The organism is Geobacillus sp. FJAT-46040 (genome assembly GCF_002335725.1).
Lineage (GTDB): Bacteria > Bacillota > Bacilli > Bacillales > Anoxybacillaceae > Geobacillus > Geobacillus thermoleovorans.
The window spans coordinates 763,833-819,285 of the sequence record NZ_NISS01000001.1; the positions used below are offsets into that span (position 1 = coordinate 763,833).

61 protein-coding genes, 1 pseudogene and 2 riboswitches (1 of these 64 running past the window's edge) are annotated in these 55,453 nt (G+C 55.3%); of the genes and pseudogenes, 57 read left to right on the forward strand and 5 right to left on the reverse strand.

Going from position 1 to position 55,453, the window contains the following annotated elements:
* The 8 genes and pseudogenes from CD000_RS04155 to CD000_RS04185 all read left to right on the forward strand — a co-directional run.
* Positions 1-812: pseudogene (locus tag CD000_RS04155) on the forward strand (ISLre2-like element ISGsp3 family transposase); the annotation flags it as partial.
* 229 nt (positions 813-1,041) lie between these two features.
* Positions 1,042-1,482: a peptidylprolyl isomerase gene (locus CD000_RS04160; RefSeq protein ID WP_011231780.1), complete on the forward strand. Its 441-nt coding sequence runs from the start codon at positions 1,042-1,044 to the stop codon at positions 1,480-1,482.
* A complete protein-coding gene (locus CD000_RS19350) occupies positions 1,469-1,597 on the forward strand; it encodes a hypothetical protein (protein WP_014196248.1) in 129 nt (42 codons plus the stop codon). Before CD000_RS04160 ends, CD000_RS19350 begins: the two co-directional genes overlap by 14 nt.
* A 47-nt stretch (positions 1,598-1,644) precedes the next feature.
* Positions 1,645-1,777: riboswitch (FMN riboswitch) on the forward strand.
* 206 nt (positions 1,778-1,983) lie between these two features.
* Positions 1,984-3,126: a bifunctional diaminohydroxyphosphoribosylaminopyrimidine deaminase/5-amino-6-(5-phosphoribosylamino)uracil reductase RibD gene (ribD, locus tag CD000_RS04165; RefSeq protein WP_013144840.1), complete on the forward strand. Its 1,143-nt coding sequence runs from the start codon at positions 1,984-1,986 to the stop codon at positions 3,124-3,126.
* A complete protein-coding gene (ribE, locus tag CD000_RS04170) occupies positions 3,081-3,725 on the forward strand; it encodes a riboflavin synthase (protein WP_096226228.1) in 645 nt (214 codons plus the stop codon). Before ribD ends, ribE begins: the two co-directional genes overlap by 46 nt.
* A gap of 20 nt (positions 3,726-3,745) precedes the next feature.
* Positions 3,746-4,939 (forward strand): bifunctional 3,4-dihydroxy-2-butanone-4-phosphate synthase/GTP cyclohydrolase II, encoded by a 1,194-nt coding sequence (locus CD000_RS04175; RefSeq protein WP_096224957.1) that lies wholly within the window; start codon positions 3,746-3,748, stop codon positions 4,937-4,939.
* Between the two features lie 260 nt (positions 4,940-5,199).
* Positions 5,200-5,664: a 6,7-dimethyl-8-ribityllumazine synthase gene (ribH, locus tag CD000_RS04180; RefSeq protein WP_011231776.1), complete on the forward strand. Its 465-nt coding sequence runs from the start codon at positions 5,200-5,202 to the stop codon at positions 5,662-5,664.
* A 120-nt stretch (positions 5,665-5,784) separates the two neighbouring features.
* Entirely contained in the window at positions 5,785-6,141 is a 357-nt protein-coding gene (locus tag CD000_RS04185; RefSeq protein ID WP_011231775.1) for a GNAT family N-acetyltransferase, read from the forward strand.
* A 22-nt stretch (positions 6,142-6,163) separates the two neighbouring features.
* Here the strand turns inward: CD000_RS04185 and CD000_RS04190 are convergent, their stop codons facing one another.
* On the reverse strand, positions 6,164-6,703 hold the full coding sequence (locus CD000_RS04190) for a DUF309 domain-containing protein (protein WP_096224958.1): 540 nt from the start codon (positions 6,701-6,703) through the stop codon (positions 6,164-6,166).
* A gap of 194 nt (positions 6,704-6,897) precedes the next feature.
* On the opposite strand from CD000_RS04190, the gene CD000_RS04195 reads away from it, so the two are divergent.
* The 32 genes from CD000_RS04195 (at position 6,898) to CD000_RS04350 (ending at position 36,321) form a co-directional block, all read left to right on the forward strand.
* Positions 6,898-7,653, forward strand: coding sequence for a segregation/condensation protein A (locus CD000_RS04195; RefSeq protein ID WP_096224959.1), 756 nt, complete (start codon positions 6,898-6,900; stop codon positions 7,651-7,653).
* Between the two features lie 175 nt (positions 7,654-7,828).
* Positions 7,829-8,482, forward strand: coding sequence for an SMC-Scp complex subunit ScpB (gene scpB / locus CD000_RS04200; RefSeq protein ID WP_011231772.1), 654 nt, complete (start codon positions 7,829-7,831; stop codon positions 8,480-8,482).
* A gap of 18 nt (positions 8,483-8,500) precedes the next feature.
* A complete protein-coding gene (locus CD000_RS04205; RefSeq protein WP_011231771.1) occupies positions 8,501-8,902 on the forward strand; it encodes a hypothetical protein in 402 nt (133 codons plus the stop codon).
* Positions 8,903-9,260: 358 nt separating this feature from the next.
* Positions 9,261-10,574 carry a superoxide dismutase gene (locus CD000_RS04210; protein ID WP_096224960.1) on the forward strand — a complete coding sequence of 438 codons (1,314 nt, stop codon included), beginning with the start codon at positions 9,261-9,263 and terminating at the stop codon, positions 10,572-10,574.
* Positions 10,575-10,923: 349 nt separating this feature from the next.
* On the forward strand, positions 10,924-12,072 hold the full coding sequence (locus tag CD000_RS04215) for a D-alanyl-D-alanine carboxypeptidase family protein (protein WP_096224961.1): 1,149 nt from the start codon (positions 10,924-10,926) through the stop codon (positions 12,070-12,072).
* Positions 12,065-12,661 (forward strand): nucleoside recognition domain-containing protein, encoded by a 597-nt coding sequence (locus CD000_RS04220; RefSeq protein ID WP_096224962.1) that lies wholly within the window; start codon positions 12,065-12,067, stop codon positions 12,659-12,661. Before CD000_RS04215 ends, CD000_RS04220 begins: the two co-directional genes overlap by 8 nt.
* Positions 12,661-13,194, forward strand: coding sequence for a spore maturation protein (locus CD000_RS04225; RefSeq protein WP_096224963.1), 534 nt, complete (start codon positions 12,661-12,663; stop codon positions 13,192-13,194). Before CD000_RS04220 ends, CD000_RS04225 begins: the two co-directional genes overlap by 1 nt.
* Positions 13,195-13,326: 132 nt before the next feature.
* The gene (locus CD000_RS04230) at positions 13,327-14,058 is read left to right on the forward strand and encodes a pseudouridine synthase (RefSeq protein ID WP_011231765.1); all 732 of its coding nucleotides are present in this window, start codon (positions 13,327-13,329) and stop codon (positions 14,056-14,058) included.
* A 143-nt stretch (positions 14,059-14,201) separates the two neighbouring features.
* Complete coding sequence (resA, locus tag CD000_RS04235; RefSeq protein WP_096224964.1) at positions 14,202-14,726, forward strand: thiol-disulfide oxidoreductase ResA; 525 nt, start codon at positions 14,202-14,204, stop codon at positions 14,724-14,726.
* A gap of 13 nt (positions 14,727-14,739) precedes the next feature.
* Positions 14,740-16,398: a cytochrome c biogenesis ResB family protein gene (locus tag CD000_RS04240; RefSeq protein WP_063165408.1), complete on the forward strand. Its 1,659-nt coding sequence runs from the start codon at positions 14,740-14,742 to the stop codon at positions 16,396-16,398.
* The gene (gene ccsB / locus CD000_RS04245) at positions 16,385-17,572 is read left to right on the forward strand and encodes a c-type cytochrome biogenesis protein CcsB (protein WP_096224965.1); all 1,188 of its coding nucleotides are present in this window, start codon (positions 16,385-16,387) and stop codon (positions 17,570-17,572) included. Before CD000_RS04240 ends, ccsB begins: the two co-directional genes overlap by 14 nt.
* Before the next feature lie 78 nt (positions 17,573-17,650).
* Positions 17,651-18,394, forward strand: coding sequence for a response regulator transcription factor (locus CD000_RS04250; RefSeq protein ID WP_483299628.1), 744 nt, complete (start codon positions 17,651-17,653; stop codon positions 18,392-18,394).
* The gene (locus CD000_RS04255; RefSeq protein ID WP_096224966.1) at positions 18,394-20,187 is read left to right on the forward strand and encodes an ATP-binding protein; all 1,794 of its coding nucleotides are present in this window, start codon (positions 18,394-18,396) and stop codon (positions 20,185-20,187) included. Before CD000_RS04250 ends, CD000_RS04255 begins: the two co-directional genes overlap by 1 nt.
* Positions 20,188-20,326: 139 nt before the next feature.
* On the forward strand, positions 20,327-21,529 hold the full coding sequence (gene nagA, locus CD000_RS04260) for an N-acetylglucosamine-6-phosphate deacetylase (RefSeq protein WP_096224967.1): 1,203 nt from the start codon (positions 20,327-20,329) through the stop codon (positions 21,527-21,529).
* Positions 21,520-22,281 (forward strand): glucosamine-6-phosphate deaminase, encoded by a 762-nt coding sequence (gene nagB / locus CD000_RS04265; protein WP_096224968.1) that lies wholly within the window; start codon positions 21,520-21,522, stop codon positions 22,279-22,281. The genes nagA and nagB overlap by 10 nt, the downstream gene beginning before the upstream one ends.
* Positions 22,278-23,009, forward strand: a complete 732-nt coding sequence (locus tag CD000_RS04270) for a GntR family transcriptional regulator (protein ID WP_096224969.1) — start codon at positions 22,278-22,280, stop codon at positions 23,007-23,009. The genes nagB and CD000_RS04270 overlap by 4 nt, the downstream gene beginning before the upstream one ends.
* 58 nt (positions 23,010-23,067) lie before the next feature.
* The gene (locus tag CD000_RS04275; RefSeq protein WP_233130397.1) at positions 23,068-23,262 is read left to right on the forward strand and encodes a YvbH-like oligomerization domain-containing protein; all 195 of its coding nucleotides are present in this window, start codon (positions 23,068-23,070) and stop codon (positions 23,260-23,262) included.
* A 337-nt stretch (positions 23,263-23,599) separates the two neighbouring features.
* A riboswitch (cobalamin riboswitch) is annotated at positions 23,600-23,798 on the forward strand.
* 139 nt (positions 23,799-23,937) lie between these two features.
* Complete coding sequence (locus CD000_RS04280; protein ID WP_011231749.1) at positions 23,938-24,897, forward strand: ABC transporter substrate-binding protein; 960 nt, start codon at positions 23,938-23,940, stop codon at positions 24,895-24,897.
* Complete coding sequence (locus tag CD000_RS04285; protein WP_011231748.1) at positions 24,863-25,918, forward strand: FecCD family ABC transporter permease; 1,056 nt, start codon at positions 24,863-24,865, stop codon at positions 25,916-25,918. Before CD000_RS04280 ends, CD000_RS04285 begins: the two co-directional genes overlap by 35 nt.
* Positions 25,915-27,387, forward strand: a complete 1,473-nt coding sequence (locus CD000_RS04290) for an adenosylcobinamide amidohydrolase (RefSeq protein WP_096224970.1) — start codon at positions 25,915-25,917, stop codon at positions 27,385-27,387. The genes CD000_RS04285 and CD000_RS04290 overlap by 4 nt, the downstream gene beginning before the upstream one ends.
* The gene (cbiB, locus tag CD000_RS04295) at positions 27,384-28,358 is read left to right on the forward strand and encodes an adenosylcobinamide-phosphate synthase CbiB (RefSeq protein WP_096224971.1); all 975 of its coding nucleotides are present in this window, start codon (positions 27,384-27,386) and stop codon (positions 28,356-28,358) included. The genes CD000_RS04290 and cbiB overlap by 4 nt, the downstream gene beginning before the upstream one ends.
* On the forward strand, positions 28,315-29,385 hold the full coding sequence (cobD, locus tag CD000_RS04300) for a threonine-phosphate decarboxylase CobD (RefSeq protein WP_096224972.1): 1,071 nt from the start codon (positions 28,315-28,317) through the stop codon (positions 29,383-29,385). The genes cbiB and cobD overlap by 44 nt, the downstream gene beginning before the upstream one ends.
* Complete coding sequence (locus tag CD000_RS04305; RefSeq protein WP_011231744.1) at positions 29,382-29,939, forward strand: bifunctional adenosylcobinamide kinase/adenosylcobinamide-phosphate guanylyltransferase; 558 nt, start codon at positions 29,382-29,384, stop codon at positions 29,937-29,939. Before cobD ends, CD000_RS04305 begins: the two co-directional genes overlap by 4 nt.
* Complete coding sequence (locus tag CD000_RS04310) at positions 29,936-30,724, forward strand: adenosylcobinamide-GDP ribazoletransferase (protein WP_096224973.1); 789 nt, start codon at positions 29,936-29,938, stop codon at positions 30,722-30,724. Before CD000_RS04305 ends, CD000_RS04310 begins: the two co-directional genes overlap by 4 nt.
* Complete coding sequence (locus CD000_RS04315) at positions 30,682-31,314, forward strand: histidine phosphatase family protein (RefSeq protein WP_014196225.1); 633 nt, start codon at positions 30,682-30,684, stop codon at positions 31,312-31,314. The genes CD000_RS04310 and CD000_RS04315 overlap by 43 nt, the downstream gene beginning before the upstream one ends.
* Positions 31,266-31,682, forward strand: coding sequence for a bifunctional adenosylcobinamide kinase/adenosylcobinamide-phosphate guanylyltransferase (locus CD000_RS04320; protein ID WP_011231741.1), 417 nt, complete (start codon positions 31,266-31,268; stop codon positions 31,680-31,682). The genes CD000_RS04315 and CD000_RS04320 overlap by 49 nt, the downstream gene beginning before the upstream one ends.
* Positions 31,683-31,696: 14 nt before the next feature.
* A complete protein-coding gene (locus tag CD000_RS04325) occupies positions 31,697-32,275 on the forward strand; it encodes a cob(I)yrinic acid a,c-diamide adenosyltransferase (RefSeq protein ID WP_096224974.1) in 579 nt (192 codons plus the stop codon).
* The gene (locus CD000_RS04330) at positions 32,272-32,760 is read left to right on the forward strand and encodes an ECF transporter S component (RefSeq protein WP_011231739.1); all 489 of its coding nucleotides are present in this window, start codon (positions 32,272-32,274) and stop codon (positions 32,758-32,760) included. Before CD000_RS04325 ends, CD000_RS04330 begins: the two co-directional genes overlap by 4 nt.
* Positions 32,753-33,469 carry an AIR synthase family protein gene (locus CD000_RS04335; RefSeq protein ID WP_096224975.1) on the forward strand — a complete coding sequence of 239 codons (717 nt, stop codon included), beginning with the start codon at positions 32,753-32,755 and terminating at the stop codon, positions 33,467-33,469. The genes CD000_RS04330 and CD000_RS04335 overlap by 8 nt, the downstream gene beginning before the upstream one ends.
* 113 nt (positions 33,470-33,582) lie before the next feature.
* Positions 33,583-34,128 carry an RNA polymerase sigma factor SigX gene (sigX, locus tag CD000_RS04340; protein WP_011231737.1) on the forward strand — a complete coding sequence of 182 codons (546 nt, stop codon included), beginning with the start codon at positions 33,583-33,585 and terminating at the stop codon, positions 34,126-34,128.
* A complete protein-coding gene (locus CD000_RS04345) occupies positions 34,106-35,200 on the forward strand; it encodes a GerMN domain-containing protein (protein ID WP_011231736.1) in 1,095 nt (364 codons plus the stop codon). Before sigX ends, CD000_RS04345 begins: the two co-directional genes overlap by 23 nt.
* A gap of 308 nt (positions 35,201-35,508) precedes the next feature.
* Complete coding sequence (locus CD000_RS04350) at positions 35,509-36,321, forward strand: histidinol-phosphatase (RefSeq protein ID WP_011231732.1); 813 nt, start codon at positions 35,509-35,511, stop codon at positions 36,319-36,321.
* Between the two features lie 130 nt (positions 36,322-36,451).
* Here the strand turns inward: CD000_RS04350 and CD000_RS04355 are convergent, their stop codons facing one another.
* The 4 genes from CD000_RS04355 to CD000_RS04370 all read right to left on the reverse strand — a co-directional run bounded on the left by CD000_RS04355 (position 36,452) and on the right by CD000_RS04370 (position 41,064).
* Positions 36,452-38,002, reverse strand: a complete 1,551-nt coding sequence (locus CD000_RS04355; protein WP_198962485.1) for an IS1182 family transposase — start codon at positions 38,000-38,002, stop codon at positions 36,452-36,454.
* A gap of 350 nt (positions 38,003-38,352) precedes the next feature.
* Positions 38,353-39,927, reverse strand: coding sequence for a phosphoglycerate dehydrogenase (serA, locus tag CD000_RS04360; RefSeq protein ID WP_012820732.1), 1,575 nt, complete (start codon positions 39,925-39,927; stop codon positions 38,353-38,355).
* A gap of 220 nt (positions 39,928-40,147) precedes the next feature.
* On the reverse strand, positions 40,148-40,651 hold the full coding sequence (locus tag CD000_RS04365) for an inorganic diphosphatase (protein WP_011231730.1): 504 nt from the start codon (positions 40,649-40,651) through the stop codon (positions 40,148-40,150).
* Positions 40,652-40,815: 164 nt separating this feature from the next.
* Positions 40,816-41,064, reverse strand: coding sequence for a ferredoxin (locus CD000_RS04370; RefSeq protein ID WP_011231729.1), 249 nt, complete (start codon positions 41,062-41,064; stop codon positions 40,816-40,818).
* A gap of 253 nt (positions 41,065-41,317) precedes the next feature.
* Here CD000_RS04370 and CD000_RS04375 point away from each other — a divergent pair, with 253 nt between their 5' ends.
* From CD000_RS04375 to CD000_RS04455, 17 genes are all read left to right on the forward strand, one after another.
* Entirely contained in the window at positions 41,318-42,364 is a 1,047-nt protein-coding gene (locus tag CD000_RS04375) for a YpbB family protein (protein ID WP_014196220.1), read from the forward strand.
* Positions 42,352-43,875, forward strand: coding sequence for a RecQ family ATP-dependent DNA helicase (locus CD000_RS04380; RefSeq protein WP_096224976.1), 1,524 nt, complete (start codon positions 42,352-42,354; stop codon positions 43,873-43,875). The genes CD000_RS04375 and CD000_RS04380 overlap by 13 nt, the downstream gene beginning before the upstream one ends.
* Entirely contained in the window at positions 43,859-44,443 is a 585-nt protein-coding gene (locus CD000_RS04385; RefSeq protein ID WP_011231726.1) for a CPBP family intramembrane glutamic endopeptidase, read from the forward strand. The genes CD000_RS04380 and CD000_RS04385 overlap by 17 nt, the downstream gene beginning before the upstream one ends.
* Positions 44,440-44,970 carry a LysM peptidoglycan-binding domain-containing protein gene (locus CD000_RS04390; RefSeq protein ID WP_011231725.1) on the forward strand — a complete coding sequence of 177 codons (531 nt, stop codon included), beginning with the start codon at positions 44,440-44,442 and terminating at the stop codon, positions 44,968-44,970. Before CD000_RS04385 ends, CD000_RS04390 begins: the two co-directional genes overlap by 4 nt.
* A gap of 98 nt (positions 44,971-45,068) precedes the next feature.
* Positions 45,069-45,515: a YpbF family protein gene (locus tag CD000_RS04395; RefSeq protein WP_011231724.1), complete on the forward strand. Its 447-nt coding sequence runs from the start codon at positions 45,069-45,071 to the stop codon at positions 45,513-45,515.
* A gap of 148 nt (positions 45,516-45,663) precedes the next feature.
* Positions 45,664-46,056 carry a hypothetical protein gene (locus CD000_RS04400; RefSeq protein WP_096224977.1) on the forward strand — a complete coding sequence of 131 codons (393 nt, stop codon included), beginning with the start codon at positions 45,664-45,666 and terminating at the stop codon, positions 46,054-46,056.
* Between the two features lie 157 nt (positions 46,057-46,213).
* Positions 46,214-46,804, forward strand: a complete 591-nt coding sequence (locus tag CD000_RS04405; protein ID WP_011231720.1) for a genetic competence negative regulator — start codon at positions 46,214-46,216, stop codon at positions 46,802-46,804.
* A 160-nt stretch (positions 46,805-46,964) separates the two neighbouring features.
* Entirely contained in the window at positions 46,965-48,236 is a 1,272-nt protein-coding gene (locus CD000_RS04410) for a Glu/Leu/Phe/Val family dehydrogenase (RefSeq protein ID WP_011231719.1), read from the forward strand.
* 89 nt (positions 48,237-48,325) lie between these two features.
* Positions 48,326-49,318, forward strand: a complete 993-nt coding sequence (locus tag CD000_RS04415) for a YpdA family putative bacillithiol disulfide reductase (RefSeq protein ID WP_011231718.1) — start codon at positions 48,326-48,328, stop codon at positions 49,316-49,318.
* A 218-nt stretch (positions 49,319-49,536) separates the two neighbouring features.
* Positions 49,537-50,508 carry an asparaginase gene (locus CD000_RS04420; protein WP_096224978.1) on the forward strand — a complete coding sequence of 324 codons (972 nt, stop codon included), beginning with the start codon at positions 49,537-49,539 and terminating at the stop codon, positions 50,506-50,508.
* 88 nt (positions 50,509-50,596) lie between these two features.
* Positions 50,597-51,274, forward strand: coding sequence for a glutamic-type intramembrane protease PrsW (gene prsW, locus CD000_RS04425; protein WP_096224979.1), 678 nt, complete (start codon positions 50,597-50,599; stop codon positions 51,272-51,274).
* 93 nt (positions 51,275-51,367) lie between these two features.
* Entirely contained in the window at positions 51,368-52,162 is a 795-nt protein-coding gene (gene sleB / locus CD000_RS04430; RefSeq protein ID WP_096224980.1) for a spore cortex-lytic enzyme, read from the forward strand.
* Between the two features lie 15 nt (positions 52,163-52,177).
* Positions 52,178-53,521: a germination protein YpeB gene (ypeB, locus tag CD000_RS04435; RefSeq protein WP_096224981.1), complete on the forward strand. Its 1,344-nt coding sequence runs from the start codon at positions 52,178-52,180 to the stop codon at positions 53,519-53,521.
* Between the two features lie 152 nt (positions 53,522-53,673).
* Positions 53,674-54,342: a flagellar brake protein gene (locus tag CD000_RS04440; protein ID WP_096226231.1), complete on the forward strand. Its 669-nt coding sequence runs from the start codon at positions 53,674-53,676 to the stop codon at positions 54,340-54,342.
* A gap of 53 nt (positions 54,343-54,395) precedes the next feature.
* Positions 54,396-54,575: a YpfB family protein gene (locus tag CD000_RS04445; protein WP_011231712.1), complete on the forward strand. Its 180-nt coding sequence runs from the start codon at positions 54,396-54,398 to the stop codon at positions 54,573-54,575.
* Between the two features lie 99 nt (positions 54,576-54,674).
* Positions 54,675-55,349 carry a (d)CMP kinase gene (gene cmk, locus CD000_RS04450; RefSeq protein ID WP_011231711.1) on the forward strand — a complete coding sequence of 225 codons (675 nt, stop codon included), beginning with the start codon at positions 54,675-54,677 and terminating at the stop codon, positions 55,347-55,349.
* On the forward strand, positions 55,346-55,453 hold the start of the coding sequence (locus CD000_RS04455; protein WP_011231710.1) for a lysophospholipid acyltransferase family protein. It continues 486 nt past the right edge of the window; 108 of the gene's 594 nt are visible here — the first part of the coding sequence; it begins with the start codon at positions 55,346-55,348; its stop codon lies off the right edge, out of view. The genes cmk and CD000_RS04455 overlap by 4 nt, the downstream gene beginning before the upstream one ends.

Sequence of the window (55,453 nt, forward strand, 5' to 3'; positions counted from 1 at the left end):
TTCACGAGGGATGGAAACGAAACGGTTCGCAGCTCGAGCTCGTGAACCGGCGCCACTACCTCCATGAAGGGGAGGGAGACGTGTGGGAACGGTTCGAAGAGTGGCTGATGAACGAATATGCCTATGATCCGTGCCGGGACCTGTTGATCATCAACGGCGACGCGGCGTCGTGGATCACGGCCTGCCGGGAGTATTTTGGGAAGCGGGCGTGCTTTCAGCTGGATCGATTTCATGTGGCGCGGGAGCTGCGTCAGTGTCTGTCCGGCCATCCGCGTTGGCGGGAGGTGCGGAGGAAGCTGGCGAAACAAGACGAAGAGGGGCTTCTCGTGGAGCTGAACAGCGCGGTCGGCACGTTGGAGGACGAAGGCAAAGAACAACAGCTGGCCGCCTTGATTCGCCGGATCGAGTCGATGCCGGGATGCATCCGGGACTATCGGGAGTGGCTGTCGGAGCAAGGGGTGGAGACGACCGGCATGCGTCCGATGGGCCACGCCGAGAGCGTGATGAGCCGGTTTGCGCATCGGGTGAAATCCCGCCGCAGCTGGAAAGACCAAGGGCTTCGGGCGTTTCTGAGGGCGATGGCAGCCCGAATCGACGGGATTTGGCGGAGAAATGGGCAGTTGGTGGAGGAAGAAGAGACCCGAACGGCAGCCTCGGCCTCAACAAAGTCCAAGCGGATCGAACAGGCCAAACGGAAGGCCGGACGGTTATGGGCAGATGTGGTGCGTCAGAATCTACCGTGTCTGCAGCGGTCATCCGGGACACCGATCCATCAAGCGTTGTCGGCGCTCCGGGATGGTGGTTGGGTGTAAAAAAATGGAATACCGTATCATCGCCTCAAGATGAGGGATGAGAGTCCGAAAGCGCTTACGATATCAATTCCTGAAAATGGTTCGCTAACTAGTGATTGACAACGCCCGTAGTGAACCGAAAAAATGTTCTCCACAAAGTCTTGACTGACTCGACATTTTTTCTTTTGTTTCACTTGGCAATCATGGTATGATAAAAGTAGTTTCGATGTCGAAAAGGAGCTGGATGCTTGTGGCAAAAAAAGGATATATTCTAATGGAAAACGGCGGGAAAATCGAGTTTGAACTGTTCCCAAACGAGGCGCCGGTGACGGTGGCCAATTTTGAGAAGCTCGCAAACGAAGGCTTTTATAACGGGTTGACGTTCCACCGCGTCATCCCTGGATTTGTCAGCCAAGGAGGATGTCCACGCGGCAACGGAACGGGCGATGCCGGCTATACGATCCCGTGCGAGACGGACAACAATCCACACCGACATGTCACCGGCGCGATGTCCATGGCGCACCGCGGCCGCGACACCGGCAGCTGCCAGTTCTTTATCGTCCACGAGCCGCAGCCGCACTTGGATGGGGTGCACACCGTCTTTGGCCAAGTGACATCGGGCATGGACGTCGTGAGGACGATGAAAAACGGCGACGTGATGAAGGAAGTGAAAGTATTTGACGAACCGTAAACAGCGCATGAGCGAGGATGATCGGACTGTTCGAAACAACTGGCGCTTGTTTTTCTTTTTGCTTGCGGCCAGCCTGTTGTGGGGAGCGGCGTATTGGATTTGGGTTGCGGAATGATGATGCAGGGCGTTTCGTGTGGTATAATGAACATAACGATATAGTGATGCATCCTTCGGGGCAGGGTGAAATTCCCGACCGGCGGTGATGGGGCTTTCCGCCCCTCAGCCCGCGAGCCGAAAGGCAGGATCCGGTGCGATTCCGGAGCCGACAGTATAGTCTGGATGGGAGAAGGATGCCAATATGCGCACGGCTGTTTTCGGCCGGTTCAGACCCATGGGCAGCGTCTGTCGGCCGACTAGGCATGGTAGTATCTTTTGTTTCCGACCGGCCGGTATAGCCTGCTTAGCGAACGTGTGTTTGTTTGCGCATCATTGGTCATTCTCTCATCAATGAGCCCCCGGGGACATCCCGGGGGTTTCGTTTTTATTGAAGGAGGGAGTGCGGTGCATAACGATGAACATTATATGCGGCTCGCTCTCGATGTGGCCAAAGCTGGGGTCGGGCAAACGTCTCCCAATCCTGCAGTTGGCGCGGTCGTTGTCAACGGTGGGACGGTCGTTGGGCTTGGCGCCCATTTGAAAGCGGGTGAGCCGCATGCTGAAGTCTATGCGATCCGCATGGCTGGCGAGAAGGCGCGCGGTGCGACGGTGTACGTGACGCTTGAGCCGTGCAGCCATTATGGAAAAACGCCGCCATGTGCCGATTTGCTCATCCAGGCGGGCGTCCGTCGCGTCGTCGTTGCCACGACCGACCCGAATCCGCTTGTCGCGGGAAAAGGGATTGCCAAGCTGCGCCAAGCGGGCATTGACGTTGATGTTGGCGTATTAAAAGACGAAGCGGACGAATTAAATCGGATGTTTTTCCACTATATCGCCGCAAAAACGCCGTTTGTCACGTTGAAGTTCGCATGCAGCCTCGATGGCAAAATCGCGACGGCGACGGGGGAAAGCAAATGGATTACATCAAGCGCGGCGCGTGAGGATGTCCATCGCCTTCGTGCGCAGCATGACGCCATTTTGGTCGGCGTCAACACCGTTTTGACCGACAACCCGAAGCTTACCGTCCGCTTTGGGGAAAAGCGGAAAAACCCGCTGCGCATCATTTTGGATACAAAATTGCGTACACCGCTTGACGCCCATGTCGTCGCTGACAAGGAAGCAGAAACGTGGATCATCACCGGCGGCGTCAGCCGGGAACAAGCAGCGGCGTATGAGCGCCTTGGGGTGCGCGTATTTTCAATGCCGACGGCCCAGATCGATGTCCGCGATGTGCTCCGTCTGCTTGGGGAGCAGGGAGTCATGTCGCTGTTTGTCGAAGGCGGCTCGCGCGTTCATGACAGCTTCCTCCGCGCGGGAGCAGTCAATGAGGTCATCGCCTATATCGCTCCGAAGCTGATCGGCGGCCGCGGGGCGCCGACGCCGGTCGGCGGCCTTGGCTTCGCCCGGCTTGCTGAAGCGGTGGAGCTTGACATCCGCCGCATCGAGACGATCGGCCCGGACATCAAAATCGTCGCCGCGCCGAAACGGAAGGAGGAATCGTTGTGTTCACTGGCATTATTGAAGAGATCGGCACGATCGAACAAATGAAGCAAACCGGCGATGCCATCGTGATGACGATTGGCGCCAAGCGGGTGCTCGAAGATGTGCGGCTTGGCGACAGCATCGCCGTCAACGGCGTCTGCTTGACCGTCACATCGTTCACCGAACGGCAGTTTACGGTCGATGTCATGCCGGAGACGGTGAAAGCGACGGCGCTAAAGACATTAAAGCCGGGGGCGAAGGTGAATTTGGAGCGGGCAATGGCGGCTGGAGGACGGTTTGGCGGCCATTTCGTCACCGGGCATGTGGACGGCGTCGGGCGCATCATCCGGCAGTGGCCGAAAGCGAACGCCGTCTACTATGAAATCGAAGTGCCGGCCTCGCTGCGCGCCTATATGATTGAGAAAGGATCGGTCGCAGTCGATGGGACGAGCTTGACGATTTTCGGTCTGAGCGAGCGCACGTTCATCGTTTCACTCATTCCGCATACGCGTGAGGCGACGATTTTAGACGAAAAGCGGCCGGGCGATCTCGTCAATATCGAGTGCGACATGATCGGCAAGTACGTCGCCGCTTTCCTCACCGCAAAAGCGACGCCGACCTCCAAATTGACGGTCGAATTTTTGGAGCAGCACGGCTATAAATAGTGGAAAAGGGGGCAAGCTTGATGTTTGACACGATTGAAACAGCGCTTTCGGCGCTGAAAAACGGAGAAGTGATCATCGTTTGCGATGACGAAGACCGCGAAAATGAAGGCGATTTTGTCGTGCTGGCCGAAAAAGCTACTCCGGATGTCATTAACTTTATGATCACTCATGGCCGCGGGCTCGTCTGCGTGCCGATTACGGAGGAATTGGCGGAGCGGCTCGAGCTTGAGCCGATGGTCACTCATAACACGGACGCGCATGGCACAGCGTTTACGGTGAGTGTCGACTACAAAACGACAACGACGGGAATCAGCGCCTACGAGCGGGCGGCGACGATTCAGGCGCTGCTTGATCCGAATGTGAAAGCGAGCGATTTTAAACGTCCTGGCCACGTTTTTCCGTTGATTGCGAAAAAGGGAGGCGTCTTGCGGCGCGCCGGCCATACAGAAGCGGCGGTTGATTTGGCCCGTTTGTGCGGCGCGAAGCCGGCCGGCGTCATTTGCGAAATCATTAAAGAGGACGGGACGATGGCTCGCGTTCCTGATTTGCGGCAAATCGCCGACCAGTTCGGATTGAAAATGATCACGATCAAAGATTTGATCGCCTATCGGAGCCAGCGGGAAAAGCTCGTGAAACGGGAGGTGGACGTTTGGCTGCCGACCGAATTCGGCGAATTTCGCGCCATCGGCTACACAAACGTGCTCGACGGAAAAGAGCATGTGGCGCTTGTCAAAGGAGAGATCATCCCGGATGAGCCGATCTTGGTGCGCGTCCATTCCGAATGCTTAACTGGCGATGTGTTTGGCTCGTGCCGGTGCGACTGCGGTCCGCAGCTGCATGCGGCGCTCAGGCAAATCGAGGCGGAAGGGCGCGGGGTGTTGCTTTACATGCGCCAAGAAGGGCGCGGCATCGGCCTTATGAACAAGTTGCGCGCTTACAAGCTGCAGGAGCAAGGTTATGACACCGTCGAGGCGAACGAAAAGCTCGGCTTCCCCGCCGATTTGCGCGATTATGGCATCGGGGCGCAAATTTTGAAAGATCTTGGCGTGACGAAAATGCGCCTGCTCACGAACAACCCGCGCAAAATCGCCGGCTTAAAAGGGCATGGACTCGAAGTCGTTGAACGGGTGCCCATTCAGATGCCAGCGAAAAAGGAAAATGAAAAATATTTGCGCACGAAACATGAAAAATTAGGACATATGCTTCATTTTTAACGGATTTCCGAAAGAAGTCTCCCACCTCAAGGAACGCGAAGGGTGTAACCCAGTGAGTAGGTGGGAGATGAATGTCGGTTGGCGTTAGCCAACGAATAGGATAGAATATGGCTAGAACGGACACCTTCGGAACGAAGGGAAGCGTAAAGGGTTCTTGTGTGTGGCTTACCGTTCGGCGAACACGCACAAGTCGCTTGAAGCCTCCACCTCTAAGCGAAGCATAGGTGGCGGGTAGTTCACTGATGGGAGGAGCAACGAACATGCGCATCATTGAAGGAAACTTAGTCGGCACCGGATTGAAAATCGGCATCGTCGTCTCTCGTTTTAACGAATTCATCACGGGCAAGCTTTTATCTGGGGCGATCGACGGCTTGACGCGCCATGGCGTGAGCGACAGCGACATCACTGTCGCCTGGGTGCCGGGTGCGTTTGAAATCCCGCTTGTAGCGAAAAAAATGGCGGAATCGAAGCAGTTTGACGCTGTCATTACGCTTGGCGCCGTCATCCGTGGGGCAACGAGCCATTTTGACTACGTCTGCAGCGAGGCGGCCAAAGGCGTCTCCCACGCGGCGCTTGCAAGCGGTGTTCCGGTCATTTTCGGCGTGTTGACGACGGACACCATTGAACAGGCGATCGAGCGGGCCGGCACGAAAGCGGGCAATAAAGGATGGGAAGCGGCGGTGTCGGCGATCGAAATGGCGAACGTCTTGCGGACGCTTGCGTAATTTGCGTAAAAAGGCATGAAATGGTTCACAATATCGGTGAGAATGTTTATAATACGTATAGAGAAAATGACAAAAACTTTTCCATTTCGGAAAAGCGTTTGTCGATAATGAGGGATTTTTATGTTAATCCGTTACCGAAAAAACTATGAGAAAATCGCCATGGGACTGTTGTCGTTTATGCCGACGGAAAAAGACCTGAAACGGCTGCAGCAGACGATGAAACAGTATGAAACAAACAACGATTGGCAGCTGTTTTTATGGAAAGAAGGGGATGACATCGTCGGCATTATCGGCGTCCTGTTGCGCGCTCCTGATGTTGTGGAAATCCAGCACATCAGCGTCAATCCGTCACACCGCCACCAAGGGATCGGAAAACAGATGGTCAAGGCATTGAAAGAGGTGTACCCGGGCTGCCGATTGTGCGCCAACGAGTGGACCGCCTCGTTTTTCGATAAATGCCATGCGTGCAACGAATAACGAAACTAGCGCGGCTCCGCGCTCAGGCGGGCGGCGGAGGGGGAGGGAAGCCAACTCCTTCCGCTTTGGCCCGTTTTTTTTGTTCGCGTGCGGCGACGACGTCCGAGCGGTCGCGGCGCCGGTGTTTATCCACAAGATCAAGGTTGGCTAGGTCGCTGGCTTGCCCCCAAACGAGCTGCCGGTGGGCGCAGGCGGCCTGGCATTGCTCATAAAGGGAACGGTCGCGAATCGGCAGTTCGACGCTTTCGTACGGTTCGCCGTGGGTGATCCGCCCAGCCGTCTCGTCGAGCAAGCGGGCGAGCGCCTCGTCATCGAGGCCGAGCCGCCGGATCATCTCTTGCGCTTCGTCAAGCAGCGCCCGCGCCCGTCGAATGAGGCGCAGCGCTCCCGAGACGTTGCCGCGCCGGTAATGGTAAAAAGCGACCGCCGTTTGAATGAGCACAAGCCAACCTTTGTTTCGACCGTCTTGTTTCCAATGTTCCTCCAAAATTTCGTGGCATTCAAAATAATCGCGGTCGCTATGGAAATGGACCAAATACTCGATATACGCTTTTGGATACATCGGCCATCGTTCCTTTCAAAAGTGGGCCGCGCCATGTGAAGGCGGACGGCTCTTCTTCGATTATACGACTTCGGCGGCCTGCGGCGCAAAAAAGAGACTGTTTTCCGTTCGCTTCGCCGCTTCGTTATGATACAATAAATGTACTGCAGCTGGAGACGAGCCTACCGGGCGGTGGTTCTGGAAAAAATGGTGGGATGGATGTGCAATTGCCGTACAACGTCAAAATCGAAGCGTTTGAAGGGCCGCTTGATCTGCTTTTGCATTTGATCAACCGCTATGAAATCGATATTTACGATATTCCGGTCGCGCAAATTACGGAGCAGTATATGGCGTACATTCACGCCATGCAGGAGCTTGAGTTGGATATCGCCAGCGAATATTTAGTGATGGCGGCCACCTTGCTTGCGATCAAAAGCAAAATGCTGTTGCCGCCCTCCAATGAGGAAACTGTCGACGGCGACATCGAGTGGGGCGATGACGGAGACCCGCGCGAGGAGCTGGCGCAGCGGCTGCTTGAATATAAAAAGTTTAAAGAGGCGGCGCGCGAACTGAAGCGGCGCGAAGAGGAGCGGGCGCTTTTGTTTACAAAGCCGCCGAGCGACTTAAGCGCATACGCGGATGAGAAAAAGGCGGCGCCGCTGGATGTGAACGTATACGATATGCTTGGCGCCTTGTCGAAGCTGTTGCGCCGAAAAAAACTGCAAAAACCGATGCGGGCGAAAATCTCCCGCCAAGATATTTCCGTCGAACAGCGCATGGCGGAAATTTTGCATGAACTAAAGCAGGCGAACGGGCGGAAAAACTTTTACGAGCTGTTTCCGTCCTACGATCGTTCGTATATCGTCGTGACGTTTTTGGCCATTTTAGAGTTGATGAAGCAAGATGAAATCATCGTTGAGCAAGAACGGAATTTCAGCGATTTGTTTCTTGCGGTGAAACCAGCCGGTTGAGGCGGTGCGGTTTGGCCGCGGCGGTTCGCTGCGGCGGGCCGCTTTTCTTTTGTTGTTTGCCCATGCCATGATAAGGCGGAGAGTTGACTCACATTGGGGTGAGAAGACTTGGGAAACGACGAAAACAGGAGGAAAGGAGGAGGGGCGCCAACGAGTTTGGCGTGGCAGAAGGGAGATGGAACAAAACGAAAGAGAAAAAAAGGGCGCCGGTGCGCCAAATTCGGCAAAGGCGATCGTGGAAGCGTTGTTGTTTGCTGCCGGTGACGAAGGGCTGTCGCTTTCGCAAATCGCCGCTGTATTGGAAGTCAGCGAGCTAGAGGCGAAAGCGGTGATCGAGGAGCTTCAACAAGACTGCCGACGGGAAGAGCGCGGCATCCAGCTTGTCGAACTTGGCGGCGTGTTTTTGTTGGCGACAAAAAAAGAACACGCCCCCTATTTAAAGAAGTTGGTCGAAGCGCCGGGAGCATCGCCGCTGTCGCAGGCGGCGCTTGAGACGCTCGCCATTATCGCATACCGCCAGCCGATTACGCGTGCGGAGATTGAGGAAATTCGCGGCGTAAAAAGCGACAAGCCATTGCAGACGCTGATGGCACGGGCGCTCATTAAAGAGGTTGGACGAGCCGAAGGAACCGGGCGGCCGATTTTGTACGGGACAACCCCGGAATTTCTCGATTATTTCGGGCTAAAAACGCTCGAGGAGCTGCCGCCGCTGCCGGAATGGGCGGACGATGGCGAATCCGAGCGGGAAGCGGATTTATTTTTCGAAAAATTAGCAGAAAATTTGAGCGATGGGCAGCCGGAATATGGTAAACTAAAGAAAAATGGCTGATCGGGAAGGAGAGCGCTCATGAACGTTTGCCGCCTGTACGGTGAAGAGCTGCAAAAGTCGCAATCGAACACGTTTGAAGACTATTTCAACCGCTCGGAAGTCACGTACCGCGACGGGGGCGAAGAGCGGACGCTGTCTGTGTTGTATTTGCGCCATTTTGAGGCGGCGCTGCTTGATTGGCTGCCGTATGAAAGCGATCCACTGTTTACGGCTAACGGGCGCGACATTCATTTGCGCGACATCATTGCTCTTGTCTGTTTATGGAAAAATCCGGCGTATCGGAAGCGAAAGCGCGTCTACATTCATGATGAAGAGGAATTGCGCCGTTATTTTGCTGAGGTAGACGCCAAAACGCTGCAGGCGCTTGTCAGCGAATGGGCGGAAACCGGCGAGTGCCGCTTGCCTGAACGGTCGGCGTAACGAGAAAATGCGGTTGGCGCCGCGTTTTCTGTGCGTCCGGACAAGGAAACCGTTTGGTGCAGCCGGCGGTTTGCCAAAGCAGCCTGCCTTTTTCAGAAAAAAGGGGGGGGCTGACCCAAAACGCGAATATGTTCTGGGTCAGCCCGATTTTTTTGAGCGGTTTATCTATGGCTCATTTGCAGACCCGCTGCAGGGAAGCATCACCGCGATTCTGTTCTTCCTTGCTGTCTCTTCCTATGATGACTGCCCTCGCTCCTCTATGTATGAGCGGCCGGGAATTTGGGTGAATGCGGACAAGAACGATTTCCCCATGACAGCATACGATATGGCGAACAAAACAGGAGGAGGTTTTTACCAAATGGACGATCAGGTGTTGTTCGCCCAATATGCGGCTAGGGTGAACGAATGGGGAAATCAAGTCAAGGAGACGCTCGCTTTGCGTGGGGCAAGCACGGATGGCGCTTCGTCGCTGTGCGGGTTCATTGCCGCGCATGACGGCGAGTGGACGGAAGAGGCCGTCCGCGAGCTTCAGCGCCTTGCCGATGACGTGTATGTCGGTGCGCTTCGCCAGTATGTCATGGAAGCGGCTGCGTGGGGAAGACAAGTTGAACAGGCGCTGTCTGCACGCAGGATGGCTGAGGATGTTGGGCTTTCGTCTTTGTTGGCGTACATCGATGGACACGGCGATGAATGGACCGAAGAAGCGATTTACGAGCTCCAGCGTCTTGTCGATGACGTATACACTCGGGCCGTCCGCCTGGCTGATTCGTCAGCTGCCGAGCGGGAAGAAGAGGCGACGCAAGAACAAGTCGAAGGGGAATCGGTGTCGCCTGAACTGGAGAGTGAAAACAAAGAGAACGAAGACGGATGGCTTGACACCAGCGGGACGGCAGAGCGGGTTGAGGACGGAAAAGAGCCGGCTTTTATGGCGGAGCTCTCCGACTCGCTGCCTGATATAGCTGACGGCGAGCCGGGTCAAGCGGACAACGTGACCGATGGAAAGCGACGCTGGGTGGATGTGGACGACGGCGGTGAGCCGCGTCAACAAGTAGCGCCCGGCCGTCATGTCTTGCCGCCGCTGCCGTACCGTTATGATGCACTCGAGCCGCATATTTCCGAAGAAATCATGCGCCTCCACCATACGAAGCATCATCAAAGCTATGTCGACGGTCTCAATCAGGCGGAGCGGATGATGGCCGAAGCGCGCCGGACGAACAATTTTGAACTGCTGAAGCATTGGGAGCGGGAAGCGGCGTTCCACGGCTCCGGGCATTATTTGCATACAATCTTTTGGTACAACATGCATCCAGAGGGCGGCGGCGAGCCGCGCGGGGAGCTGCGGGCGCAAATCGAGCGCGATTTTGGCAGTTTTACCGCCTTTCGCCGTCATTTCACCGAAGCGGCGAAAAGCGCCGAAGGGGTCGGCTGGGCGCTGCTCGTTTGGGCGCCGCGAGCGCACCGTCTGGAAATTTTGCAGGCGGAAAAACACCAGCTCATGGCGCAATGGGATGTGATCCCGCTTCTCGTGCTTGATGTGTGGGAGCATGCCTACTATTTGCAATACAAAAATGATCGGGCGGCGTACATCGAACATTGGTGGAACGTCGTCAACTGGCGCAACGTTGAAGAACGCTTTCATGAGGCGCAGAAGCTTCGTTGGCAGCCGTTTTAAACGGGCGGGGGGGAACCCCCTGCCCGTTTTTTTGGGAGAGCAGGCGCTGCGATCCATCAGGACACCTGTCCGCCGTTTCAAGGAGCGGCTTTCTCTTTGCAGGGAAAATGTCATCAACGCGCCCAGCGCAAGCGCCGGAGCGGATCGTTCAGGCTGTCTCCCCTTGCAACAGCATTTTTTCATCATATTTGTCCCATCGAGGCATACACTTGTACAAAACGCGGCTTTGGGGTTCAGCCTGTTTCCGTCGCGACGTTTCTTCGGCTGCGGCCCGTTCAGCCTAATCGGAAAGGAGGAACAGGCGATTCCTCCCCGCTCCTTAAAGGAGGGGGATCCTCGCCGATATGAGATGAATAAGCAGAAGCGGCTCATTGCGCTCATTCTTGCACTCGCTGCGGGGATTATGGCATTTGTTCCAGAGCGGATGCGCGCTATGGATGGGGTGAGCGCAAAAAGCGCGATTTTGATAGAGCAGCATTCCGGGCGGGTTTTGTTTGCCAAGGATGCCTATACAAAACGGCGCATCGCCAGCATTACGAAAATTATGACTGCCATTTTGGCGATTGAATCGGGGAAGATGGACGACACGGTGACGGTCAGCGCCCGCGCTGTCCGGACCGAAGGGTCGTCAATTTACTTGCGCCAAGGGGAGAAAATCAAACTGCGCGATTTGGTATATGGGCTGATGCTTCGTTCCGGCAACGACGCGGCGGTGGCCATCGCTGAACATGTCGGCGGCAGCGTCGAGGGGTTTGTGTTTTTAATGAACAAAAAGGCGGCTGAAATCGGGATGCGCGACACAGAGTTTGCCAATCCGCACGGATTGGACGATGCGGAAAACCATTACTCAACGGCCTATGATATGGCGTTGCTCATGCAATACGCGATGAAAAACGAAGAGTTTCGCCGCATTTCCGGAACGAAAGTGTACCGCGCCCCCGCTCCGCCCGGTGAGGACGGCGCGCGCGTATGGCGGAATAAAAACAAGCTGCTGACAAGCCTTTACGAATATTGCACCGGCGGCAAAACCGGCTATACGAAACGGGCGCACCGCACACTCGTCACGACGGCGTCCAAAGATGGAGTCGATTTGATCGCCGTCACCTTGGATGCACCGGACGATTGGAATGACCATATCGCTATGTACGAATATGGATTTTCTCATTATCACATCGCCAAAGTGAGCAGCGAGCGGGTGATCGACAAAATTTCTGATCCGTTTTACCGCGGGCGGCTGCAGGCGGTCCGCGATTTGCGATATCCGGTGACCGATAAAGAGGAGAGCGGGCTGCGGGTGAAAGTGTATTTGCTGAAGCCGCGCAAAGAATGGAAAGAATACCCAGAAAAGGCGCCGACAGAGGTCGGAAAGGCGGTGCTTTATTTGCATCAAAAGGCGGTTGATTCGGTGCCGCTGCTGTATGAACCGGGAAAGGAAGGAAGCGGCCGAGGGTTTTTATGGCAAGTATTTCGCTTTTTAGGTGTGAGAAGCGATGGTTAACCTCATTTGGGTGATGATGGCGGTCATTGGCATCGTCTTTGCGGCGGCCAACGGCACGATGGACGAAGTGAACAAAGCGGTGTTTGAAAGCGCGAAAGAGGCGGTGACGATCAGCATCGGCATGATCAGCATTTTAGTGTTTTGGCTCGGGTTGATGGCGATTGCCGAGCGGTCCGGCTTGCTTGCTAACGTTGCGCGCCTGTTTATGCCGCTCGTACGCCGCTTGTTTCCAGAGGTGCCGCCCGGCCATCCTGCGCTCGGCTATATCGTCTCGAATATGGTCGCCAACATGTTCGGCCTTGGCAATGCGGCGACGCCGATGGGCATAAAGGCGATGGAGCAGCTAAAAAAGCTCAACGGCGGCCGCGACGAGGCTAGCCGGTCGATGGTGACGTTTTTGGCCATGAACACATCAGGCATTACGCTCATTCCGGCGACCGTCATCTCGATCCGCATGACGTACGGTTCAGCGGCGCCGAGCGAGATCATTGGGACGACGATCGTCGCTTCGACGATTTCGACGATTGGGGCGGTATTGATTGACCGGTACTATTATTGGAAACGGATGCGGAAAGGCAGGAAGCCATAATGGCCATCGTCCAACTTCTTTCTGTTTGGCTGATCCCTGCGCTCATTGCTTTTATTTTGCTTTACGGTACAGCAAAGAAAGTGCCGACGTACGAAGCGTTTGTGGAAGGCGGCAAGGAAGGGATCGAGATCGCGTTTTCGCTCATTCCATATTTGGTCGGCATGCTTGTTTCCGTCGCCATCTTCCGTGCTTCAGGAGCGCTTGAGGCGCTGATGGAGGTGATCAAGCCGCTTGCAGCCGCCGTCGGACTGCCGGCCGAAGTCGTTCCGCTTGCGGCTCTCCGCACGCTTTCCGGCACGGCGGCGCTCGGCATGACGACCGATTTGATCGCTACTTACGGCCCGGATTCGTTCATCGGGCGCCTTGCTTCTACGATCCAAGGCAGTACGGAGACGACGCTTTACGTGCTCACCGTCTATTTTGGCGCCGTCGGCGTCAAAAAAATGGGCGATGCGTTAAAAGTCGGCATTTTGGCCGACATTCTCAGCTTTATTGTTTCTGTTTTCATCGTTTTGTTTGTATTCGGGCGCTAGCGGCGCCTTTTTTCGTTCCCGCCGTCCGGCGGGTTTTTTGTTTGCAAAGGGGACGGGAAAGGTGAAAAATAAAAGTGTGGCACTTGTATCTGTTAGACGGAAAGGGTAAGATGATGAAAGAGGTGAGAGAGAATGGAACGGTTGCAAAAAGTGATCGCCCGCGCCGGCATCGCGTCAAGGCGCAAGGCGGAAGAACTCATTTTGCAAGGGCGGGTGAAAGTGAACGGCCGCGTCGTCAAGGAGCTTGGCGTCAAGGTCGGGCCGCGCGATGATGTCGAAGTCGACGGCATCCCGATCGAGCGCGAAGAGCCGGTGTATTATTTGCTGTACAAGCCGCGCGGGGTGATTTCCAGCGTCAAAGATGACAGAGGCCGCAAAGTGGTGACCGATTTTTTCAAGGATTTGGACAAACGCATTTATCCGATCGGGCGGCTTGACTACGATACGTCTGGACTGCTTTTGTTGACGAATGACGGCGACTTTGCCAACCTGCTTATGCACCCGCGGTATGAAATTGAAAAAGTGTACATTGCCAAAGTGAAAGGCATTCCAACGCACGAGCAGCTGAAACGGCTCGAACAAGGAGTGCAGTTGGAAGATGGCATGACGGCGCCAGCCAAAGTGAAGCTGCTCTCCGCCGACCGGAAGAAGGGGACAGCCATTGTGGAAATCCGTATCCACGAAGGACGAAACCGGCAAGTGCGCCGCATGTTTGAGGCGATCGGCTGCGAGGTGCTGAAGCTGAAGCGGGAGCGGTACGCGTTTCTCGATTTGAAAGGGCTGCGCCCCGGCGAATACCGCGAGCTGACGCCGCATGAGGTGAAGTTGCTGCGCGTCCTTGCCCAATCCGGGGGAAGAAAATGACGAAGATTGTCACATAACGTTCATATCCTTGCGCATTAAACGAGCGAGGGACTTTGCTATAATGGAAAATGGGAGATTGTGAACCGCTTGCCTCCCCTCTACCGTTGGCTGTGGGGGAGGAGAAACGTAAAGGGGTTTGAACGATGAAAAAACAACAGCGCTTAGTGATGAGGACAGCGATTTTGCTCGTGTTGCTCGCGGCGATCGGCTATACGATTTACACGAATTTTTTCACGGAGAAAACGGCTGTCGCTGTTGGTTCGACGGCGCCTGATTTTGTGCTGACCGATTTGAAAGGGCATGAACATCGTCTTTCAGACTATCGCGGCAAAGGCGTTTTTTTGAACTTTTGGGGAACGTGGTGCAAGCCGTGCGAGCGGGAGATGCCGTATATGAACGAGCTGTACCCGATTTACAAAAAACAAGGGGTTGAAATTTTGGCTGTCAATGTCGGTGAACCGAAGTTGAGCGTTGAAAAGTTCGCGGAACGGTTCGGCCTGACATTTCCGATTGTGATCGACCGTCAAGATCAAGTGTTGAACGCCTATAATGTCGGCCCGCTGCCAACCACGTTTTTGATTGACAAAAACGGCGAAGTGAAGAAAATCATCACCGGCGCGATGACAAAAGCAGACATTCAGCGCCATTTGGAAAGCATCAAACCGTAAGGAGTTTTGCGCCATGGAACACGTCAAATGCGAATGCGGCCATGTCAATCCGCACGGCACGGCGTTTTGTGAGTCGTGCGGCAAGCCGCTTGCCGATTTGGGAGAAAAACTGATTTTGGACATGCGCTACGAAGGAAGCGCGCGCCGGTCACAAACGTACAACCGAACGATCGTCGACCAAATTTGGGCGTTTTTCTCGTCGGTCAAAGTTGGGGTGGCGCTCATCGTCATCACGCTCATCGCTTCGGCCGTCGGTACGATTTTTCCGCAAGAAATGTATATCCCGCCGAACGTGAATCCGGCTGAATACTACGAAGAGCAGTACGGTTGGGCAGGGAAGCTGTATTATGAGCTCGGCTTTAACAACTTGTACGGCTCATGGTGGTACATTTTGCTCATCGCCTTAATCGGCGTTTCGCTTGTCATTTGCAGCTTGGACCGGGTCGTTCCGCTTTACCGCGCCTTGAAGCGGCAAGGGGTGAAGCGCCATCCGCGCTTTTTAGAGCGGCAGCGGTTGTTTGGCGTTTCGCGCGTCGGCGATATGGACAAGGCGGTCGCTCTGCTGAAAGAGCGGCTCGCCAAGCAACGATACCGCATCCGCGAAGAAGGCGGCCATCTGCTCGCCGAAAAAGGGCGCTTTTCCCGCTGGGGACCGTATGTGAACCATGTTGGCCTGATCATCTTCTTAATCGGGGCCATGCTTCGCTCGGTGCCGGGCATGTACATTGATGAGGTGATGTGGATTCGCGAAGGGGAAACGAAAGAAATCCCAGGGACTGACGGCCAGTACTTTTTAAAAAGTGAAAAGTTTATTTTTGACACGTACAAAAAAGGCGAAGACAATGAAGTGTTTAATGCCGCCATCGACCGTGTCGGCGATGGCATGATTGCGGAAAATTATCAGACAAATGTCGTCTTGTATAAGCGCGTCGACCCGACAGTCGCCGGCGCCAAACCGAAGCTCGAAAAGGTGAAAGAATATTCGATTCGCGTCAACGAACCGCTGAAATTCAACCATTACGCACTCTATCAAGTCGATTTCCGGCTGAACGAGCCGAAAACGATGTCGTTCCAACTGGCGGATAAACAGTCGGGAAAAACGTTCGGCACGGTAGCGATCGACTTGTACGATCCAAAAGAAACGTACGACCTCGGACGGGGGTATCGCGTCGAGCTATTAAGCTATTTTCCTGACTTTGAGTTTGACGAAGACGGCAACCCGTCGACAAAATCGCGCGTGCCGAACAATCCGGCGTTCGTCTTTAAAATGTATGCGCCGGATCGACCGGAAGGGGAAGTCAGTTTCGTCGCCATCCAACAAACGATCGAACCGTTTGGCGACAACAAATATAAAATGGCGTTTGCGGGGCTTGAGACGCGCAACGTCTCTGGCTTGACCGTCCGCCGCGATTTCACGCTTTGGATTTTAGGGGTGGGCGGCGCGATTTTCATGATCGGGCTCATCCAAGGAATGTATTGGAATCACCGCCGTATTTGGGTGCAGCGGGTGAACGGCGAATTATGGATCGCCGCACATACGAATAAAAACTGGTTCGGCTTGAAAAACGAGCTGCGCCGCCTGCTTGACGGCACCGGCTTAACGATGCCGGCCGATCGGCTCGAGGAAGAGAAAAAAGCCGGACAAGGAGGACAAGCGCATGGCACAGCTTAGCAGCACATTGCTATATATTTCGTTCGTTTTCTATTTGATTGGCACGTTTCTTTTCGGCGGCGCCATTCGCGACAAACGGAAGGAGCGGCAAGGAAAGGATCGTTGGTCGCAGCTTGGCATTGCTGTGACGATCATCGGCTTTCTTACTCAAGTCGGTTATTTTGTGACGCGCTGGATGGCTGCCGGGCATGCTCCGGTGAGCAACTTGTTCGAGTTTACGACGTTTTTCGGTATGATGATTGTCGCTGCTTTTATCATTGTTTATTTCATTTACCGGTTGAGCGTGCTCGGCCTGTTTGCGCTGCCGGTCGCGTTGCTCATTATCGCCTATGCGAGCATGTTTCCGCGGGAAATTTCGCCGCTCATTCCCGCCTTGCAAAGCGATTGGCTGTACATTCACGTCACGACTGCGGCGGTCGGGGAGGCGATTTTGGCCATCAGCTTTGTCGCCGGACTCATTTATTTGATCCGTGTCGTCGACCAGTCGAAACCGTCGAAACGGACGTTTTGGCTCGAAGCCGTCATGTTTTGCTTAGTAACCACGCTCGGTTTCGTCATCGTTTCGACAGCGTTCGGGCTTTCTGGGTATGAGGCGAAATTTTCGTGGATTGACAAGAACGATCAACCAGCGGAAGTCGAGTACCATATGCCGGCGCTCGTTGGGCCGCACAAAGGGGAGCTTATGAAAGAAAGCGCCGGCCGCATGAAGCCGCTTGTTGAGATGCCGGCGATCATTAACGCGAAAAAGTTGAATACCGTCATTTGGTCGTTGATGGCGGGGGCGGTCTTGTACATCGCGCTTCGCCTCGCATTGCGCAAACGCATCGCAGCGGCGCTGCAGCCGCTTGTGAAAAACGTCAATTTGGATTTAACCGATGAAATTTGCTATCGAGCTGTAGCGATCGGATTCCCGGTGTTTACGCTCGGGGCGCTCATTTTTGCCATGATTTGGGCGCAAATCGCCTGGACGCGTTTTTGGGGCTGGGACCCGAAAGAAGTATGGGCGCTGATCACTTGGCTGTTTTACGCTGCCTTTTTGCACCTTCGTTTGTCAAAAGGCTGGCATGGTGAAAAGTCGGCATGGCTCGCCGTCATCGGCTTTGCCATTATTATGTTTAACTTAGTGGCGGTCAACCTCGTCATTGCGGGATTGCACTCGTACGCCGGAACATAATGGAAAACAACCGGATGCTCTGTTGGCGAGCATCCGGTTTTTCGGTAAACTAGAAAATAGGGAGTGTTTCCATTGATGATGGGAGGGTGCAAAGCATTGGAAAAACAAGAAAAAACCGTCCGTATTTTAGTGGTTGACGATGAAGAGCGCATCCGGCGGCTCTTGAAAATGTATTTGGAGCGGGAAAACTATGTGATCGATGAGGCCGGCGACGGCAATGAAGCGTTGGAGAAGGCGTTGACGAATGATTATGACGTCATTTTGCTCGATCTGATGCTGCCGGGCAAAGATGGAATTGAGGTGTGCAAAGAAATCCGCGAGCAAAAAACGACGCCGATCATCATGTTGACGGCAAAAGGCGAAGAATCCAACCGCGTGCAAGGGTTTGAAGTCGGCACGGATGATTACATCGTCAAGCCGTTCAGTCCGCGCGAAGTCGTACTGCGCGTAAAAGCGCTGTTGCGCCGCGCGGCGAACGCCGCCTACGCGCCGGTGGAGACGACGGCGAAAGACGTGCTTGTGTTTCCGCATTTGACGATTGACAACGATGCCCACCGGGTGACGGTCGACGGCAAGGAAGTCAGCTTAACGCCGAAAGAATATGAGCTGCTTCTCTTTCTGGCCCGCTCGCCCGACAAAGTGTTCGACCGCGAACAGCTGCTCAAAGAAGTATGGCATTACGAATTTTTCGGCGACTTGCGCACGGTCGACACCCACATTAAACGGTTGCGCGAAAAGTTGAATAAAGCGTCGCCGCAGGCGGGAAAAATGATCGTCACCGTCTGGGGCGTCGGCTACAAGTTTGAGGCAGTGAACGACTGATGTGGCTGTTTCGCAGCGTCGTCGGCAAGCTATGGTTTACGATTTTGTTGCTCGTTTCGTGCGTGCTGTTTATTTTAAGCATTTTGCTTATTAAATTTTTGGAAGATTATTATGTGCAGGAAGCGGAAAACGACTTGACCCGCCTGGCGACAAAAGTGGCCGAGGTGATGCACGATTACCGCGATGAGCAGCTTGCCCGCTCGATCGCTTGGACGCTTGTGGACAGTCGAACGAAAGCCGTCATCGTCGCCGATGAGTCGCACTATTGGTATTCGCCTGGCGATGCTGGTTTGGATAATATGCCACTGTCGTCGATCCGCCAAGATCGGGACTTGCGGCGTGTGCTGACAGATGGGAAAACGGTGAAAAAGCGTTTGTATATGCCGGAGCGGCATCCAAAAGAAAAGCTGCCCCGTGATATGATCATTGTCGGCGTGCCGATGTCGATGCCGGATGGCAGCCGAGGAGCTGTGTTTATCTATCAGTCGCTCGAGGCGATCGCCGACGCGACGGAGCGGACGAAAGAGTTAATTTTTCTCGCCGCGTTTATCGCCATTGTCATGACGACGTTTTTTGCCTTTTTCTTGTCGACGCGCATCACCGCTCCGCTCCGGAAAATGCGGCAAGCCGCGTTCGAAATGGCGCGGGGCCATTTCGATATGAAAGTGCCGATTTTAACGAACGATGAGATCGGTGGGCTGGCGATGGCGTTCAACCAAATGGGACGGCGTCTGCAGTTTAACATCAACGCCTTAAACCAGGAAAAAGAACAGCTCGCCAGCATTTTAAGCAGCATGGCCGATGGCGTCATTACGTTTAACCGCGACGGGGAAATTTTGATTACGAACCCGCCGGCTGAGCGGTTTTTGCAGGCGTGGTATTTTGAGCAAGGGAACGACGCGGAAGCGATGGCGCCGTTGCCGCCGCAAGTGAAAGAGCTGTTTGCCCGCGTCGTTCGCGAGGAGAAGGAGCAATCGACCGAAGTGACGCTGCAGGGGCGGACGTGGGTTATTTTAATGACGCCGCTGTACGGCAAAACGATGGTGCGCGGCGCGGTGGCTGTTTTGCGCGACATGACCGAAGAGCGGCGGCTTGACAAGCTGCGCAAAGACTTTATCGCCAACGTTTCGCACGAATTGCGCACGCCGATTGCCATGCTCCAAGGCTACAGCGAGGCGATCATCGACGATATCGCGGCGAGCGAAAAAGAGAAGAAAGAGATGGCGAAAGTCATTTATGACGAGTCGCTGCGCATGGGCCGCCTTGTTAACGATCTGCTTGACTTGGCGCGCATGGAAGCTGGCCATATCGAGCTAGAGTACGAACAAGTCAAGCTTGTTCCTTACATCGAGCGGGTGATCCGCAAGTTTTACGGGCTGGCGAAAGAAAAGCAGATTGAGCTGACAGCCGAGTTTCGCGATCGGGACATCGAAATCGCTCTCGATCCGGATCGGATCGAACAGGTGCTGACGAACTTAATTGACAACGCCATCCGCCATACGGAATCGGGCGGCACAGTTCGCCTCATCATCGAACCAAGCGGCGACGGCGTGACGATCCATGTCCAAGACTCTGGTTCCGGCATTCCCGAAGAGGATTTGCCGTTTGTGTTTGAACGGTTTTACAAAGCCGATAAAGCGCGCACGCGCGGCCGTTCCGGCACCGGGTTAGGCCTTGCCATCGCCAAAAACATCGTCGAAGCGCATAAAGGGCTCATTACCGTTCACAGCAAACTGAACGAAGGAACGACGTTTTCGTTTTATTTGCCGGCCCGCGGACCGAAAGGAGCGTAGCGCCGTTTGGAAGAGCGGGGAAGCCACGGCTTCCCTGCTTCTTTCATGCTGAAGCGAACTGGTTGACGGATTTGTTTTAGTGGTATAGACAACTAGAATATATAATGTTATAATGAGATACAGAAAGTGGGGAATCGCGATGAAGCGGTGGATATTGAAAAATGCCGCGGTGTATGCAGAAACAGGAAACATTGAACAAGGGTATGTGCTGATCGAAGGGGAAAAAGTGGCCGCGATCGGGCCGATGTCGTCGTGCCCAACTGATGCAGGGGCGGAAGTGATCGAGCTTTCCTCACGGTTTTCCATCGTGCCGGGATTCATCGATGTCCATATTCATGGGGCGGCTGGGGCGGATGTCATGGATGCGACCCCGGAGGCGCTTTACAAGATGGCCAACGCCTTGCCGGCGGAAGGGACGACGAGCTTTTTGGCGACGACGATGACAGCGCCAAGCGAACAAATCGAAGCCGCGCTTTGCAACGTCGCTCGCTATATGGCGGAGGCGAACAGGCCGGGAGCGGCCGAAGTGCTCGGTGTTCATCTGGAAGGACCGTTTTTGTCGCCGAAGCGCGCCGGAGCGCAGCACCCGCGCCATCTCGCCGATCCGGACATCTCACTGTTCCAGCACTGGCAAAAGGCGGCGGGCGGCCATATCCGCCTTGTCACGCTTGCCCCAGAGCGGAACGGGGGGCTGGAACTTGCCGCCTACTTGAAACAGACGGGTGTGATCGCTTCGATCGGCCATTCCGATGCCGTTTACGACGAAGTAAAAGCGGCGGTCCATGCAGGGGTGACGCATGCGACCCACCTGTTCAATGGGATGCGCGGCATCCATCACCGTGAACCGGGTGTCGCCGGTGCTGTGCTTATGTTTGAAGAAGTGATGTGCGAGCTGATCGCCGACGGGTTGCACGTTGCGCCGCCGATGGTCCGCTTCGCTTACCGGAATAAAGGAAGCGATGGACTCATATTAATCACCGATGCCATGCGGGCGAAATGTCTAGGTGATGGGCGGTATGAACTTGGCGGCCAAGAGGTGACTGTTCGGGGCCAAGAGGCGCGGCTTGCCGACGGCACGCTGGCGGGAAGCGTGCTCAAGCTTGGCGAGGCCATCCGCCGTGTGCTCGATTATACTGGCTGCACGCTTGAAGAGGTGATCCGCATGGCGAGCTGGAATCCGGCGAAACAGCTTGGCTTGCTTGATCGGAAAGGCAGCTTGCGGCCCGGCAAAGACGCCGATGTCGTCGTTTTGAATGAACGATATGAAGTCATGATGACGTTTTGCCGCGGCGCCCTTGCCTATCGCAAGCCGGATGAAAGGAGTGGAGAGCGATGGCCATGAAGCTTTTGAAAGTTGCTGACTACGCAGAGATGAGCCGTCAGGCGGCGGACATCATCATCAAACAAGTCAAGGAAAAGCCGAACGCCGTTCTCGGCTTGGCGACCGGCTCGACCGTGCTCGGTGTGTACCGCGAATTGGCCGCCGATCATCGGCAGCATGGGACATCGTATCGGCTCGTGCGCACGTTCAATTTGGATGAGTATGTCGGGCTCGGTCCGGATCATCCGAACAGTTATCGCCATTATATGAATGAGCATTTGTTTTCAAAGCTTGACATCCCGCTTCACGAGACGCATGTGCCGGATGGCTTGGCCGCTGATCTTGACGAAGAATGCCGCCGTTACGAGCGGCTCATCGATGAAGTGGGCGGCATCGATTTGCAGCTCTTGGGCATCGGCCGCAACGGCCATATCGGGTTCAACGAGCCTGGGACGCCGTTTTCGACAGCCACCCACGTCGTCGAGCTGACCGAGTTGACACGGGAAGCGAACGCCCGCTTTTTTCCATCGCTTGATGACGTGCCGCGCTATGCCATTACGATGGGGATTGCGACCATTTTGCGCAGCCGCCGCCTCGTGCTGTTGGCGTCAGGGGAGGAAAAAGCGGAGGCCATGGCCCGGCTTCTCGAAGGCGTTGTCACGCCGGACTTGCCGGCTTCAGCGCTTCACCTTCATCCGGACGTGACGATCATCGCCGACTGCGAGGCGCTCTCGCTCATCCCAAAGGAAAAGCGGCGGGTGGATGCGCCGTGATCGATAAACAGTCGCCGATTCCGATTTACTATCAGCTCGAGCAATATATGAAAGAAAAGATCGAAAAAGGGGAGTGGCAGCCGGGCGAGATGATCCCGTCTGAGCGCGAGTTGGCGGAAATGTATGACATCAGCCGGATGACCGTTCGGCAGGCGGTCAACAATTTAGTGAACGATGGCTATCTCATCCGCCGGCGCGGGAAAGGAACATTTGTCGCCGCCCAAAAAATCGAGCAGCCGCTGAAAGGGCTGACGAGCTTTTCCGAAGATATGCGGGCGCGCGGCATGGAGCCCGGCACGATCGTCCTCAGCTTTGAGATGGTTCCAGCTTCCGAGAAGCTCGCTGAAGGACTTGGCGTCGCGGAAGGCGATGACCTTTACGAAGTCCGCCGCCTTCGGTTGGCCGACGGCTTGCCGATGGCGTTGGAGACGCTGTACATTTCGGTCAATCTCGTCCCCGGACTGACGCGTGATGTTGTAAGCGGTTCCGTCTATGAATTTATCGAAAAAGAAAAAGGGATGATCATCGGCTCTGCAGTTCAAACATTGGAAGCCTCGGTCGCCCGCCAGGTGGAGGCGGAGCATCTGAAGATAAAAGAAGGGGCTCCGGTGCTATTGCTTGAGCGCCGCACGCACCTTGTCGACGGCCGGCCGCTTGAAGTCGTCAAATCGGTGTACCGCGGCGACCGGTACAAATTTATGATTGAGATGAAAAGGGGAGGATCATGATGTTAGGCTTTTTACAGCGGCTTGGAAAAGCATTGCGGAGATTTGCCATGAAAACGAAATGAAATTCCACTATGCTGAGCGGAGTTTGGAACTGGCGGCCAAGGTGTTGGCCAACATGCGCGGTGACGGCGCCAATGTGTCGGCGGATTTTCAAGCCGTGAATGAATACGCTTTTCGCTGGCTGACGGAAGCGAAAAAGAACTATACAGTCAAAGATTTTGGCTTTGTGTTTGACAAATATATTCAACAGTGACGAGATGAAGGTTGTATCGGGGAAAGACGCCGTGCCAGAGGTGGGGCGTCTTTCCTAATTTTTTTAGCGACATATGGAAAAGGAACGTTTCTCCGCAGCCGGAAGAAACTCAAAAGATGAGGTTTGTGGGAATCGATGAATAGGCAACATGGCGGCATTTGACATCGCGGAGCTCGATGCAACGGCGCATGCGGCGTTCCGTACAAAACACGGACACTGGAGCTGAGCTGCCTGACCGCAAAAGTGATCGATGACCGCCTGCCGCCAGCCCACTGTAAATTCACAGTTGTCAAATGCCAGGCCTTGCTTTAATATAAAAATGTCCATATCCGATAACTAAATCAATTCGCAGCAAGGCGCCGAAAAGGCTTAATAGGGAATCCGGTGGGAATCCGGAGCTGTCCCCGCAACTGTCAATGCGGACGAAATGAAATCGCCACTGTACGGACGGATGGCTTGCGCTGTTTTCCGTACGGGAAGGCTTCAGAGTAGGATGAAGCATGAGCCAGTAGACCTGCCTTGCTTGCCGCAGTTTCCGAATCTTCGGGGGGTGAGACGCGGAAACAGTCGCATAGGGCATTGTTGTGCCCATTGGCGGTCTGTTTCGCGCTCATTCCCCGTTCGGACGGAATGGGCTTTTTTGTTGTACATACATCATCGAAGGGGGAATGACGGATGAAACGTTGGACATGGCCGGCGGTGGTGGCAGTGTTCTTCCTTCTGGCCGCCGTGCTGGTCGGCTGCAGCGGTGGAGCCAATAGCAACGCCCAGCCAGCGAAAAAAGAAGAACCGAAAACGGAACAAGCGGCGTTTCCGGTGACGGTGAAAGACGGGCTTGGCGAGGATGTCACGATCAAAGCGGAACCGAAAAAGATCGTCTCGCTCATCCCAAGCAATACGGAAATCGCCTATGCGTTGGGGTTGGGCGATAAGATCGTCGGCGTCAGCGATTTTGACAATTACCCGGAAGACGTCAAAACGAAAACGAAAATCGGCGGCATGGAATTCAACGTCGAGAAAATCATTTCGCTCAAACCGGATCTTGTCTTGGCCCACGCGTCAAGCGCCCATAACTCGCGCGATGGCCTCAAGCAATTGAAAGACGCCGGCATCACCGTGCTTGTCGTGAATGACGCGAAGTCGTTCGACGATGTGTATGCGTCCATCGAATTGATCGGCAAAGCGACCGGGGCGTCGGACAAAGCGAAGCAAGTGATTGATGAGATGAAAGAGAAGCTTGCGCAAATTCAAGAAAAAGCGAAACAAATCCCGGCGGACAAACAAGCGAACGTCTGGATTGAAGTGTCGCCGCCGCCGCAGCTGTATACGGCCGGCAAAGGGACGTTTATGGATGAGATGCTTCAAGTGATTTCAGCGAAAAACGTCGCCGGCAGCTTGGAAGGCTGGCCGATGGTGACGGAAGAAAAAGCCGTAGCCTATAAGCCGGATGTGATCATCACGACATACGGCGGAGCGAAGCAAGTGTTTGCGCGCGCTGCTTGGAAAGACGTGCCGGCGGTGAAAAACAAGCGGGTGTATGACGTCAACACCGACTTAGTAAGCCGCCCGGGTCCGCGCCTTGTCGAAGGGGTCGAGGAACTTGCCAAAGCCGTTTACCCGGATGTGTTCAAGTAAAACGTGGATGTATATATTGGCCGTCACGGCGGCCATGTTATCGTTGCTCGTAGGGATATCGACAGGATCGCTGTCGATTCCCTTTTCTTCTATTGTTCGCATTCTTGCGTCCGAATGGTTTGGTATGCCGCTTCCGTCTGACATTCCGGCCGATTGGGTGCCGATCGTGATGGCGATCCGCTTGCCGCGCGTCGTGCTCGCTTTTTTGGTCGGGGCGTCATTGGCGCTGGCTGGCGCGGCGTTCCAAGGGTTGCTGAAAAATGCGCTCGCCGATCCGTACACGCTCGGCGTCTCGTCCGGCGCCTCGGTCGGGGCGGTGCTCGTCATCTTTCTTGGCTGGCAATGGCCGCTCTTTGGCACGTTCACGCTGCCGATCGTGAGCATTTTATGCGGCATGGCGACGCTTGTCGCCGTTTTGGCGTTCACTCGCGCGGTTGAGCCGCAGCTGTCGGTTGAGACGATCATTTTAGCCGGCATTATCTTCGGCGCGTTTTTCAGCGCCTTCATTTCACTGATGATCGCGTTGACCGGGGAAGAATTGCGGCAAATCATCTCATGGCTGATGGGAAGCGTCGCGATGCGCGGCTGGAAATACAGCGGGCTGTTGCTGCCGTTTTTTCTCATCGGCGCGGCGGTGCTTCTCGCCAACGGCCGCGAGTTGAACGCGTTTGCTTTTGGCGAGGCGGCGGCGCTTCATGTCGGCGTTGATGTTACGCGCCGAAAAGTCATCATTTTGACGGCGGCGGCGCTGCTCACCGGCGCGGCGGTGTCGGTGTCCGGGACGATCGGTTTTGTTGGGCTCGTTGTTCCGCATATGGTTCGGCTTGTGTGCGGGCCAAACTATCGGGTGCTGCTGCCGCTGTCTCTCTTGTATGGCGGTGCGTTTCTTGTGCTTGCCGATGTGGCGGCGCGGACGATCATTGAACCGCGCGAACTGCCGATCGGCGTCATCACCGCGCTGATCGGCGCCCCGCTATTTGCCGTCTTGTTTTTCCGAAAAATGAAGCGAAAGATGGGATGATGATGCTTGAGGTGCGGGCCGTATCGCATCGGTATGGACCAAAGCAAGTGCTTGATCGTGTGACGTTTTCCGTGGAAAAAGGGGAGCTGTTTGGCATCGTCGGGCCGAACGGCAGCGGAAAAACGACGCTGCTGAAACTCATTTGCAAAGAGCTTCCGCTTGCCAGCGGTGAGATCAAGATTCATGGCCAGCCGCTTTTGGCGCTGTCTGCGAAGCAATGGGCGCGGTTTGCCGCTGTCCTGCCGCAGACGGCGGAGGCGGCGCCCGGCTATACGGTGAGAGAAACGGTGGCGCTCGGCCGCTACGCCCATCAGCGCGGCTTGTTTCCGACGTGGACGAAAGAGGATGAAGCGGCGGTTCAAGAAGCGCTTCGTGCGGTCGGCTTGGCTGACAAAATCGATGAGCCGCTTGAGCGGCTAAGCGGCGGCGAGCGGCAGCGCGCCTATTTGGCGCGGGCGCTTGCCCAAAAGCCGCAGCTGCTCTTGCTGGATGAGCCGACGAACCATATGGATGTGAGCGGCCAAGTCCGGCTTTTGGACCGGCTCGCGGAAGCTGCCCGCTCCCGCGATTTGACGGTCGTCGCCGTCTTTCACGATATGAACGTCGCTAGCTTATATTGCGACCGGGTGCTTGTGTTAAAAGAAGGAAAAACAGCGGCGCTTGGAACGCCGACAGATGTGATGACGCCGGCGCTGCTTGAGGAAGTGTTTGCCGCGCCGATTGTGCGTCTGGCTCATCCGGCGGCGGCAAAGCCGATGTTTTCGTTTGTGCCGAAAGGGAAACAAGAAGAATCGTCGGCCGGCGGGCTGCGTTTGTCCTTTCTTGATGACGCCGCTGTTCTGGCCTCCTGCCAGCCGCTTCGCGTCCTGTCCTCGGCATTGATCGGCGCTGGGTTTCAATGGGCGACCCATTTTGTCAACCGCCAAGTCGGGTTGGATTACGATTGCGGCGATGCGGAAGGAGACATGCGCCGCTATTTGGAGCAGCACGGGTTTTCGCCGAAACGAACGATCGGCATGATGACGGCGGTTGACGTCCATGATGCCGTTTGGCTTCAGAAAGAAGGGGAAGCGTTTTCGGTTGCAATCATGACGACCGCTGGCGTCGGCAATGCGGTTGATGCCGCTCGGGCGTGGCAGCATAAGCCGCTTGCGGCAAGGCCGGGAACGATCAATATGGTGATTGTCATTGACGGAGTGCTGACGGAAGCGGCGTTTGTCCAGGCGATGATGACAGCGACGGAAGCGAAGGTAAAAGCGCTCGCCGACTGTTCGGTTTGCGACCTGGAAACAGGGACGCTTGCCACCGGCACGTCGACCGATTCGCTCGCCGTGGCGGCGACGCAAACCGGGCAGGTCTTTGCCTATGCCGGAACGGCGACGGAGCTTGGCCGGGCGCTCGGCCGGCTTGTGTATGAGGCAACAGTTGAGGCGCTTGGCCGCTGGGAGAAGCGGAGGAAACGGCGATGACCCATTTGGCCGCATTGACGTTGGCGCTGTTTCTCGATGCCCTCGTGGGCGATCCGCGCTGGCTGCCGCACCCTGTGCGCGGGATGGGAACGCTGATTGCGTGGCTTGACCGCCGCTGGAATCAAGGAACAAAGCGGCGGGCGAAAGGGGCGGCGGCCGCGGCGGTCGTGTTGGCCGCTGTTTACGGGGTATCGGCGTTGGTCGTTTATGTGGGCTACGCGCTGTCCGTATACGTGGGGGTGGCGATCGAGGCGGCCCTCATTTTCACCACCATTGCGACCAAAAGCCTCGCTGAAGCGGCTGAGGATGTGCGCCGGCCGCTTGAAGCGGGCGATCTTCCCGAGGCGCGGCGGGCGCTGTCGATGATCGTTGGCCGCGACACCGAGCGGCTCGATGAGGCCAGCATCACCCGCGCCTGCGTCGAAACGGTGGCGGAAAATACGAGCGACGGCATCACGGCTCCGCTCTTTTACGCGGCCTTGGGCGGCGCGCCGCTTGCCATGCTGTACCGGGCAGTGAACACGTGCGATTCGATGCTCGGCTATAAAAATGAAACGTATCGCGAATTTGGCTGGGCGGCCGCCCGGCTGGACGATGCGCTCAACTACATTCCGGCGCGGCTGACGGCGCTCGTGATGGTGTTGGTTTGCGGCGGCCGCCGCCTTCGTTTGGCGCTGTCGATCTTATTTCGCGATGCCCGCCGCCACCCAAGCCCGAACAGCGGCTGGCCCGAGGCGGCGATGGCTGGATTGCTTGGGGTGCAGCTGGGCGGGACGAATACATATGGCGGCGTCGTCTCTGAGCGGCCGACACTCGGCGATCCCGATGTTCCGCTGCGCTCGGTTCATATTCGCCAGGCGGTCGGCATCATGATCAGAACGGTGCTCGCCTTTACGTTATTGCTGGTATGGATCGGGGGGATGATCGTTGCGTTGGCCAGCGCATGGGGCGAATCCGCTCGCGTTGTATGAGCAATGCGGATTGGCCCCTCCAGACGAATACATTGATTTCAGCGTCAATACGAACCCATATCGCCTGCCGCCGTCGGCTTGGCCGAACGGCGAGGAATGGATTCGCTGGGCCGGTGAGTATCCGGATTCGGAAGCGAAGGCGCTCAGGGAGCTCGTTGCCAAGCAGGAGCAGATTCGACCCGGACAAGTGCTGGTGACGAACGGGGCAGCGGAGGCGATTTATTTGTTGGCCGCGCTGCTTGCCGGCCGGCGCGTCGGCATCTTGGAGCCGACGTTTTCCGAGTATCGGCGCGCCTGCCTTGCTTACGGATGCGAAGTCAAGTCTTTGCTGGCAGAGGAAAGCCGCGGTTTTTCGTACGACATTGACCAAGCGGCGGCATGGGCGTCGGAATGCGACGCGGTTTTTTTCTGTCATCCGAACAATCCGACCGGAACCGTGATGCCGGAGCGTGATCTCCGCTCGCTCGTCGCTGCAGCGGACCAAGCGGGGACGTATATCGTGGTGGATGAGGCGTTCTATCCGTTTTGGCGCGGCGGATTTACAGCCATGCGTTGGCTGGATCGCTATCCGCGCCTCATTGTGCTTCGATCGTTGACGAAAATTCATCATCTGGCCGGCGTGCGCCTTGGTTATGTCGCTGCCGACGAGGCGGTGATCGCTTCGCTGAAAACGCATCAGCCGCCATGGAGCACAAACTGCATCGCCCAACAATTGGCGCTTCGTTTCATGGCGATGGAATCGTTTGTCAAGTGGACGAAAGAACGGATCGCCGCCGAGCGGGAGCGCGTGTTTCGGTCGCTGCCGGCCGGCCGGTATGCCGTCTCGCCGTCGGTCGTCAATTTTTACTTGCTGCGTCCGCTCTCCGGACGGACAGAGGATTTGTTTTTCTATTTATTGCAGCAAGGAATCGTCCCGCGGCATACAATGAATTTTCCTGGACTGGACGGACGTTACGTGCGGCTTGCGGTCAAAACGCAGGTGGAAAACGATCGGCTTCTTGAAGCGCTTGCGAGGTGGAGCGGATGATGGTGTTTGTCAGCGGCGCCGCGCGCAGCGGAAAAAGTGAAGCGGCGGAAATATGCGCCATCCGGCTTTCTCGCGGCGGTCGGCTTCACTATATCGCCACCGCGCAGGCAATGGATGAAGAAATGACGGAGCGCATCCGCCGTCATCAAGAGCGGCGCGCGGCGCAGGCCGCGCATTGGACAGTGTGGGAAGCCCCGTTCTCTTCTCAGGAGATTGCCGCTTCCTTGCACCCTGATGATGTTGTTCTGCTTGATTGCTTGACCACATGGCTCGCCCACGAGCTGTTCTTTGGTGAAAATTGGAAAACAGACGCAACCGCTCAAGCTGTTGCTTGCCGCATGCTCGATGAAGTGCGGGCGTGGGCGGATGCCTGCCGTGCGGTCGTGATTGTATCGAACGAGCTGTTTGCCGGGGGTGTTCCGGATGATCCTGGCACATTTCGCTACATGAAAACGCTTGGCTTGCTTCACCAACAGTTGGTCGCGGAAGCGGCGGCCGCCGCGGTCGTTGAATGCGGCCTTCTCCGCGTGAAAAAAGGGCGGTGGCCGGGATGAAGCAAGCATGGAACGGATGGTTGTTGGCGCTGCAGCTGTTTACCACGATCCCGATTCGGCGCTCGATCGCATGGAACGCCGCCCATGTCCGCTGGCTCGTGCGCTGTATGCCGCTTGCGGGGGCGCTGATCGGGGCGCTTTCGGCCGGAGTGTATGCACTCTTTTCCACGTTTTCATTCAGCTCGCCGCTTGTTTGGGCGCTTCTTCTTCTTTGGCTCGGCATTTGGATGGCCGGGGGGATGCACGCTGACGGCTTTATGGATGTGAGCGACGCGTTTTTTTCGTACCGCGACGTCAAGCGGCGGCAAGAGATCATGTCCGATCCGCGCGTCGGCGCGTTTGCGGTGTTGTCGCTTATTTGTTTGTTGTCATTTCGTTGGCTGTTTCTGTACGAATCGCTCCAGGCAGGCATTCCGCCGGCGCTGTTCGCCGCCGTTCCGCTGTTGTCGCGGGCCGGGGCTGCCTGGCTTCTTTCCGTCGGCAAGCTGGCAAAGCCGACAGGAATGGCTGCATCGCTTCGCGAATATAGTTCATGGCGTGATGCCATTTGGGCGCTTGGACTCGCTTTTGTATTGCTTTCGCTTCTTTGTGCATCCACCGCCATTTCGGTGCAAACAGGGGCGGCGCTGGCTGCAGCGGCTGTCGTTTTGGCGGCGGCGGCAAAGCCGTGGGCGGAAAAACAGTTTGGCGGCATCACCGGTGATGTGCTCGGCGCGCTGATCGAAGGAGGAGAGACGGTGCTATGGGGCGTCATTTGGCTCTTACACTCATCCGTCATGGGATGACGGAACAAAACCGACGTCGGGCGTATATCGGCTGGACGGACGCGCCGCTTGCGGCCGCGGAGCGCAATCGGTTGTGCCGCTTGCAGCTTGAGCGGCCGTATCCGGTCGACTGCATGGTTACAAGCGACCTTCACCGCTGTCGAGAAACGGCCGCCTTGCTGTTTGGCGGACGCGGGGCAGATTGGTGCACCAGCCGTTGGCGCGAGCTTCACTTTGGCGCTTGGGAAGGAAAAACGTTTGCTGAGCTGGAAGCGGAGCCCGCCTACCGCCAATGGCTTGCGTCGCCCTTTTCTGCGGCGCCGCCCGGCGGGGAGCGTTATGCCGACTTTCAAGCGCGCATCAAACAGGCGCTTGCGGAGACGATTGCTTTCGCTGAGCGGGCGGGCGCCCGTCATGTGGCTGTCATCACCCATGGCGGCCCGATTCGCCTCCTGCTCGAGCAGTATGCGCCCGATGCTCGTTCGTTTTGGGAATGGGAGGTGCCATTTGCCGGCGGATATACATTGGAATCGACGATCGAGCGTTGGAAAGGGGGAGAGCGGTGCATTTCGTTATCGGTGGTGCGTTTCAAGGAAAACGAAAATGGGTGAGGGAACGGTATGGAATAAATGATGGAGTTCATATTGTATGGCATAACGGTTATGTGGAGCCGTATAGGCCGCCGGATGGCATCGAAACGGCAAAAACGGTCGTCTTTGACGGGTTGGAAGCCGCCATCCGCCCCCGTCCGGACCCAGACGAGTGGGAATCCTATTTCCGCGCTTGGCAGCGGTGGGAAGCGGCAGCGCCTAACCGCACGGTCGTTTGGATCGGCACCGATGTGACGCAAGGCGTTGTTCCGGTTGATCCGCAAGAGCGGCGCTGGCGCGACGCCGTGGGAATGTGCTACCAGCGACTAGCTTCCTTGTGCTGCCGCGTCGACCGGCTTTGGTGCGGACTGGCGGAGCAATTGAAATAAGGGGGAGAGGAACAGTGAAATTGTATACGCGAACAGGAGACCAAGGGAAAACGAGTTTAGTCGGCGGGCGCGTGGACAAAGACCATTTGCGCGTCGAGGCGTACGGAACGATTGACGAGGCGAATTCGTTCATCGGATGGGCGCTTGCGTTATTGGCCGGCGATGAACGGTTTCGCGACCTTTGCGCTGAGCTGCAAAAAATCCAGCACGAGCTGTTTGACTGCGGCGGCGACCTGGCCATCGTCAACGGCAAGCTTCCGTATAAGGTGACCGAGGCGATGGTCACATTTTTAGAAGAGCGCATTGATGCGCACGTGCAAGAAGCGCCGCCATTGCAAAAATTCATTTTGCCGGGCGGCTCCAAGGCGGCTGCGGCGCTCCATATGGCGCGTACGGTGGCAAGACGGGCGGAGCGGTGCATCGTTTCCTTGCAAAAAGCGGAGCCGATCAACGATGTTGTGCTCAAATATATGAACCGCCTGTCCGATTATTTGTTCGCCGTTGCCCGGGTCGTGAACGCGCGTTTAGGGGTGAAGGACATCGAGTATGAACGGAGCGCGATTGTGTTCCGCGACAAGGAGGAGAAACAATGAACCGCCGCTTGGCTTGGACGGCCGTTTGTTTGGCGCTTTCGGCGATCGGATCGTTCATCAAGCTGCCGACGTTTGTCGGCAGCATCGCTTTGGACAGCGCACCGGCGCTTGTCGCCGCCGGGGTTCTTGGCCCGCGCGCCGGAGCGGCGGTCGCTGGGCTTGGGCATTTGGTTTCGGCGTTGATCGGCGGTTTTCCGCTCGGCCCAGTTCATTGGTTTGTCGCTCTTGAAATGGCGGGGCTTGGCGCCCTGTTCGCCGTGCTGCATCGGCGGGGATGGAAAATCGGCAGCGCTGTCGTCTTTTTCATCGGCAATGCGTTTTTGGCGCCGTTGCCGCTTGCCGTTTCGTTCGGCTGGCCGTTTGTTTTTGCCGTCATTCCGCCGCTTTCGGCAGCCGCGGCGGTCAACGTGTTGATCGCTTTGGCCGTCATGCCGGTTGTCGTCCGGTTGGCGGCGAAAGCGGGGGTGGAGGCGCCGCATGCGTGATGTGCTTTTCCTTCCGTTTGTCGACGGCATGGAGCTCGCCGTTGCGGCCGACGGTTCGGCGGCGGTCGGGGACAAGCCGGGCGATGCGGTGTCCGTCTCGGTGGATGTTGTTGCGTATTTTTCCGCCCGCGTTGCCTTGATGGAGCTGTTGAGCGTCGGAGCGGAAGCGAGGGTCGTCGTGCTGCAAAACTTCATCGCTGATGACCGGTGGGAAGCTCTTTGCCGCGGTGTCAGGAGAACGTGCCGCGAGCTGGGGATCGATCTCCCGATCACCGGCAGCACGGAATCGAATTTTCCCACCGTGCAGTCGGCGCTTGGAGTGACGGCCATCGGGACGGTGGCCAACGAACGGAAACGAATTGGCATCACGCCCGAAGAGGCGAAGTTTGCCGTCATCGGCCGTCCTCTCGTCGGCTCGGCCGTGCTTTCGCATCCGGAATGGGTTGCGCCGCTTCCGCTGTTTGCCGCGCTTCTCCGCACACCATACATTTACGAATTGATTCCCATCGGCTCGAAAGGTATTTATCACGAATGGACACAGCTGTTAGCCGCTAACGGCCGCCAAGGGCGGGCCTGCGCATGCCCGCTTCCGCTCTTTTCCTCCGGCGGCCCGGCGACGTCGGTGCTTGTCAGTTATGATCCAGATGGCGAACGTGAAATCAAAAAGCAAGCCGGCTCTCTCTTTTTTCCACTGCACGTCGAGTGGTAAAAGCCGGCTGCTTTTGGTGAAAAAATCATTCCCTTTTTCGCTCGGACCCGTTATCATGAAGATAATGGGATTTTTTTGTCGTGGTCCATGGAGGAGATAGGGGGAGAGAAGCGATGGACCCCGTCTTTGAACAGTTGTATGAAAAGTACCATCATGATTTGTTTAATTTTTTATTCTACATGGTGCGGAATCGAGAGCAGGCCGAAGATTTGGTTCAGGAAGTGTACGTCAGAGTGCTGCGCTCATACAAACGATTTAAAGGGCAGTGCAGCGAAAAAACGTGGCTGCTGTCCATTGCGCGCCATGTGGCCATTGATTTTTTCCGCAAGCAAAAACGCCGACGCCAATGGGCTGGTTCGGCGGAATGGAGCGAGGAACAAATCGGCGCCGACGAGCCGATTCCTGAGGAAATGGCGATTCAAAAAGAGGAGATTCAGCTTATGTACCGTGGTTTGGCGCGCTGCACGGTTGATCAGCGGCTTGTGCTCGTCCTTCGATTCATCCAGTCGCTGTCGATCGCGGAAACGGCGGAAGCGCTCGGCTGGACGGAAAGTAAAGTGAAAACAACGCAGCACCGCGCACTAAAGGCGCTCAAGCAATATATGGAGGAAGAGGCAAAACAGGAGGGGTGGCGGTGTGAAAAAGCTCAATTGGAATGAGCGATGCATTGAACATGGCCTTGAACAGTTGCCCGTCATCAAAGACCGGCGCACGAAAGAAGAAGTGTATGTCCGGCTGGTGCGCGCTCAGCGGATGGCGCGCTGGAAGCGGCGTTGGCTCCCAGCGGTTGCATCGGCGGCCGTGCTTGCATTGGCGGTTTATGCCGGTCCGCATTTTATCGTTCCAACACGTTCGGACAAAAACGAGGCTTCCTCATCCCCTGTTCAGACGCTAGAGGCGGATGGCGCTTCCTCTCACCCAAAAGCGATGATGGCCGCCAGCGAACCGGCGAATGCAGTGGTGATTGCCTTGCCCGATGAGCGAATCGGCCAAGTGGTGCCAGTGGTTGTTCCCCTTCCTGGCCGTTTTGCGCCGAAAGAACGGCTGTCCGCGGCGCTCGGTGAGCTTGCCCGTTCCCCGTTGCGTGAGGCGTCCGCGTGGCTCGACGGTGTGAAGATGGCCCCGGCGGCAGGCGATGGGCGCGTATGGGTTGTTCGCGTTCCAGCGAGCCATCGCGTGTTTGCCGCCAGCCATGAGGAACAGCGCCTCTTTTTCGACGCGGTCATGGAAACAGTGCGGCAGATGGGCGGGCGAAGCATCCGCTTTTTCACTGGGGAGGAGGAGGGGCTCGATTTGCCAGTGTTGGGTCGTCTAAAAACGACAAAAATCAATGAGCAGAAGCGAATGTATTATCAAAACCGCTCCTCCTCCTTCGGCTATCCGGTGCTCATCCCGGCGCTAGGCAGCGCCCGCTCGTTTCCTGAGGCGCTGCAGCAGATGAAAAAATCGACGATCCACGGGCTTGAGCCGGCCATTCCACCAGGGGTGGAAGTTGATTCGGTCGATGTCGATGCGCGCCATGCTACGGTCCGGCTTCATTTGTCCGCTCGGCCAAGCGCGGAAGAAGCGGCGAGCATGGCGGAGGCCGTGCTGCTGACGGCGAAAGAGTTTGGGCTGCTTGACGTCACATTCGAATCGAGCGGGTTATCGACTCTTGGCCCGTATCCGCTTGGGAAACCGATCAACGTGCCGGCCGGACCGAACGCCGCGTTGCTGGCAACCGGCCCGTAGCCGCCAGCGTGAGCTCTTAGCGGTTTTTAGACGGTATCATTTTGTTGCATTTTTGGTAATGTCGACGCGAGGCCGTTCTATCGGCGTTCGTTTTGACATAAGACATATATGGTGCGACATAGGCAAGGAGGGATGGAAATGGGCGATGTGATGAGACGCCTCTTGGCGGTGGCTGGTGTGGCGGTATGCGTCGGACTGTTGTTTCTTGTCGGCGCCAACGGATGATTGGATGAATATTCGCAAAACGGTTGTCCTTTCTTGCGGTAATGCGTTATAATGAGAAAAACAGCAGGAGAGGAGAAACACCGATGTTGACCGATTATCATAACCATTTGGAACGAGGGGCGTTGACGCTTGATTATTTGCGCCAGTTCACGGATGCAGCAGTCAAAAAAGGCATCCAGCATTTCGGCATTTCCGAGCACGCGTACCATTTTTACCAAACGAAAAACATTTTGTCCAACCCGTGGGTCGACGCGCGCCGCTGCTACGATATGGACGATTATGTCCGGCTGTTCCACGAAGCGTGGGATGCGGGCCTCGATGTGAAAATGTCGATCGAAATGGATTATACGCCGGGCAAACACGAGGAAATGGCCGCCTTTATCCGCTCATACGAGTTTGACTATGTCATCGGTTCGATCCATTGGGTCGACGATTTCGGCATCGACTTAGCCGAATATCGCCACGAGTGGGAACGGCGCGATTTGTACGATACATACCGCAAATATTTCGATCAAGTCGTGACGCTCGCCGAGTCGAATTTGTTTGACATTATCGGCCACCTCGATTTGGTGAAAATTTTTAAATACGTCCCGGAAGATGAGGAATTTTTGCTTGAACAATACGACCGGGCGACAACAGCGCTCGCCAATTCGAAAACGTGCGTCGAAATCAGCACCGCCGGGCTGCGCAAGCCGGTTGGCGAACTGTATCCGGATCCGCGCCTGCTCCAAATGTGCTATGACAAAGGCATTCCGATTGTGTTGTCGTCCGACGCGCACGTGCCTGAGCATGTCGGCGCCGATTTTGACAAGGCGGTGGAACTCGCCCGCAGTGTCGGCTACACCGAGCTGATGACGTTCTCGAAAGGGGAGCGGAAGGCGGTGCCGCTCGGCTGAACGGAACTGACAAAACACGAGGGGGCTGACCCAAAAGTCCGCCAAAAAGCGGACTTTTGGAGTCAGCCCTCTCTGGTTTTTGTATATTTTACCAAACGGAACAAAATTCCGACTCTGTTCTCCCCCTCATTTACGCCACCAAGGACAATTGCTTGTCCCTAGCGGCTTTTTTGAGAAGATTGTGGGCAGCACAAACCAGCCCCCATTCGATGGAAACTTTTTGGAGGCCTCGCAGGACAAAGCGACGAAACCCGCGATTTTGTTTGATTTGCCCAAATGCACTCTCAATGTCGGTTTGGCGTTGGCGGTATCGGGCTTGCCCTTCTTCACTCTCCAACCGTTCGCGGGCTTTCTGTTTTTGTTCATGATAGACGGGGTTCCATTGCGTGGTTCGTCCATACTTGGAAGTCGTGCAGGCCGAACGGAACGGACATCCTTCGCATTCATGGCATTGGTAGTGTCGGGTGACCGAGGTGTATCCTGATTCCGTGGTCTGTTTCGAAGTTCCGGTGCGAACCAGCTTTTTCCCATTGGCGCAAATCCAAACGTCTTCTTCTTCCACATAGGTCCAATTCTGCTGATGATGCGGATTTTTCTTGACCTTGCGCGTGTTCTCCTTCTCATACGTATGGTACTTGATCAAGGCCGATATGTGCTTCTCTTCCAGCTTCACGTAGTTCTCTTCCGAGCCATAAGCCGCGTCAGCGATCAAACGTTCGGGTTCCACGCCGTACTTCTCTCGAACGGTCTCCAAATGCGGGAGAAGACAACGAGTGTCGCCCGGCCTCTGATGAAGGGAATACCCCAAAATAAATTGGCCGGAAGAACCCACCTGTACGTTATAGGCCGGCTTGAGCTGGCCGTTTCGCATGTGATCCTCCTTCAACCGCATGAAGGTGGCATCCACATCGGTCTTGGAATAGCTGTTGCGATCCCCGCATACATGGAGTTGGTGTTCATACTTTTCACTGCGGGGCAAGTAGTCCTCCTTCATCTTCTTGATGGCCTTCTTCAACGGTTGGTTGTCCGGCTCGGCCTCCAACCGTTTTTCCCACTCCTCGGTTTTCTTTCGGATTTCTTCTGACGTAAAGGCCGGCGAAGGGTCGATGTCTTCCGCCTTTTCTTCTTCCACGATCGCCTCGATCTGGGCAATCAGCCGATCGACATTGGCTTGGAGTTTCTCCTGGTACTTCTCAGCCGATTTGCGCCAAACGAAGGTGTACCGGTTGGCATTCGCTTCAATTTTCGTTCCATCCACAAAATAATCTTCCATCTTGACATAGCCGTCGGCCACGAGCAGCGTGATCATTTCCCGGAACAGGTCGTCAATCAGGTCTTTCATCCGCTCCGAACGAAACCGATTGATGGAGCGGAAGTCCGGCTTTTGAAATCCACTTAGCCACATGAGGGGAAGGTGGACTTCGAGCTGCCGTGCAATCTCACGGCCATGATACATTTTTTGGGTGTAAGCGTAAAGGAGGATTTTGGTCATCATTTTCGGATGATAGGCGGAGGCGCCCCCTCCTTTGTAGTAAGCAAGAAACGTCTCCATCGGGATGCGTTCAACCATCTCATGAACCACGTGGGCCATGTTATCCCGTGGAATGAGATCGGCGATGTTGCTTGGCAAAGAGAGGTTGTCCATGGTATACTCTTTAAAGGAAATATGATCATGTTTCATAAAAGAATCGCCCTTCTTTCGGTGGTAGTGGTTTTGGTGACTCTATTCTACCAGAAAAAAGGGCGATTCTTCTATATTTGAGGCAAAAAAGTGGGGGCTGATCCCAAAACGCATTCGCGTTTTGGGTCAGCCCCCTTTCTTAGTATGTAGGCGTAAAACAATCATGAAGAAACGATGCATTGTGTTTGGTTTAAGGAAAAACAACCTTTTGGGTCATGATCATCGCCTTTTCGCAAGAGGGAACTATACGATGCGAATGGGCTGCTGTGGGGCTTGCTCGAACGAAAAACGCAGGCTCCTTTCTGGGAAGGCCTGCGTTTTTTGTATGATCTGCCCGCAGAAGCGGGTGGTTACGCTTCGAGCCGCTTCACCGTTTCGATGTCATCAATTTGCGCCAACGCCTGCAATACCTCATCATCAACCGGTTTGTCAAGCGATAAGATCATCATCGCCTTGCCCCCCGCTTCTTGGCGGCCGACTTGCATGGTGGCGATGTTGACATCGTGCGCCCCAAGCACGTTCCCGACTTTGCCGATCATCCCCGGCCGGTCTTGGTGCTGGATATACAGGAGATGGCCTTCCGGGGCAAAGTCGATGGCGACGCCGTCAAAATGGACGATGCGGTCGCCGTAGTTCGGCACGTGCGTCCCTTTGATGGTGAACGTTTTGTTTTCGCCATGGACGGTGAGCGAAATGCAGTTCGCATAGCCGTGCGTTTCATCGGAAAATTTTTCGCCGTATGTGATGCCGCGCTCTTTGGCGACCATGGCGGCGTTCACCTCGTTGACGGTTGAGGCGACGCGCGGCCGCAGGAAGCCGGCGAGCAGGCTGCGGGTGATGTACGTCGTCTCCAGATCAGCGACCGTGCCGGCGTAGGTGACCGACAGCTCTTGCACCGGGATGTTCATAAACTGCGATGCAATCAAGCCGAGCTTCCGGCCTAAATGATAGAATGCTTGAATTTTTTCATAGACGTCTTTCGACAACGCCGGCAAGTTGATCGATGAGGTGACGGGCCGCCCTTCAAAAAAGTGGAGCAGCTCTTCCGCGACTTGGGTGGCGACGTTCAGCTGCGCTTCGACGGTCGACGCCCCTAAATGCGGCGTGACGATCACATTGTCAAACGCTAAAAGCGGATGATCCCCTGGCGGCTCTTGTTCAAAGACGTCGAGGGCGACGCCGGCGACATGCCCGCTTTCCAAGAACGGGATGAGCGCCTGTTCGTCGATGATGCCGCCGCGGGCGCAGTTGATCAAATAGACGCCCTTTTTCGTTTTCGCCAAGTTTTCCGTGCCAAGCAACCCGCGCGTTTCTTTCGTGAGCGGCGTATGAACGGTGATGATGTCAGCCACGGCCAGCACTTCGTCAAGCGAGTGAATCGAGACGCCGAGTTTTTCGGCGCGTTCTTTCGTTAAAAATGGGTCGTACACGTGCACGCTCATGCCAAAGGCGCGCGCCCGTTTGGCGACTTCCGAGCCGATGCGGCCGAAGCCGATGATGCCCAATTTTTTGCCAAACAGCTCGTTGCCGACAAACGCCGAGCGGTTCCACTCCCTCGATTTGACGGAAATGTGCGCCTGCGGGATGCGTCGGACGAGGGCGGCCATCATGGCAAAGGTATGCTCAGCGGCCGAAATCGTATTGCCGTTTGGCGCGTTAATGACGACGATGCCGCGTTTCGTCGCTGCATCGACATCAATGTTGTCGACGCCCACCCCGGCGCGGCCGATAATTTTTAAGTTCGGCATTTTTTCCAATAGTTCTTCCGTCACTTTGGTGGCGCTGCGCACGAGCAAAGCGTCAAAGGTGTGCAATTCCTCTTCCGCTTCGGTTGTTTTCTTTTGCACGATGTCGATCTGCGCCGATGCGCAGAGCGGTGCCAAACCTTCTTCACTGATGGCGTCGGAAACGAGTACGCGAAACACAGTGGGTGCCCCTTTCTGTTTCAAGGATGTTAAATTTCTGATAATTTAACATGCGAAAGCGGTTTCTGTCAATGGGGAAAAAGAAGTCATACCAATGAAAACGTTTTTTTGAGCAGGAATGTTCGGGGTTTGAAAAAGAAAAGCGCCCATATCAAACGACATGGGCAAAATTGTTCGGAAATAGAAAAACGGCGTCTGGTGAAATGAGATGTTGGACGGATTACTTGTTTTTCTGTTCGTTGTAGCGGGCGATGCATTCGTCGATCAATTTGGCGGCTGCTTCCGGCCCCTCCCATGTGCCGATTTCCGTCCGTTTCCCTTGCAAGTCTTTGTAGCGTTCAAAGAAGTGGGCGATTTCTTTCAGTTTGTGCTGCGGGAGGTCTTCAATCGATCTCACTTCGTCAAAGCGCGGATCTTCGACCGGAACGCCGATCAATTTCGCATCTTCTTCGCCGCTGTCGACCATGTTCAAATAGCCGATGACGCGCGTGTCGATGACGCAGCCCGGGAACGTCGGGTTTGTCGTGATGACCAAAATGTCGAGCGGGTCGCCATCCAGCGCCAACGTATTTTGCAAATAGCCGTATTCAGCCGGATAAAACATCGGTGAATATAAGACGCGGTCGAGCTTGAAAATGCCCCGTTCTTTGTCGAATTCGTATTTGTTTTGGCTCCCAGTTGGAATTTCGATAAACGCTTCGACAATTTTATTTTCGAATGCCATAACCCGTTCCTCCTTTGTTGGTTATGTATACATGAAAACTTGTCCACCCAGCAGGCGCGGCGGACAAGCCAATCTTATTGTAGCACGTTCGTTCAAGATGCGCCACTTGTGATTTCACGCTTGCATCAAAAAACCCTCTTGCCGGCAAGGCAAGAGGGGGAATGTCAGTCGAATTTATTCGGATCGCCGTCAAACGGCTCGTCAGCAACTTTGATCGATTCAGTCGGACAGCCTTCGAAGGCGTCCATCATATCGTCAATCAAAATCTCCGGCACTTCGACGATGCCTTGGTTGTCATCAAGGGTGACGTAGGCAATGCCGTCCTCGTCGTAGTCGTAAATGTCGGGAGCGGCGGCGCCGCAAGCTCCGCAGGCGATGCAAGTCTCTTTATCCACAATCGTATACTTTGGCATAAAAATCGAACCTCCCCAAGTTTATTGGAAACGGACGGGCCATCTCCGTGTTGCCTGCTCGGAAATGAACTTTTCACTTTTAATAATAAGACCGTACGGCCGGCTTTTCAACAAAAAAATCGCTCTCTTGTATTTTTACACATATGCATCTTATTTAGTTTTGTTATCATATGGCGGAACTGTCAACCGATCGATTTTTCTGCCGACCGGTTGGGCGATTTTTGCTACAATAGAGGCGAGGGAGGAACGCAGGATGCGGCATGGCTATGCCTCATTTTTGCTCGCCCATTGCTTGCGCCGCTTCAACGGCGAACGGACGCTGGCGGCGGTGTATCATTTATTTTCGGGAAAAAAATCGGCGCAGACGCTCCAAGACAGCAAATGGTTTCAGCTTGAGCCGCTGTTTGGCACATGGAAGAATGTGACGATGGCGGCGCTCGAGGAAGCGGCAATGGCGCTTGTCGAACAGCGACTCGCTTTATCCGCGAAACAGCGGACATACACGTTGACCGCGGCAGGGGAAGAATGGCTTGCCGAGCAAGCAGCGCTTTTCCCCCGCCATCTGAACGGCTGGCGCTATCATGAGGCGGAACCGCTGTTTTGGCAGCGTCTTTCCTTGATCGGGCAGACATTGTCAAACCTCGTCTATGGGCGGCGTTTTGCACCGATTTGCCGCGACGAGCGGACGCTTCAATGGGTGAAGCAATATTTGCTTGCAAAAGGATCGAGCCAGATGTTGGCCGAGACGCTGTATCAAGAGCTCATCCGGCTGCTTGAAGCGGTTTCGGAAGAGGCGGCGGTGATCTTTACGCTGCGTTTGACGAGCGCGGTCCGCATCGGCTGGACGATGGAGCAAATCGCGGCCTATTTGCAAAAGGACGCGCTCTACGTGCAGTTTCAATTCCGCAACGTGCTTCATTACATCATGGCGGAAGCTGAGGCTGGACGCGTTCCGATGATGGCCGAATTGATGAGCGGACTGACGCCGGCGGTGCTGACACAATCGGCGCAAAAAACGTACGAATGGCTGCGGAAAGGAAAAACGATAGAAGATATTTCCAAGATTCGCCGCTTGAAGCGAAGCACGATTGAGGATCACGTTGTCGAAATCGCTGCCAATGTGTCCGGTTTTTCGATCGCCCCGTTTGTCGACGATGAAAAGGCGGCGGCCATTCGAGCGGCGGCGCAGGCGCTTAGGACGAGGAAATTGAAAGAGATTCGCGAGGCGCTTGATGGCAAAGTCAGCTATTTCGAAATTCGGCTCGTGTTGGCAAAGGAAGTGGGACGTTGGACGAGTTGACGAAAACGCTGCGCATGAAGTTCGGACATGCTTCATTCCGCCCGGGTCAGCGGGAAGTGGCGGAAGATGTGCTTGCTGGGCGCGACGTGCTGGCGATGCTGCCGACCGGAAGCGGCAAGTCGCTTTGCTATCAGCTGCCAGCGTATTTGCTTCAAGGCAGTGTGCTGATCGTTTCGCCGCTTGTGTCGCTCATGGAGGACCAAGTCGAGCAGTTGCGCCGGCGCGGGGAAAAGCGAGTGATTGCTTTTCACAGCCTGCTTGATGCCGAAGAAAAATGGCAGGCGCTCGCTTCGCTTGCGGAGTTTCGCTTTATTTACGCGTCGCCGGAGATGCTGCAGTCGGCAAAATTTTTAACGGCGCTTCGGCGCGTATGCATTTCGCTTTTTGTCGTCGATGAAGCGCACTGCATTTCTCAATGGGGATATGACTTTCGCCCGGACTTTTTAAAGCTTGGGGAGATCCGGCGCGCGCTCGGGGCCCCGCCGTGTTTGGCGTTGACGGCGACGGCGCCGCCCGAGGTGCAGGAGGATATTATTCGCACGCTCGGGATGGATGGCGCCCGCCGCCATATTCATTCCGTCGATCGTCCGAACATCGCCTTGTGCGTGGAGCATTGTTCATCAACGGAGGACAAAGCGGCGCGCTTGGCCGATTATGCCAAGCGTCTCGAAGGCCCGGGAATCATTTATTTTTCGAGCCGTCAATGGGCGGAAGAGATGGTGCGCCGGCTCGAACAGTGCGGCGCGGGGCGGGTCGCCTATTACCATGCCGGCATGGACGGGGAGCAACGGCTGCTCGTGCAGCAGCAATTTGTCTACGGTCAGCTTGACATCGTATGTTGTACAAGCGCATTCGGCATGGGCGTGAACAAAGAAAACGTCCGATTTGTGCTTCATTTTCATATGCCGGCCCAGCTCGAGGCGTACGTGCAGGAAATCGGGCGCGCGGGGCGCGACGGAGCGCCAAGTCTTGCTGTGTTATTTTATGCGGACGGCGACCGGGCCATGGCCCAGGCGGTGGCGGAGGCCGAGCTGTTAAGTCCGCGCGAGCTGCGTGAGTGGTGTTGGCGGCTGCCGGAAGGAGCCGGATGGGAAGCGGCGATGGCGACGCTCGAGGCTGCCGGATTCACCGACGTACAAAAGCGGCTGTTGGCGTATTTTTTAGAACAGGAACAACGGGCGATGCCTGGTTGGCTGACAGCGGAGGCGAAAGAGCGGCTGTACGGCAGGATGGCAGCCGCCATCGAGGCGCGGCGGCGTTGGAAGCGGAAAAAACTGCAGGAAATGGATGAATGGGTGCACTTGTCTTCGTGTCGGCGTCAAGCGCTTGTCCGCGCGTTTGGCGAGGAGCTGACGGATCAGCAGAATGTCTGCTGCGATCGCTGCGGGCTTTCGCTTGACGGCTATGAACGAGCCGTCCGCCGTCCGGAGGAGGCGCCGGTTCGCCATTGGCGCGAGGAGTTGTGGGACATGCTTTTTGGCGGGGGGCGGACGAATGAAACGGCAAAGTGAACAAATCCGGCAGATGACAGAGCGCGAGCTGCTTTTTCATCTTTATGTAACGCAAGGGTTGCTGCTTCTTGCCGCCGGCGGCTGTTCGCTCTTTTTGTTCGATTGGGCGGAGTGGCGCCGGCTTTGGCGGTTCGATCTCACCGATGTGCTGCTATACGGAGCGGGCGGGGCGGCGCTCGTGCTGGCGGTCGATTTTTTGGCCATGCGCTATTTGCCGGATGATTGGCATGACGACGGCGGGGTGAACGAAAAAATATTCCGCGGCCGCTCGATTCCGCATCTCTTTTTTTTATGTGCGCTCATCGCTGTGACGGAAGAATGGCTGTTTCGCGGTGTTGTGCAGACGCATTGGGGGCTTGGAGCGGCAAGCGTCATTTTTGCTGTGCTGCATGTGCGCTATTTGGAAAAATGGTTTTTGTTTCTGATGGTTGTGCTCATCAGTTTGTTTCTCGGTGCGCTTTACGAACAGACCGGGAGTTTATGGGTGACGGTTGTCGCCCACTTTTTGATCGATGTGGTGCTCGCTTTGCATATTCGGTTGCAGCGGGAGGAAGGGGTGAAGCGATGAAAGGAACACAGGAGCGCCGAGCTGGGCGGCGCTTGCGGATCGATGAGAGCGCGCCGTCCTCGCGCATCAAACGGCGGAGGGAAAAAGAAGAACAAAAGCGAAAATACGTCCCGGCCCGCCTGCTCGTGTTCTTGTTTTTGGCGTTGCCGGCAGTCGTGCTGGCCATCCACCATGTCCAATCGAAGTCCGACACGGTCACAGTCGTTCGTCATGAAGATCAAAGCGGCCGCGAGACGGTGCGCATTATTCAAGACGACGAAGTCAAGAGGACAGAACAGGCGGCCAAATCGAAGCAGAAGAGCGCCGCCGACCGAGGAAGCGTCGGCGGCCGGGAAAAGAAGACCGATGATGAACAAGGAAAAATCATCACCCATGTCGTCGCAGCCAATGAGACGCTCTACAGCATCGCCATGAAATATTACGGCACGCCTGATGCGATCGATCTCATTAAAAAGGAAAACGGCTTGTCGACGGGCCGCCTTCAGCCAGGGCAAACGCTGCGCATTCCGCTTGACGAAAACCATTGAGCGAAACAAAGCATTGTCTGCCGCTCCCCTTTCTTTGTTCTAATGCTGCCTTCTGCGGCATATGATGGACAATAAAAACAGGACAAGGGGGAGAGGAGATGGTCCATTTTCCAGATGAATTTCCCCTCGATGAAGTGGCGAAGGAAATGTTGATGGCCGTCATCGAAAAAAAGAAAAAATGGGAGCGGCTTGAAAAGCGGACGTTGCTCTTGCAGGCGGCCGCGTTTTCCGGTTTGGCCGTTTTCCTGCTTTATCTTTTGGCCAAGGCGGCGGCTTTCGGGACGTGGGGAGAGCGGATCGCCTGGTTTTTCGCTGCGCCTGCCCATGTGTTGATTCTGCTTCTTTTAAGCACCGTTTATTGGGCAGCCGTCTACTACAAAGGAAAAAGCGAAAAGGCGGAAGACGATTTTCACGCCCTCCGCTGTGAGATCATTCAAAAAAGCATCGATTTATGGCAGGACCAAGAACAGTGGAACGGGCGCCATCGGCTGTTTGAATGGATGAAGCGGGAGTATGGCATCAATCTTTATTATGAACAAAGTTGAGCGGGGGTTCCGCTCAGCTGCTGGCTTAGAAAACCTTTTTATGGTTGCGCTCCTCCTTTTTTGGCAAAGTTCAGTCTATATTATGATAGAGCAGTACCGTTCATGCCTGTTTGTCATGGCGAATCATGGCAATAATAAGGAGGAAAAAATGGGCCGCCTATGGATGATCGCCTTTGTCGCTGTCTTGTGCACGTATTTGTTTTTTCGCTGGCTTCCGCCCCTTGAGCCGTTTTCCCCAACCTTGTTTTTGACGCAGCTGTTGTTTTCCCCGTTTCGAACATGGCTTGCTTTTGCTTGTTTTTTGCTCGGCGTCGCTGCCAACGGGGCGCTTCTTAGCATCGCTGTAACCGGGACGGTGCGCCTGTTGTCCGGCCGGCGGCTCCGCTTAGGCCAATGGTTGCTCAGCTTGGCGGCGCTCGGCCATTTTTATTGGGCGTTTCAGTTCCATTGGCGGCTGGCGGCGCTTTTTTTCGTTTTTTCCTTTTTTTATGGTATGATGACGTTGAGAAGCCGCCAGACGATGCCGCATCGCTGGCCATGACAGGAGGAAGTATGCTGATCGGGGAGCAACCGAGAAAAAATGCTTGTCTAAAACGGGGAAAACGATGTAAACTCATTAATAACAACAAACGAACCAATTGCCGCTTGCGTCATACAATAACGGTAAGAGATGGCTCTGTAGGTAAGGAGGGGTGCCGATGCGTCTTGAGCGCTTGACCCACAACAAAATCAAAATTTTCCTGACGTTTGACGATTTGCTGGACCGCGGGTTGACGAAAGACGATTTATGGAAAGATACGTTTAAAGTCCATCAGCTGTTCCGCGATATGATCGAGGAAGCAAGCGAAGAGCTCGGTTTTGAAGTGAACGGATCGATCGCGGTCGAAGTGTACTCTTTACCGGCGCAGGGCATGGTCGTTATCGTTACGAACGAAGGCGACTACGACGACATGGAAGAAGAATTCGCCGACGATTATATCGAAATGCAAGTAACGCTCGATGAGAGCGATGACATATTTTACGAATTCCAAACGTTTGAAGATGTCATCCAGCTCGCTCATCGCCTGCATGCGGTCGGCTGCCTCGACGGCACGCTTTATTCCTATCAAGGCCGCTTTTACTTGCATGTTCCCGAAGAGCCCCCAATTCCGCTCGACAACTTTGTCGCCTTGCTGGCCGAGTTTGGCAACCCGGCTACGATAACGATACATCGTGTGCAAGAATATGGGAAGCGGCTGATTGAACGCCGCGCGATCGAACAGCTCGTTCGTTATTTCCGCGCCAATTAAAGGTATCGAAAGGCTCCTTGAAATGGACAAGGAGTCTATTTTTTTGCGCCAACTGTTCGACGCCGCTTCGCCATTTTTCCTTTGCATCCGGCCACAGAAGGTGTATACTATGACATGAAAGGCGACAAATTATTATAGCGAGCTTATAGGAGGTTTACGTATGGCAGCCGATAAGCATACGGAAGAGAAAGAACAACAATACGACGTGCTGGCGTCGACACAAATTGTTATACATAGAGCGTTGGAAAAGCTCGGCTACCCGGAAGAAGTGTATGAGCTGTTAAAAGAGCCGATCCGCGTGTTGACAGTCCGCATTCCGGTGCGCATGGACGACGGGTCGGTGAAAATTTTTACCGGCTACCGCGCGCAGCATAACGATGCGGTCGGTCCGACGAAAGGCGGCGTGCGTTTCCATCCTGATGTGACGGAACGAGAAGTGAAAGCGCTGTCGATTTGGATGAGCTTAAAGTGCGGCATCGTTGACTTGCCATACGGCGGCGGCAAAGGCGGCATCGTCTGCGACCCGCGCACGATGTCGTTCCGCGAGCTCGAGCGGCTAAGCCGCGGCTACGTGCGCGCCATCAGCCAAATCGTCGGACCGACAAAAGACATTCCGGCGCCGGATGTGTTTACGAACTCGCAAATTATGGCGTGGATGATGGATGAGTACAGCCGAATTCGCGAGTTTGATTCGCCAGGGTTTATCACCGGGAAGCCGCTTGTCCTCGGCGGTTCGCACGGCCGGGAAACAGCGACGGCCAAAGGAGTGACCATTTGCATCCGCGAGGCGGCGAAAAAACGCGGCTTGTCGCTCAAGGGAGCGCGCGTCGTCGTTCAAGGGTTCGGCAACGCCGGCAGCTATTTGGCCAAATTTATGCACGACGCCGGGGCGAAAGTCGTCGGCATTTCCGATGTGTACGGCGCGCTGTACGACCCGAACGGGCTCGACATCGACTATTTGCTTGAACGGCGCGACAGCTTTGGCACGGTGACGAAGCTGTTTAAAAATACGATTTCGAATCAAGAGCTGCTTGAGCTCGATTGCGATATTTTGGTGCCGGCGGCCATCGAAAACCAAATTACGGCCGAAAACGCTCCGCGCATTAAGGCGAGCATCGTCGTCGAGGCGGCGAACGGGCCGACGACGCTTGAGGCGACGGAAATTTTGACGCAGCGCGGCATTTTGCTCGTTCCGGACGTGCTTGCAAGCGCTGGGGGCGTGACTGTGTCGTACTTCGAATGGGTGCAAAACAACCAAGGTTACTATTGGACGGAAGAAGAAGTGGAACAGCGGCTTGAAAAAGTGATGGTCAAAGCGTTCAACAACGTGTATGAAATGGCGCAGACGCGCCGCGTCGACATGCGCCTTGCCGCCTACATGGTCGGCGTCCGCAAAATGGCGGAAGCGTGCCGGTTCCGCGGCTGGGTGTGAGGCGAGCAAGCGCCGATGTTTGCAAGCTTTGGTGAAATCCCCTATCATAAGATAGGGGATTTTTTGCTTCATGCGAGGTGGCAAAAACGATGAAAGAGGAGAAAATCATTATTGTCGGCGGCGGTCCGTGCGGGCTGGCGGCGGCGATTGCTTTGCAAGACGCCGGATTTTCGCCGCTGGTGATCGAGAAAGGAAACATCGTCCATTCGATTTACCGTTTTCCGACGCATCAGACGTTTTTCAGCACGAGCGACCGGTTGGAGATCGGCGGCGTGCCGTTTATCACGGAAAATCGGAAGCCGACGCGAAATCAAGCGCTCGCTTATTACCGGGAAGTCGTGGTTCGCAAGCAAGTGCGCGTCAATACGTTTGAAGAAGTGAAAACCGTCAAGCCGCAGGAAGATGGAGCATTTCTTATTGAAACGACAAAAGGGACGTACCGCGCGCAGTACGTCGTCATCGCCACCGGCTATTACGACCATCCAAACTATATGAACGTGCCGGGGGAAGAGCTGCCGAAAGTGATGCATTACTTTAAAGAAGCGCATCCGTACTTCAACACCGACTGCGTTGTCATCGGCGGGAAAAACTCGAGCGTCGACGCGGCGATGGAGCTTGTGAAAGCTGGGGCGCGCGTGACAGTGCTGTATCGCGGCAACGAGTATTCGAAAAGCATTAAGCCGTGGATTTTGCCGGAGTTTGACTCTCTTGTGAAGAAAGGCGTCATCCGCATGGAGTTTCGCGCACATGTGAAAGCAATTACCGAAGATGCGGTCGTGTATGAAGTGGACGGGGAAACGAAAACAATCAAAAACGACTTTGTGTTTGCCATGACCGGCTACCATCCGGATCATCGCTTCTTGATGAACATCGGGGTGCAGATCGACCCGGAAAGCGGCCGGCCGCATTATGATTCAGAGACGATGGAAACAAACGTGCCGGGGGTGTTTATCGCCGGGGTGATCGCCGCTGGCAACGATGCGAATGAAATTTTTATCGAAAACGGCCGCTTCCATGGAGACGCTATTGCCGCCTGCATCGCCAAGCGCGAACGGGAGGGGTCGGCCAAGCAGCTGCAGTAGCGCTTCTTGGCCAATACATCGACTGGGCATATGACGGCATGCCCTCCTCGAACAATGAACGCCTTGCGGGCAAATGACATTTGCCCGCCGGCGTTCTTGTTCGAGGGAAGAGGCAGAAAAGCGTGTGTTCAGCCATACCATTCTTTGTTTTTTAGTAAAATAATGGATAATCAACATTCGTGTAATGATGCTAAAGCGAGAAAGCGAGGGTGGCTTGCGTGACGAAACGGAAAGTGGTGCTCCTGACAACCGGCGGCACGATTGCGAGCAAGCGAAACGAACGCTCCGGCCGCCTGCGGGCCGGGGCGCTAAGCGGTGAAGAACTTGCGGCGATGTGCCATTTGCCGAAAGAAATTGAAATCATCGTGGAAAGCGTATTTCGATTGCCAAGCATGCATTTGACGTTTTCGCATTGGCTTGAGCTGAAAAAACGGATTGAGGCGCATTTCACCGATCCATCCGTTGATGGCATCGTCGTCACTCACGGAACCGATGCGCTCGAAGAAACGGCCTATTTCCTTGATTTGACGATCGATGACCCGCGGACGATCGTCGTCACCGGTTCGCAGCGGGCGCCGTCTGATTTGGGCAGCGATGTGTACATCAACATCCGCCATGCCATTTACGCCGCGTGCGCCGAGTCGTTGCGTGGGGCGGGGGCGGTCGTTGTGTTCAATGAACGCATTTTTGCCGCGAAATACGTGAAAAAAGAACACGCCTCGAACATTCAAGGATTCAACGCTTTCGGCTTCGGCTATTTAGGCATCATTGACAACGATGAGGTGTACGTGTACCAAAAGCCGATCCGACGCGAATATTACAAGCTTGTGCGCCCGCTTCCGCCGGTGGACATTGTGAAATGCTACTTGGAGGCGGACGGCAAGTTCATTAAAGCGGCTCGAGAAAGCGGCGTCGCTGGCATTGTGCTCGAAGGGGTCGGCCGCGGGCAAGTGGCGCCAAAAATGGTCGATGAAATCGTCAAAGCCATCGAAGCGGGGATCAAAGTCGTTGTGACGACGAGCGCCGAGGAAGGGGCGGTGTATACAACGTACGATTACCCCGGCAGCGCCTACGATTTGCATAAGAAAGGGGTTATTCTTGGCAGCGACTACGATGCGAAAAAGGCGCGCATCAAGCTCGCTGTCGCTCTTGCTGCCGACGCCGCCGTTGATGGCTTGTTCGCTTATTAGGCAACAAGCGGCCCAGCAATTCCTCTTTTTTTCTCCCCTGTTTCGTGGTACGATGAAGTTAAAAATGCCAAAGAAACGGGGATCGAGGATGTTTTCGTTGATTTCCGCCGGCGTCGCCCCCGGGGTGGCGCTGCTTAGTTATTTTTATTTAAAGGACGAGTATGAGGCTGAGCCGCTTTCGTTTGTGTTGCGCATGTTTTTGTTCGGCGTCTTGCTTGTGTTTCCGATCATGTTCATCCAATACGTGCTGGCGGCAGAAGGGATCGTCACGTCGCCGGCAGCCGAGGCGTTTCTTTCCGCTGCGCTCCTTGAGGAGTTTGTCAAATGGTTTGTCGTTTATTTTTTTGTGTATGACCACGACGAATTTGACGAGCCGTATGACGGCATTGTGTACAGCGCCAGCGTCTCGCTTGGGTTCGCGACGCTGGAAAACATTTTGTACTTGTTGGCCAACGGAGTGGAGACGGCCATTGCCCGTGCGCTTTTGCCGGTGTCCAGTCATGCGCTCTTTTCCGTCATCATGGGGTTTTATTTCGGCAAGGCGAAGTTTGCCGTAAAAAAGCGCCGCTATTATTTATGGGCGTCGTTTTTGTTGCCGTTTTTCCTTCATGGCGTCTATGACTGGCTGTTGCTCGCCAAAGAGCGATGGGGCTATTACATGGGGTTGTTTATGCTCGCCTTATGGTGGGCGGCGTTGCGCAAAGTAAAACAAGCGAAAGGATACGCCCGCCCTCAAGCGGTGCCGCCTGTGAAAAGCCAAGCGTAAAAGCTTTGGCTTTTTCTTTTTTTTTTCGCATAAAAAAGGGAAACGGAAGGAAAATAGGGGTAAAAACGGTGAGTGTTGATGGGAGGTTCACATATGGCAAGAAAATGGGTTCTATTCATCGCATTGGCTGTTTGGACGTGCATTTACCCATCAGGCCATGCTTTCGCGTTTTCCCCGCAGGTGATTCAGCGTGGCGCGGTTGGCGACGATGTCATTGAATTGCAGGCGCGGCTGCAGTATCTCGGCTTTTACAACGGAAAGATTGACGGCGTGTTCGGCTGGCGCACGTATTGGGCGCTGCGCAACTTTCAATACGAATACGGGCTGCCGGTCGATGGTCTGGCCGGCCCCAAGACGAAACGAAAGCTCGTGAACGCATCGAAATATTACGAGTCGTTTGTGAAAAAGCAAATCCGTCAAGGAAACGAGTTCACCCATTACGGCGGCATTCCGCTCAGCCAGCAGGTGAAAAAGCGCGGCGGAGGCGGCAGGCGAACGGTGAGAATGACAGCATCCAATGTGCCGAAAGGGTTTTCGCAAAATGACATTCGACTCATGGCGAATGCTGTCTACGGCGAGGCGCGTGGTGAGCCGTACATCGGGCAAGTGGCGGTTGCCGCCGTTATTTTAAATCGGCTGGAGCATCCGTCGTTTCCGGACACGGTTGCCGGGGTGATCTTTCAGCCTGGGGCGTTCACCGCAGTGGCCGACGGACAAATTTGGCTGACGCCGAACGAAACGGCGAAAAAAGCGGTGCTCGATGCCATCAACGGCTGGGACCCGACCGGCGGGGCCATTTACTACTTTAATCCGGCGACGGCGACAAACGCTTGGATTTGGAGCCGGCCGCAAATCAAGCGGATTGGAAACCATATTTTTTGCAAATAAAAGGAGGGAGACGAGATGGTGCGAAACTTACTGATTGCAGCGCTTGTCGTCGCTGTCGTCGGCACTGGTTACTGGGGCTACCGCGAGCATCAAGAGAAAGATGCGATCTTGATTCATGCGGAGAACAACTATCAGCGCGCCTTTCATGATCTGGCCTATCAAATTGACTTGCTTCACGATAAACTGGGCGCCACGCTGGCGATGAACTCGCATGCGTCATTGTCGCCAGCGCTCGCTGAAATATGGAAAATTGCCTCGGAAGCCCATTCCGATGTCGGCCAGCTGCCGCTGTCGCTTTTGCCGTTTAACAAAACGCAAGAATTTTTGTCGCAAATCGGTGAATTCACCTACCGGACCGCAGTGCGTGATTTGCAAGAGGAGCCGTTGACAAAAGAAGAGTATAAGACGCTGCAAGGGCTGTATAAAAGTGCCGGGGCGATCCGCCAAGAGCTGCGCAATGTGCAGCATTTAGTCTTGGAAAACAATTTGCGCTGGATGGACGTCGAACTGGCGCTGGCAACGAACGATCAAAAAGAAGACAACATCATCATTGACGGCTTCAAAGCGGTCGAAAAAAATGTTGATACGTTCTCAAGTTCGTCCGAGTTTGGTCCGTCATTCATCGGCCTGGCCAACGAGGAAAAAGGGTTCGTCCGCGCGAAGGGCCGCCCGGTTTCCAAAGATGAAGCAAAGCGGATCGCACGCGATTTTCTCGGCTTGAAAGGAACGGAGAAGATCAAGGTGACGGAAAGCGGCAAAGGGGCCGACGAACGCTTTTACAGTTTGACGATTCACGATCCGAAAACAAAAGGCGATATTTACATGGATATAACGAAAAACGGCGGCTATCCGATTTGGGTGTTAAACAGCCGGCCGGTTGGCAAACCGACGATCAGCCTGCATGAGGCGACCAACCGCGGAATGGCGTTTTTGAAGCGGCACAAATTCACCGGGTTTGAGCTGTATGACAGCACACAGTACGATAACGTCGCCGTGCTCACGTTTGTGAAAAGCGAAAACGGCGTCCGCATCTACCCGGAAGCGATCCAAATGAAAGTGGCGCTTGACAACGGCCATGTCGTCGGCTTTACGGCGCGCGACTATTTGTCGTCGTCCATCCCGCGCCCGCTGCCGAAACCGGCGATCACTGCCGAAGAAGTGAAGAAAAAGTTGAATCCGCATCTAAAGGTAATGGAACAGCGCCAGGCGGTCATTATGAACGATTTGCAAAAACCGGTGCTTTGCTATGAGTTTTTAGGAACGCTTGGCGATGAAACGTATCAACTGTTCATTAACGCCGCAACCGGCCTTGAAGAAAAAGTCGAGAAGCTCGAAAGCGTGGAGCCGAATTACAGATGAAAACAAGGGAGGAAAAGCTGGCGCTGTCGGCTTTTCCTCTTTTTTGGTCAAAGGCAGTCGGACGGTATGGTATAATCGTCATGGGACATCATGCGGGTCAGCGAAACGATCGCCGGTTCGGCAGCTGACTGAAAAGGAGAAAAGGAAACATGATGATCAAAATCGGAGATTCGATCCGGCTTGAGCCGTCGGACGGCTCAGCGCGGCAATACCGAAGCAAAGCGCTCGCTGTTGCTGACGGGGCGGTTCATATCAGCTATCCGATCGATGAACAGAGCGGAAAAACCGTTTATTTGTTGAACCGGATGCAGTTTAAAGCGACTTTTGTCGGGCAAGACGGCGGTTTATACATGTTTGATACCGAAGTGAAGGGGAAAATCCGCGATCCGTTGCCGATGGTCGTCTTGGCTTACCCGGGCGAGGAATACGTCGTGCGCATCCAGCGCCGCCGTTATGTACGGGTGAAAGCCAATGTCGATGCGGCCGTCCATCTGTCTGACAGCGAGTTCGCTCCGTTTGTGACGATGACGGTGGATATCAGCGCCGGCGGCGCCGACCTCCTTGTGCCGCCGGCGCACGCTCCGCTTCTTCGCCCCGGCATGGCGGTCGAGCTTTGGCTCGTGTTGGCGATGCGCTCCGGCGAATACCATTACGTGCAAACGAAGGCGTCGATTGTGCGTATGGCTGATGACGAACGCGGCATGGCGAAAATGTCGGTGGAGTTCACAAACCTCGCCCCCCAAGACCGCGTTCGGCTCATTCGCTACAGCTTTGAACGGCAGCTTGAGGAGAGAAAATGGGAGAACGAACAGAATAAATGAGCTGGGCGCGTGGAATACTGCTAGAAAAAATGGGAAAGCAGGAGGCTTGCGCCATGAAACGGATCGAACAGCTGTTGTGGAAGCTTGTCGTCATCCAGACGATTTGCCTGTTGATCGCCCAATGGCTTGTGTTGTACACGCCAGCGGCGTTGTATATCGGCAAGGTGTATGAATACGAAGGTGTAGCCAAGCCAGAAAAAACGAAAACAGTTGAAACGGCCGTCGACCGTTGACGGCGGATATGGTACAATGAACATGGAGACATGCAGGGTTTTCCTGCATTTTTCTTTGTGCACTCATCAAGCGATTTTCGGTAAAGCTAGGAGGAAATGATGAAACGACGAATCAGCATCGCAATCGACGGACCCGCCGCGGCGGGGAAAAGCACGGTCGCCAAACGGATCGCTGAGCGGCTTTCCTACGTATACATCGATACCGGCGCCATGTATCGCGCGCTGACGTACCGGGCGCTTGCATGCGGCGTCGACATCCATGATGAGCAGGCGCTCCTGTCGCTGCTTCGCGATACATCGATTGAGTTGAAACCGTCGCCGCATGGACAGATCGTCCTAGTCAATGGCGACGATGTGACCGACATCATCCGCGGTGAGGCGGTGACGAATGCGGTGTCGCTTGTTGCGAAGCATCCGCTTGTGCGCGAGGAGATGGTCGCCCGCCAACGCGCCTTGGCGGAAGGGGGCGGCGTCGTCATGGACGGGCGCGATATCGGAACGCATGTGCTGCCAAACGCCGAAGTAAAAATTTTCCTAAAAGCTTCGGTCGAGGAGCGGGCGCGGCGCCGGCATGAGGAAAATCTCGCGCGCGGCTTTCCATCCGATCTTGAAAAGCTGAAAGAAGAGATCGCCCGCCGCGACCGGCTCGATTCGGAACGGGAGACAGCGCCGCTTCGCAAGGCGCCGGATGCGGTGGAAATCGATACGACATCGCTGTCGGTTGAGGAAGTGGTGGAGCGGATTATGGAGATTGTCAACGAAAGGATTGGATGACGGTGGACTTTTATTCATTCGCCAAGGGGATCGTCAAGGGAGTGCTCACCCCTTTTTACCGCATTCAAACGATCGGGATTGAACAATTTCCAAAGGAAGGCGGC

What these genes read in the sequence shown, in the direction of transcription:
- CD000_RS04175 (WP_096224957.1), top strand. Translation starts at nt 3,746, where the DNA reads ATGTTTGACACGATTGAAACAGCGCTTTCGGCGCTGAAAAACGGAGAA.
- ribH (WP_011231776.1), top strand. Translation starts at nt 5,200, where the DNA reads ATGCGCATCATTGAAGGAAACTTAGTCGGCACCGGATTGAAAATCGGC.
- CD000_RS04185 (WP_011231775.1), top strand. Translation starts at nt 5,785, where the DNA reads ATGTTAATCCGTTACCGAAAAAACTATGAGAAAATCGCCATGGGACTG.
- CD000_RS04190 (WP_096224958.1), bottom strand. Translation starts at nt 6,703, where the DNA reads ATGTATCCAAAAGCGTATATCGAGTATTTGGTCCATTTCCATAGCGAC.
- CD000_RS04195 (WP_096224959.1), top strand. Translation starts at nt 6,898, where the DNA reads ATGGATGTGCAATTGCCGTACAACGTCAAAATCGAAGCGTTTGAAGGG.
- scpB (WP_011231772.1), top strand. Translation starts at nt 7,829, where the DNA reads ATGGAACAAAACGAAAGAGAAAAAAAGGGCGCCGGTGCGCCAAATTCG.
- CD000_RS04205 (WP_011231771.1), top strand. Translation starts at nt 8,501, where the DNA reads ATGAACGTTTGCCGCCTGTACGGTGAAGAGCTGCAAAAGTCGCAATCG.
- CD000_RS04210 (WP_096224960.1), top strand. Translation starts at nt 9,261, where the DNA reads ATGGACGATCAGGTGTTGTTCGCCCAATATGCGGCTAGGGTGAACGAA.
- CD000_RS04215 (WP_096224961.1), top strand. Translation starts at nt 10,924, where the DNA reads ATGAATAAGCAGAAGCGGCTCATTGCGCTCATTCTTGCACTCGCTGCG.
- CD000_RS04220 (WP_096224962.1), top strand. Translation starts at nt 12,065, where the DNA reads ATGGTTAACCTCATTTGGGTGATGATGGCGGTCATTGGCATCGTCTTT.
- CD000_RS04225 (WP_096224963.1), top strand. Translation starts at nt 12,661, where the DNA reads ATGGCCATCGTCCAACTTCTTTCTGTTTGGCTGATCCCTGCGCTCATT.
- CD000_RS04230 (WP_011231765.1), top strand. Translation starts at nt 13,327, where the DNA reads ATGGAACGGTTGCAAAAAGTGATCGCCCGCGCCGGCATCGCGTCAAGG.
- resA (WP_096224964.1), top strand. Translation starts at nt 14,202, where the DNA reads ATGAAAAAACAACAGCGCTTAGTGATGAGGACAGCGATTTTGCTCGTG.
- CD000_RS04240 (WP_063165408.1), top strand. Translation starts at nt 14,740, where the DNA reads ATGGAACACGTCAAATGCGAATGCGGCCATGTCAATCCGCACGGCACG.
- ccsB (WP_096224965.1), top strand. Translation starts at nt 16,385, where the DNA reads ATGGCACAGCTTAGCAGCACATTGCTATATATTTCGTTCGTTTTCTAT.
- CD000_RS04250 (WP_483299628.1), top strand. Translation starts at nt 17,651, where the DNA reads ATGGGAGGGTGCAAAGCATTGGAAAAACAAGAAAAAACCGTCCGTATT.
- CD000_RS04255 (WP_096224966.1), top strand. Translation starts at nt 18,394, where the DNA reads ATGTGGCTGTTTCGCAGCGTCGTCGGCAAGCTATGGTTTACGATTTTG.
- nagA (WP_096224967.1), top strand. Translation starts at nt 20,327, where the DNA reads ATGAAGCGGTGGATATTGAAAAATGCCGCGGTGTATGCAGAAACAGGA.
- nagB (WP_096224968.1), top strand. Translation starts at nt 21,520, where the DNA reads ATGGCCATGAAGCTTTTGAAAGTTGCTGACTACGCAGAGATGAGCCGT.
- CD000_RS04275 (WP_233130397.1), top strand. Translation starts at nt 23,068, where the DNA reads ATGAAATTCCACTATGCTGAGCGGAGTTTGGAACTGGCGGCCAAGGTG.
- CD000_RS04280 (WP_011231749.1), top strand. Translation starts at nt 23,938, where the DNA reads ATGAAACGTTGGACATGGCCGGCGGTGGTGGCAGTGTTCTTCCTTCTG.
- CD000_RS04290 (WP_096224970.1), top strand. Translation starts at nt 25,915, where the DNA reads ATGATGATGCTTGAGGTGCGGGCCGTATCGCATCGGTATGGACCAAAG.
- cbiB (WP_096224971.1), top strand. Translation starts at nt 27,384, where the DNA reads ATGACCCATTTGGCCGCATTGACGTTGGCGCTGTTTCTCGATGCCCTC.
- CD000_RS04305 (WP_011231744.1), top strand. Translation starts at nt 29,382, where the DNA reads ATGATGGTGTTTGTCAGCGGCGCCGCGCGCAGCGGAAAAAGTGAAGCG.
- CD000_RS04310 (WP_096224973.1), top strand. Translation starts at nt 29,936, where the DNA reads ATGAAGCAAGCATGGAACGGATGGTTGTTGGCGCTGCAGCTGTTTACC.
- CD000_RS04315 (WP_014196225.1), top strand. Translation starts at nt 30,682, where the DNA reads ATGGGGCGTCATTTGGCTCTTACACTCATCCGTCATGGGATGACGGAA.
- CD000_RS04330 (WP_011231739.1), top strand. Translation starts at nt 32,272, where the DNA reads ATGAACCGCCGCTTGGCTTGGACGGCCGTTTGTTTGGCGCTTTCGGCG.
- CD000_RS04335 (WP_096224975.1), top strand. Translation starts at nt 32,753, where the DNA reads ATGCGTGATGTGCTTTTCCTTCCGTTTGTCGACGGCATGGAGCTCGCC.
- sigX (WP_011231737.1), top strand. Translation starts at nt 33,583, where the DNA reads ATGGACCCCGTCTTTGAACAGTTGTATGAAAAGTACCATCATGATTTG.
- CD000_RS04350 (WP_011231732.1), top strand. Translation starts at nt 35,509, where the DNA reads ATGTTGACCGATTATCATAACCATTTGGAACGAGGGGCGTTGACGCTT.
- CD000_RS04355 (WP_198962485.1), bottom strand. Translation starts at nt 38,002, where the DNA reads ATGAAACATGATCATATTTCCTTTAAAGAGTATACCATGGACAACCTC.
- CD000_RS04365 (WP_011231730.1), bottom strand. Translation starts at nt 40,651, where the DNA reads ATGGCATTCGAAAATAAAATTGTCGAAGCGTTTATCGAAATTCCAACT.
- CD000_RS04370 (WP_011231729.1), bottom strand. Translation starts at nt 41,064, where the DNA reads ATGCCAAAGTATACGATTGTGGATAAAGAGACTTGCATCGCCTGCGGA.
- CD000_RS04375 (WP_014196220.1), top strand. Translation starts at nt 41,318, where the DNA reads ATGCGGCATGGCTATGCCTCATTTTTGCTCGCCCATTGCTTGCGCCGC.
- CD000_RS04385 (WP_011231726.1), top strand. Translation starts at nt 43,859, where the DNA reads ATGAAACGGCAAAGTGAACAAATCCGGCAGATGACAGAGCGCGAGCTG.
- CD000_RS04390 (WP_011231725.1), top strand. Translation starts at nt 44,440, where the DNA reads ATGAAAGGAACACAGGAGCGCCGAGCTGGGCGGCGCTTGCGGATCGAT.
- CD000_RS04395 (WP_011231724.1), top strand. Translation starts at nt 45,069, where the DNA reads ATGGTCCATTTTCCAGATGAATTTCCCCTCGATGAAGTGGCGAAGGAA.
- CD000_RS04400 (WP_096224977.1), top strand. Translation starts at nt 45,664, where the DNA reads ATGGGCCGCCTATGGATGATCGCCTTTGTCGCTGTCTTGTGCACGTAT.
- CD000_RS04405 (WP_011231720.1), top strand. Translation starts at nt 46,214, where the DNA reads ATGCGTCTTGAGCGCTTGACCCACAACAAAATCAAAATTTTCCTGACG.
- CD000_RS04410 (WP_011231719.1), top strand. Translation starts at nt 46,965, where the DNA reads ATGGCAGCCGATAAGCATACGGAAGAGAAAGAACAACAATACGACGTG.
- CD000_RS04415 (WP_011231718.1), top strand. Translation starts at nt 48,326, where the DNA reads ATGAAAGAGGAGAAAATCATTATTGTCGGCGGCGGTCCGTGCGGGCTG.
- prsW (WP_096224979.1), top strand. Translation starts at nt 50,597, where the DNA reads ATGTTTTCGTTGATTTCCGCCGGCGTCGCCCCCGGGGTGGCGCTGCTT.
- sleB (WP_096224980.1), top strand. Translation starts at nt 51,368, where the DNA reads ATGGCAAGAAAATGGGTTCTATTCATCGCATTGGCTGTTTGGACGTGC.
- ypeB (WP_096224981.1), top strand. Translation starts at nt 52,178, where the DNA reads ATGGTGCGAAACTTACTGATTGCAGCGCTTGTCGTCGCTGTCGTCGGC.
- CD000_RS04440 (WP_096226231.1), top strand. Translation starts at nt 53,674, where the DNA reads ATGATCAAAATCGGAGATTCGATCCGGCTTGAGCCGTCGGACGGCTCA.
- CD000_RS04445 (WP_011231712.1), top strand. Translation starts at nt 54,396, where the DNA reads ATGAAACGGATCGAACAGCTGTTGTGGAAGCTTGTCGTCATCCAGACG.
- cmk (WP_011231711.1), top strand. Translation starts at nt 54,675, where the DNA reads ATGAAACGACGAATCAGCATCGCAATCGACGGACCCGCCGCGGCGGGG.